General features: G+C 37.6%; 53 protein-coding genes (2 of these 53 cut by a window edge). 26 read left to right on the top strand and 27 right to left on the bottom strand.

What is annotated here, in order from left to right:
- Positions 1-197, top strand: partial view of an erythromycin esterase family protein gene (locus OQZ33_RS19370; RefSeq protein WP_265800978.1) — the 3' end only. 1,591 nt of this gene lie to the left of the window's left edge; only the last 197 of its 1,788 coding nucleotides appear in the window; its start codon lies off the left edge, out of view; its stop codon occupies positions 195-197.
- Between the two features lie 212 nt (positions 198-409).
- On the top strand, positions 410-991 hold the full coding sequence (locus tag OQZ33_RS19365; RefSeq protein WP_265800977.1) for a DUF5025 domain-containing protein: 582 nt from the start codon (positions 410-412) through the stop codon (positions 989-991).
- A 272-nt stretch (positions 992-1,263) separates the two neighbouring features.
- Here OQZ33_RS19365 and OQZ33_RS19360 read toward each other — a convergent pair whose 3' ends face one another.
- Together OQZ33_RS19360 and OQZ33_RS19355 are read right to left on the bottom strand one after the other, a co-directional pair.
- The gene (locus tag OQZ33_RS19360) at positions 1,264-2,217 is read right to left on the bottom strand and encodes a rhodanese-related sulfurtransferase (protein WP_265800976.1); all 954 of its coding nucleotides are present in this window, start codon (positions 2,215-2,217) and stop codon (positions 1,264-1,266) included.
- A 116-nt stretch (positions 2,218-2,333) separates the two neighbouring features.
- Complete coding sequence (locus tag OQZ33_RS19355; protein ID WP_265800974.1) at positions 2,334-4,781, bottom strand: DUF5686 and carboxypeptidase regulatory-like domain-containing protein; 2,448 nt, start codon at positions 4,779-4,781, stop codon at positions 2,334-2,336.
- A gap of 253 nt (positions 4,782-5,034) precedes the next feature.
- Here OQZ33_RS19355 and kbl point away from each other — a divergent pair, with 253 nt between their 5' ends.
- The 4 genes from kbl to OQZ33_RS19335 all read left to right on the top strand — a co-directional run bounded on the left by kbl (position 5,035) and on the right by OQZ33_RS19335 (position 8,397).
- Complete coding sequence (gene kbl / locus OQZ33_RS19350) at positions 5,035-6,222, top strand: glycine C-acetyltransferase (protein WP_265800993.1); 1,188 nt, start codon at positions 5,035-5,037, stop codon at positions 6,220-6,222.
- Positions 6,223-6,371: 149 nt separating this feature from the next.
- Complete coding sequence (pheS, locus tag OQZ33_RS19345; protein ID WP_265800972.1) at positions 6,372-7,412, top strand: phenylalanine--tRNA ligase subunit alpha; 1,041 nt, start codon at positions 6,372-6,374, stop codon at positions 7,410-7,412.
- A 2-nt stretch (positions 7,413-7,414) separates the two neighbouring features.
- Positions 7,415-7,822, top strand: a complete 408-nt coding sequence (locus tag OQZ33_RS19340; protein ID WP_265800970.1) for a hypothetical protein — start codon at positions 7,415-7,417, stop codon at positions 7,820-7,822.
- Complete coding sequence (locus OQZ33_RS19335) at positions 7,822-8,397, top strand: TetR/AcrR family transcriptional regulator (RefSeq protein ID WP_265800968.1); 576 nt, start codon at positions 7,822-7,824, stop codon at positions 8,395-8,397. Before OQZ33_RS19340 ends, OQZ33_RS19335 begins: the two co-directional genes overlap by 1 nt.
- Here OQZ33_RS19335 and OQZ33_RS19330 read toward each other — a convergent pair.
- Positions 8,394-9,074, bottom strand: a complete 681-nt coding sequence (locus OQZ33_RS19330) for an XAC2610-related protein (protein WP_265800967.1) — start codon at positions 9,072-9,074, stop codon at positions 8,394-8,396. The two genes, OQZ33_RS19335 and OQZ33_RS19330, sit on opposite strands and share 4 nt — an antisense overlap.
- A gap of 335 nt (positions 9,075-9,409) precedes the next feature.
- Between OQZ33_RS19330 and OQZ33_RS24580 the strand changes: the two genes are divergently transcribed.
- Positions 9,410-9,631, top strand: a complete 222-nt coding sequence (locus tag OQZ33_RS24580) for a DUF3667 domain-containing protein (protein ID WP_416338766.1) — start codon at positions 9,410-9,412, stop codon at positions 9,629-9,631.
- A 10-nt stretch (positions 9,632-9,641) separates the two neighbouring features.
- Positions 9,642-10,004: a hypothetical protein gene (locus OQZ33_RS19325; RefSeq protein ID WP_265800965.1), complete on the top strand. Its 363-nt coding sequence runs from the start codon at positions 9,642-9,644 to the stop codon at positions 10,002-10,004.
- An 84-nt stretch (positions 10,005-10,088) separates the two neighbouring features.
- On the opposite strand, the gene OQZ33_RS19320 is transcribed toward OQZ33_RS19325, so the two are convergent.
- The 3 genes from OQZ33_RS19320 to carA form a co-directional block, all read right to left on the bottom strand.
- Positions 10,089-11,165 (bottom strand): ABC transporter permease, encoded by a 1,077-nt coding sequence (locus tag OQZ33_RS19320; RefSeq protein ID WP_265800963.1) that lies wholly within the window; start codon positions 11,163-11,165, stop codon positions 10,089-10,091.
- Between the two features lie 144 nt (positions 11,166-11,309).
- Positions 11,310-12,074 carry an ABC transporter ATP-binding protein gene (locus tag OQZ33_RS19315; RefSeq protein ID WP_265800962.1) on the bottom strand — a complete coding sequence of 255 codons (765 nt, stop codon included), beginning with the start codon at positions 12,072-12,074 and terminating at the stop codon, positions 11,310-11,312.
- A 201-nt stretch (positions 12,075-12,275) separates the two neighbouring features.
- The gene (carA, locus tag OQZ33_RS19310) at positions 12,276-13,388 is read right to left on the bottom strand and encodes a glutamine-hydrolyzing carbamoyl-phosphate synthase small subunit (protein ID WP_265800960.1); all 1,113 of its coding nucleotides are present in this window, start codon (positions 13,386-13,388) and stop codon (positions 12,276-12,278) included.
- Between the two features lie 310 nt (positions 13,389-13,698).
- Between carA and panB the strand changes: the two genes are divergently transcribed.
- Both panB and OQZ33_RS19300 read left to right on the top strand, forming a co-directional pair.
- Complete coding sequence (gene panB / locus OQZ33_RS19305) at positions 13,699-14,514, top strand: 3-methyl-2-oxobutanoate hydroxymethyltransferase (RefSeq protein WP_265800958.1); 816 nt, start codon at positions 13,699-13,701, stop codon at positions 14,512-14,514.
- 70 nt (positions 14,515-14,584) lie between these two features.
- Entirely contained in the window at positions 14,585-15,271 is a 687-nt protein-coding gene (locus OQZ33_RS19300; RefSeq protein WP_265800957.1) for an RluA family pseudouridine synthase, read from the top strand.
- 608 nt (positions 15,272-15,879) lie between these two features.
- Here OQZ33_RS19300 and OQZ33_RS19295 read toward each other — a convergent pair.
- The 17 genes from OQZ33_RS19295 to OQZ33_RS19215 form a co-directional block, all read right to left on the bottom strand.
- On the bottom strand, positions 15,880-16,344 hold the full coding sequence (locus OQZ33_RS19295) for a hypothetical protein (protein ID WP_265800956.1): 465 nt from the start codon (positions 16,342-16,344) through the stop codon (positions 15,880-15,882).
- Positions 16,345-16,464: 120 nt separating this feature from the next.
- Complete coding sequence (locus OQZ33_RS19290; protein WP_265800955.1) at positions 16,465-17,907, bottom strand: glycoside hydrolase family 30 protein; 1,443 nt, start codon at positions 17,905-17,907, stop codon at positions 16,465-16,467.
- A 151-nt stretch (positions 17,908-18,058) separates the two neighbouring features.
- Positions 18,059-19,483: a RagB/SusD family nutrient uptake outer membrane protein gene (locus tag OQZ33_RS19285; protein WP_265800954.1), complete on the bottom strand. Its 1,425-nt coding sequence runs from the start codon at positions 19,481-19,483 to the stop codon at positions 18,059-18,061.
- Between the two features lie 11 nt (positions 19,484-19,494).
- Positions 19,495-22,407: a SusC/RagA family TonB-linked outer membrane protein gene (locus OQZ33_RS19280; protein WP_265800953.1), complete on the bottom strand. Its 2,913-nt coding sequence runs from the start codon at positions 22,405-22,407 to the stop codon at positions 19,495-19,497.
- Positions 22,408-22,699: 292 nt separating this feature from the next.
- Entirely contained in the window at positions 22,700-24,601 is a 1,902-nt protein-coding gene (locus OQZ33_RS19275; protein ID WP_265800952.1) for a 7TM diverse intracellular signaling domain-containing protein, read from the bottom strand.
- 61 nt (positions 24,602-24,662) lie between these two features.
- Positions 24,663-25,967, bottom strand: coding sequence for a sensor histidine kinase (locus OQZ33_RS19270; RefSeq protein WP_265800951.1), 1,305 nt, complete (start codon positions 25,965-25,967; stop codon positions 24,663-24,665).
- 109 nt (positions 25,968-26,076) lie between these two features.
- Positions 26,077-26,754: a response regulator transcription factor gene (locus OQZ33_RS19265; protein WP_265800950.1), complete on the bottom strand. Its 678-nt coding sequence runs from the start codon at positions 26,752-26,754 to the stop codon at positions 26,077-26,079.
- 99 nt (positions 26,755-26,853) lie between these two features.
- Positions 26,854-28,056, bottom strand: a complete 1,203-nt coding sequence (locus OQZ33_RS19260; RefSeq protein ID WP_265800949.1) for an aspartate aminotransferase family protein — start codon at positions 28,054-28,056, stop codon at positions 26,854-26,856.
- Between the two features lie 69 nt (positions 28,057-28,125).
- Positions 28,126-28,566 carry a hypothetical protein gene (locus OQZ33_RS19255; protein WP_265800948.1) on the bottom strand — a complete coding sequence of 147 codons (441 nt, stop codon included), beginning with the start codon at positions 28,564-28,566 and terminating at the stop codon, positions 28,126-28,128.
- 6 nt (positions 28,567-28,572) lie between these two features.
- Positions 28,573-29,223, bottom strand: a complete 651-nt coding sequence (locus OQZ33_RS19250; RefSeq protein WP_265800947.1) for a hypothetical protein — start codon at positions 29,221-29,223, stop codon at positions 28,573-28,575.
- 33 nt (positions 29,224-29,256) lie between these two features.
- Complete coding sequence (locus OQZ33_RS19245; protein ID WP_265800945.1) at positions 29,257-29,817, bottom strand: RNA polymerase sigma factor; 561 nt, start codon at positions 29,815-29,817, stop codon at positions 29,257-29,259.
- Between the two features lie 160 nt (positions 29,818-29,977).
- Complete coding sequence (locus tag OQZ33_RS19240; RefSeq protein ID WP_056851843.1) at positions 29,978-30,937, bottom strand: transketolase family protein; 960 nt, start codon at positions 30,935-30,937, stop codon at positions 29,978-29,980.
- Positions 30,938-31,009: 72 nt separating this feature from the next.
- Positions 31,010-31,855 carry a transketolase gene (locus OQZ33_RS19235; protein ID WP_056851842.1) on the bottom strand — a complete coding sequence of 282 codons (846 nt, stop codon included), beginning with the start codon at positions 31,853-31,855 and terminating at the stop codon, positions 31,010-31,012.
- Between the two features lie 57 nt (positions 31,856-31,912).
- Positions 31,913-32,377 (bottom strand): thioredoxin-dependent thiol peroxidase, encoded by a 465-nt coding sequence (bcp, locus tag OQZ33_RS19230; RefSeq protein ID WP_265800944.1) that lies wholly within the window; start codon positions 32,375-32,377, stop codon positions 31,913-31,915.
- Positions 32,378-32,723: 346 nt separating this feature from the next.
- A complete protein-coding gene (locus OQZ33_RS19225; protein ID WP_265800942.1) occupies positions 32,724-34,457 on the bottom strand; it encodes a M23 family metallopeptidase in 1,734 nt (577 codons plus the stop codon).
- A gap of 3 nt (positions 34,458-34,460) precedes the next feature.
- Positions 34,461-35,072 (bottom strand): fumarylacetoacetate hydrolase family protein, encoded by a 612-nt coding sequence (locus OQZ33_RS19220; RefSeq protein WP_265800941.1) that lies wholly within the window; start codon positions 35,070-35,072, stop codon positions 34,461-34,463.
- A 75-nt stretch (positions 35,073-35,147) separates the two neighbouring features.
- Positions 35,148-35,678: a T9SS type A sorting domain-containing protein gene (locus tag OQZ33_RS19215; RefSeq protein WP_265800940.1), complete on the bottom strand. Its 531-nt coding sequence runs from the start codon at positions 35,676-35,678 to the stop codon at positions 35,148-35,150.
- A gap of 180 nt (positions 35,679-35,858) precedes the next feature.
- On the opposite strand from OQZ33_RS19215, the gene OQZ33_RS19210 reads away from it, so the two are divergent.
- The gene (locus OQZ33_RS19210) at positions 35,859-37,820 is read left to right on the top strand and encodes a KUP/HAK/KT family potassium transporter (protein WP_265800939.1); all 1,962 of its coding nucleotides are present in this window, start codon (positions 35,859-35,861) and stop codon (positions 37,818-37,820) included.
- Between the two features lie 3 nt (positions 37,821-37,823).
- Positions 37,824-37,982: a hypothetical protein gene (locus OQZ33_RS19205; protein ID WP_265800937.1), complete on the top strand. Its 159-nt coding sequence runs from the start codon at positions 37,824-37,826 to the stop codon at positions 37,980-37,982.
- Positions 37,983-38,540: 558 nt separating this feature from the next.
- Here the strand turns inward: OQZ33_RS19205 and OQZ33_RS19200 are convergent.
- Positions 38,541-40,487 carry an amino acid permease gene (locus tag OQZ33_RS19200; protein ID WP_265800936.1) on the bottom strand — a complete coding sequence of 649 codons (1,947 nt, stop codon included), beginning with the start codon at positions 40,485-40,487 and terminating at the stop codon, positions 38,541-38,543.
- 283 nt (positions 40,488-40,770) lie between these two features.
- Here OQZ33_RS19200 and OQZ33_RS19195 point away from each other — a divergent pair, with 283 nt between their 5' ends.
- On the top strand, positions 40,771-41,994 hold the full coding sequence (locus OQZ33_RS19195; protein WP_265800935.1) for an MFS transporter: 1,224 nt from the start codon (positions 40,771-40,773) through the stop codon (positions 41,992-41,994).
- 512 nt (positions 41,995-42,506) lie between these two features.
- On the opposite strand, the gene OQZ33_RS19190 is transcribed toward OQZ33_RS19195, so the two are convergent.
- The 3 genes from OQZ33_RS19190 to yihA all read right to left on the bottom strand — a co-directional run bounded on the left by OQZ33_RS19190 (position 42,507) and on the right by yihA (position 45,860).
- Positions 42,507-44,213: a M3 family oligoendopeptidase gene (locus tag OQZ33_RS19190; protein ID WP_265800934.1), complete on the bottom strand. Its 1,707-nt coding sequence runs from the start codon at positions 44,211-44,213 to the stop codon at positions 42,507-42,509.
- A 104-nt stretch (positions 44,214-44,317) separates the two neighbouring features.
- A complete protein-coding gene (locus OQZ33_RS19185) occupies positions 44,318-45,175 on the bottom strand; it encodes a UbiA-like polyprenyltransferase (protein WP_265800932.1) in 858 nt (285 codons plus the stop codon).
- Between the two features lie 61 nt (positions 45,176-45,236).
- Positions 45,237-45,860: a ribosome biogenesis GTP-binding protein YihA/YsxC gene (gene yihA, locus OQZ33_RS19180; RefSeq protein WP_056851831.1), complete on the bottom strand. Its 624-nt coding sequence runs from the start codon at positions 45,858-45,860 to the stop codon at positions 45,237-45,239.
- Positions 45,861-46,110: 250 nt separating this feature from the next.
- On the opposite strand from yihA, the gene ubiE reads away from it, so the two are divergent.
- The 13 genes from ubiE to murI all read left to right on the top strand — a co-directional run.
- Positions 46,111-46,842 carry a bifunctional demethylmenaquinone methyltransferase/2-methoxy-6-polyprenyl-1,4-benzoquinol methylase UbiE gene (gene ubiE, locus OQZ33_RS19175; protein WP_265800931.1) on the top strand — a complete coding sequence of 244 codons (732 nt, stop codon included), beginning with the start codon at positions 46,111-46,113 and terminating at the stop codon, positions 46,840-46,842.
- Positions 46,839-47,636 carry an outer membrane beta-barrel protein gene (locus tag OQZ33_RS19170; protein ID WP_265800929.1) on the top strand — a complete coding sequence of 266 codons (798 nt, stop codon included), beginning with the start codon at positions 46,839-46,841 and terminating at the stop codon, positions 47,634-47,636. The genes ubiE and OQZ33_RS19170 overlap by 4 nt, the downstream gene beginning before the upstream one ends.
- Before the next feature lie 94 nt (positions 47,637-47,730).
- A complete protein-coding gene (locus tag OQZ33_RS19165; protein WP_265800927.1) occupies positions 47,731-48,489 on the top strand; it encodes an SDR family oxidoreductase in 759 nt (252 codons plus the stop codon).
- Positions 48,490-48,594: 105 nt separating this feature from the next.
- On the top strand, positions 48,595-49,041 hold the full coding sequence (locus OQZ33_RS19160; protein ID WP_265800925.1) for a GatB/YqeY domain-containing protein: 447 nt from the start codon (positions 48,595-48,597) through the stop codon (positions 49,039-49,041).
- A gap of 185 nt (positions 49,042-49,226) precedes the next feature.
- Complete coding sequence (locus tag OQZ33_RS19155) at positions 49,227-49,991, top strand: alpha/beta fold hydrolase (protein ID WP_265800923.1); 765 nt, start codon at positions 49,227-49,229, stop codon at positions 49,989-49,991.
- Positions 49,991-50,653 (top strand): CBS domain-containing protein, encoded by a 663-nt coding sequence (locus OQZ33_RS19150; RefSeq protein ID WP_265800922.1) that lies wholly within the window; start codon positions 49,991-49,993, stop codon positions 50,651-50,653. Before OQZ33_RS19155 ends, OQZ33_RS19150 begins: the two co-directional genes overlap by 1 nt.
- 8 nt (positions 50,654-50,661) lie before the next feature.
- On the top strand, positions 50,662-51,543 hold the full coding sequence (locus OQZ33_RS19145) for an NAD kinase (RefSeq protein ID WP_265800921.1): 882 nt from the start codon (positions 50,662-50,664) through the stop codon (positions 51,541-51,543).
- Between the two features lie 2 nt (positions 51,544-51,545).
- Complete coding sequence (locus OQZ33_RS19140) at positions 51,546-52,349, top strand: DUF6089 family protein (RefSeq protein ID WP_265800920.1); 804 nt, start codon at positions 51,546-51,548, stop codon at positions 52,347-52,349.
- A 19-nt stretch (positions 52,350-52,368) separates the two neighbouring features.
- Complete coding sequence (locus OQZ33_RS19135; RefSeq protein ID WP_265800919.1) at positions 52,369-53,109, top strand: isoprenyl transferase; 741 nt, start codon at positions 52,369-52,371, stop codon at positions 53,107-53,109.
- Positions 53,110-53,262: 153 nt separating this feature from the next.
- Entirely contained in the window at positions 53,263-55,806 is a 2,544-nt protein-coding gene (gene bamA / locus OQZ33_RS19130; RefSeq protein WP_265800992.1) for an outer membrane protein assembly factor BamA, read from the top strand.
- A 99-nt stretch (positions 55,807-55,905) separates the two neighbouring features.
- Positions 55,906-56,436: an OmpH family outer membrane protein gene (locus OQZ33_RS19125; protein ID WP_265800918.1), complete on the top strand. Its 531-nt coding sequence runs from the start codon at positions 55,906-55,908 to the stop codon at positions 56,434-56,436.
- A gap of 61 nt (positions 56,437-56,497) precedes the next feature.
- A complete protein-coding gene (locus OQZ33_RS19120) occupies positions 56,498-57,076 on the top strand; it encodes an OmpH family outer membrane protein (RefSeq protein WP_056851820.1) in 579 nt (192 codons plus the stop codon).
- A gap of 147 nt (positions 57,077-57,223) precedes the next feature.
- Positions 57,224-57,671, top strand: partial view of a glutamate racemase gene (gene murI, locus OQZ33_RS19115; RefSeq protein ID WP_265800916.1) — the 5' portion only. Its footprint extends 371 nt past the window's final position; 448 of the gene's 819 nt are visible here — the first part of the coding sequence; the start codon lies at positions 57,224-57,226; its stop codon lies beyond the right edge, outside the window.

The following is a 57,671-nucleotide window of genomic DNA, read 5'->3' as shown; positions in this document are numbered from 1 at the left end:
ATAATTACTTTCTGAAATTTTCCGGGGAGAATAAAAAGGCAGCTCGATTATTGTTTGGTGTTCCCATGAAACAACTTGATATCGGTTATATTTACACCGGAGAAGACCATTATCAGTATCATGGAGTACTTACAAGCTCATTTGACGGTGTTGTTTTCATCAGACATTCTACTGCAAGCCATTCACTCATATTTTGACAGATAGGAGACCAAATTTGCGTATTCAAAAGATTACAGACGCATGTTCGAAATTATGCTCAATTACGATAAATAAAGCTGGAACGTGGTCGGGTGTATATTATTGTTTCTTGCGATTGCTTCAAAATAATATATCCTCTGTTCATTTGTCTAAGAAATGATAATAATAAATTATCGCATTAAAACAATTATGAATACTATATTTGATTTCTATGAAATCGAAGTTTATAATTTTCTTTCTTGCAATTTGTTTGTCTATGATAGCCTGTAAAAAAGAAAATACTGATGTACCCAAAGAAGATAGTTATAAGCAATATTTTCAAGCTAATATTGCTGGTAAACCCATAAATATTGCTGGTAATATCTCTACTCCTCGAAATATTTTTCATGGAAGTTGGACTATACTCGGAAACAGCGATGGAACAAATAATGAAATGTATACCGTCAATGTACAGGTTCCAAAAGATGTGCTAAATACCAAAATTGGTTCAAAATTACAGTTTCAAATCTTTGATATTAAGACCGGAGAGTATTTATTAAATAGTAAAATAGCATTTCAAAAAGATTTTTCTACGCATATTTATTTAGTTACTGAACTCGGAACGGCCGGTTCAAAAACCTATACGACAGATGAAAGTAAGAAGGCGTTTAAAATTTCAATCCTAAAATATCAAAAACCAAAAGACGGATCCGTTCCTTTTGTCGGAGGGAATTTAAATGGTGTATTATATAACACTAAAGACTTGCAAGACTCAATTGTAATAAAAGATGCTGCCTTCGAAGTAAGATTTTAGATTTAAAAAAAGTTTTGGAAAACAAACATCGATAAGTTGTCGCAAATTCAATCCGATATTTATATAGGCGCAATTTTGTCTTAGGGGCTGTATTATCAATCAATTTGCCGCAGAGATTGTCACGTTGAGCTCATCGAAAAGCTATTTCAGGAAATCTTAATACCTCCTTCGACAGGCTCAGAATGACATGTCTTACTTATGATAAAGCAAAAGAAAATGGAAATAAAGTTATGATCGATTGATAATCAATTGCAGAATAATGAACAGTTAAGCTATACAACTGATATTTCGGCTGCCTTTTTTGCAACGGGCTGTGGCACTTTTACATAGTACCCGGTTCCATCATACGGGCGTTTACGCGGATTTGTAGTACAAGCTGTTGAACAACACCCCTGCAATTCTTCGCCGCATTCATCGCACTGCGTAATGTGCTCATTACACTCTGGATTAGCACAGTTGATCATTTTAGGCGTGGTTTTTCCACAGTTATAACAAATCGAAACCACAGTTGGGTTAACTCGGTTCACATCAACCGCGATGCGGTTATCGAAAACGTAACATTTACCTTCAAAATCCTTTCCTCCAGCTTCTTTACCATACTTGATAATGCCACCATGCAATTGATAAACATCGTTAAAACCATGATGCAGCAATAGCGCAGAAGCTTTCTCGCACTTAATGCCGCCGGTGCAATAGGTTAAAATTTTTTTGTCTTTATACTGGGCTAACTGGTTAATCTGCTCCGGGAAATCTCTGAAATTTTCAATATCAAGGGTGATGGCATTTTTAAATTTTCCTAGATTGTGCTCATAATTTGAGCGAACATCTAGAATCACTACATCTTCATCATCTTTCATTTTCATGAATTCTGTAGGTTCCAAATGTTTTCCTGTTTTCTCATTTGGATTAATGATTGAAGTATCCCGTAACCCAGAATGAACAATCTCCGATTTATAACGGCAATGCATTTTCAGGAAAGAAGGTTCTTCCACTTCATCAATTTTAAATTCCGTTTTTGCAAAACGCTCATCAGCATGGATAGCTTTCATGTATGCCTCGCATGATTGGAGACTACCAGAAACAGTGCCATTCAAGCCCTCATCGGCCACTATAATACGGCCAACTAGATCCAGTGACTTACAAAACTTAAGGTGATCGGCGGCAAATTGTTCCGCCTCTGCTATGTAACTATAGCAGTAGTATAGTAGTGTTTGATATTTTTTCATAATGCTCTTGATACCGTTGCAAACGGCGTTTAAAGTGGGGCAAAGATAAGAAAAAAGACAATAGGTAAAAGGCTTAAGGTTTAGTGATTCCCTTCAAGCCTAAAACCCTCAACTTTTTAAAAACCGTATGCTATTCTAAATCCTTGCGTTAATTTTGTTGGTCCATCATAGGCAAAACCATAACTCACTCTAAGTACCAATCGTTGTATACCAAAGTAAAATTCCTTGTAATTTCGTTTTTCCGGTGATGATAAATATCCTCCACCAATAAATTCCTCAAGCTTCGCTTTGCGTAACAATGGCACCTTGTTTAAAAAAAAGCCCGCAAAATTATGCTCAACATGGGCTTCGAAATATTGTTGATTGGTGCTAAACTGATAGAAATCCAGGTACTGAAATTTTCTTAAATTCGGTGGGAAGATAGTAGAGATATTACCGGCAAAATGTTTGTACTCCGGATAGTAAACCTTGTCATTATTCAGAAATTTACCGGCGCCAACAAGAAAGGAAGTATAACCCCATAACCCTAAACCTATTCTATCTTGGGCTATTTCAACTTTAACAAAATCATAATCAATATCACTGCCTAAAACACCATTGAATCCTTTCTTATACAACGCGGTGATTTTAGGAAAATTAGATTCGGTATAAAACTTTCCGTCAGGGCGGGTAATGTATTTTTGCCCGATGGTGTAGGTTAAACTCGCTGTTGCGCTAAATGATTTATAGGTAGGAAAAAGCGGTGTTTCTGCATTTGGCGAAAATGGATTATTCGAGGTGAACTCCCTGTCTTTCGCATCAAAAAACCTAAAATCTGTGCTGTTTGTCAGGGTATTACTTTTACTGTAATCTGCACTTAAACTGGCCTGCAGACCGTTGAAAAGCTCTCTGGTGGTATATAGATTTACAAAGCTTTTTTCGTAAAATTTCGGGAAATTCTTTTCGTAAAGTAAGGAGTTGATGGTATTTCCCAAAGCAGTCATCGAGCCCAAGTTATTTAAATCGAAAATTCCGTTACCGAAAGAGCCACCAAAAGAGGCCCGTTTTAGTGGATCATAATAATAATTTCCGGTTAAGCTTCCGGTTAACTTTTTGTTGGAGAAACCGTATCTCAGCTCCGGTCTGACGGAATAGGAACGTCTGTTCTCGAAATCCTGGCGATAAGTTACTCCATATTTAATAGCAAATCCCTCCACGGTATTGTAAAAGATGGATTTCAAAACAGGATCAAAACTTAAGTACTGCTTATGATATCGATCATTTTTGCTATAGCCCCTTAACAATAATTTAGTGATCTTAAACTCATTGTTCTCTTTCTCCAACGAATCCAAATAAACTTTTGACTCTTTCCGCTTAGCAATACTGTCTTTTTTGATGTAGTTTACCTGTTCATCGGGGGTCAAGGGAATCGGACGATTATTGATCCAGTAAAGCGAATCTTTTTTATTTACCGCTTTAGTGATCTTTAATATCTCTCCATTGAAACGGTCTCTAGGAAACTTAGGGTCGAGATCATAATTGCTGTAAACGCCAACAAAATAGCCAGCAAGTTTAAATCCTAAAACGCTGCCCGCGAACTGAAAATTAATGTTCGTTGGCATGTAAGTATCTTTTACCTTCGTAAATTGCTGATTAATATTCAGCGTGTCAATAAAATTAATACCAGATTTCTTCGTCAGGTAAACATCGGTGTTGTAAATTCTCCAGCTTTCATCTAAAATATAAATATAACCTCTAAAAACAGGATCGTTTTCCCTTCTGGGAATCACTTGAATTTTATGAATTAATTCGCCGTTTTCTTTGGATTCGCCAACCAGTTTATAGTTGTAATAAAACAGGGCATTATCAGCAATAGGAGAAATAAAACCTCTAGAACTCAGCTTGTTTTCCAGTAGATAATTATCATAAAAATTGATGATTAAATCAGAGGCCTTATTAAAACTGAAAGCATTATTTCTACCGGCCACTTTCGAGGAAATCATTTCTTCATGAACATCATTGGGTCTGCGGAAACTAAATTTACTGTTTGATTCAGACAGGTAAAGAATCCCTTGTCGGTTCGAATCAAGTTCCATAACCTTTTGGATATCTCTGCCCATAAATTTCTTGGGTGCGCCTTTTAACCTTTGTACGCCCTTAATATAAACATTGCAGGTAAATGCCTTTACCTCTTCCAAATGCGTTTTTCGCTGTTTTATGGCTTTTCTGATAATCTCAAACGCAGGATCTTCGGCATTACCTTTAATGGTTACATTTTCCAGGGTATAACTCTCAGATGCCAGGATCACGTCATGGGTAATGGTTTCCGATAACTTTACTTTATAATCCTGTTGTTTATAACCAACTGCTCGGTAGCTTATGATATGATCACCTTTTTCTAATTTAATGGCATATTTCCCATCCACATTTGCCGATGTTCCGGTAGTGGTATTTTTAATGTAAACTGATGCAAAAGGAACTGGTTGTCCGCCTGTATCCTTAATTGTTCCGCTAACCGTATATTGTTGTGCTATTGCCAGCTGAGTTAAACTACAAAGAAGGATGAGTGCGCAGAGTCGGGTCATGTGTATTGATTAGTAAGCTATAAATATCGAATAAGTTTTAACACTATACACATAGTGGTATGTTAAAGTTTGTTAAGTTGAATAAAAATTAAGCTTTTAGCCGTTTTGATATCCTTTATAAGGATTCAAAAGTGCAGTTTGATAAAATATCAAACGTTTGCGCCTAAATAGTTACAAGCTATTGAGCTGGTTTTTAAGTTGCCAAGGAGTTTTTTTTATAACTTTGGAAAAAAGAAAAAATATTAAAAAAGCCATGTATAAAACACTTAAACCTGTTCTCCAAAAAGAACTTGAAGAAATAGAAAACGCTGGGTTGTTTAAACGCGAACGCATAATCATTACGCCACAAGGTGCTGATATTAAAGTAAGCGGCGGTGCAGAGGTGATCAATTTTTGTGCAAATAACTACCTGGGTCTTTCTTCGCATCCTAAAGTAATCGAGGCGGCAAAAAAAGCGATCGATGATCATGGCTATGGGATGTCTTCGGTTCGTTTTATCTGCGGAACACAGGATGTTCACAAGGAATTAGAAGCGAAAATATCTCAATTTTTAGGTACGGAAGATACCATTTTGTATGCTGCTGCCTTTGATGCCAATGGAGGCGTTTTTGAGCCTTTATTTAATGCTGAAGATGCCATTATTTCTGATGAATTAAACCATGCTTCTATTATTGATGGGGTTCGTTTGTGTAAAGCACAGCGCTTCCGTTATAAAAATGCGGATATGGAGGATTTAGAGAAGCAATTGATTGCTGCCAAAGATTGCAGACATAGAATCATCGTTACCGATGGTGCTTTTTCTATGGATGGATCAGTGGCGCCACTTGACAAAATTGCTGACCTGGCTGATAAATATGAAGCGCTCATCATGATTGATGAATCGCACTGCTCTGGATTTATTGGTAAAACGGGTAGGGGGACGCACGAGCATTTCAATGTAATGGATCGGATTGATATCATTACCGGTACCCTAGGAAAAGCATTGGGAGGCGCTTCTGGTGGTTTCACTTCTGGTAAAAAAGAAATTATCGATATGTTGCGTCAGCGTTCCCGTCCTTACTTATTTTCCAATACTCTAGCGCCTGCCATTGCAGGAGCATCAATAGCGGTATTAGATATGTTGAGCGAAACTACTTCGCTTAGAGATAAGCTGGAAAGCAACACTAAATATTTCCGTGCAAAAATGACTGAAGCTGGCTTTGATATCAAACCAGGTTTTCACCCAATTGTACCGGTAATGCTTTACGATGCTAAAATAGCACAGGAGTTTGCGGCAAAAATGTTGGATGAAGGCATTTATGTGATCGGATTTTTCTATCCTGTAGTTCCACAAGGCAAAGCCCGGATCCGTGTGCAGCTCTCAGCAGGTCATGAGCAACACCACCTGGATAAAGCCATTGCCGCTTTTACAAAAGTTGGTAAAGAATTGGGAGTGATTTAACTTCGATAAGTTTTATATGATTTAAGAAAGTCGCGTAATTGCGGCTTTTTTTGTTTTGAGTTCATTTTCTTTTATAATGATATTGTAAACTGATTATTTGAACCTGTTATCACTTAAAATTTTAGATTTTTTGCCGTATATTTGAAGCCATGTTGCAGGATAAAATCACACAATACTCGGAAAAGATAAATGCTTTCGTAACAGAAAAAGCTGACGAACTAGAGCAATTCCGTATCAAATATTTAGGCAGTAAAGGAATTATCAAAGAAATATTTGAAGAGTTCAAAACTGTCTCGACTGAAGAAAAAAGATCATTAGGCAAAGTTTTAAATGAGTTTAAACAACTTGCCGAATCTAAATATCAAATTTTAAAAGAATCCACAGACAGTAATAGCTCAAAAGTTGAAGATGTTAGTCTTGATTTGACCTTGCCAGGTGAAGGATTTGAAATCGGATCTCGTCACCCGTTGGCTTTGGTGCGTAGGGAGATTGTAGAAATTTTTGCTAAACTGGGTTTTACAGTTGCCGAGGGGCCGGAGATTGAAGATGACTGGCACAATTTCTCTGCCTTAAACTTCCCTGAAGAACACCCTGCAAGAGATATGCAGGATACTTTCTTCATTAAAAAGGGCGGCGAAAAAGGTGATATAGCGTTGCGTACACACACTTCATCTGTTCAGGTACGTATGATGGAACAAGGGCAACCGCCTTTCCGTGCCATTATGCCGGGGAGAGTTTACCGTAACGAAGCCATTTCTGCTAGAGCGCATTGCTTCTTTCACCAGATTGAAGGTTTGTATGTAGATGAAAATGTGTCATTTGCTGATTTAAAGCAAACGCTATTTTATTTTGTTCAGGAATTGTACGGGGAAGGTACTCAGGTGCGTTTCCGTCCGTCATATTTTCCATTTACCGAGCCATCTGCCGAGATGGATATCTCTTGTACCATTTGTAAGGGTGCAGGTTGTAACATGTGTAAGTACAGCGGTTGGGTAGAAATTTTAGGTTGTGGAATGGTAGATCCAAATGTATTGGAAAACTGTGGCATCGACTCGAAAAAATACAGTGGTTTTGCCTTTGGTATGGGGATAGAAAGAATTACCAATCTTAAGTATGTAATCAAAGATTTACGTCTTTTTTCAGAAAACGATATTCGCTTTCTAAACCAGTATAAATCTGCCCTGATTTAATCGTGAAGCATCTATTTAGTATTGTGTTCGTGTGTTTTCTGTTTGTTAGCTGCGGCAAAGAAGAAAACTTTATTCCCGACATTCCGGTTAATTATAATGTTACCCTGGTAGAATTCGGAATAAAAGCGGTAAACAATGTACTATTGGTTCCAAATAACGGAATAGCAGGTTTGGTAATTGTTAGAACTCCACTTGGTGGTTTTGTAGCTTTCGATCGGTGTAGCACGGTAAATTCCGATAGCAAATGCAAAATTGTTCCCGATGATAGTGGTTTAACGGCTACAGATCCGTGTTCAGGTGCAAAATTTTCTCTTCTCGATGGTACGCCGCAAAAAGCACCTGCAGAAAGAACTTTAAAAACATATAGTGTGTCTTTACAAGGCAATACTACAATTAACGTAAGAAATTAATGGAAGCTGAAAAAATTAAAGAAACAGTAAAAAAAGCTGCCAAAGAACTTTTTAGGAAATATGGTTATCACAAAACAAGTGTTAACGAAATTGCCAAAAAAGCAAGGATAGCAAAAGCAACCATTTATAAATATTTTGAAAGTAAGGAACAGGTTTTAGATAGCATCTTAATGGATTATCTGGATCAGAACCTTTATGAAATAATCAACAATAAGGTAAGTTACGGGTCTGAAGAGGAGCATCTTAAAGCGTTGGTGATGAAAACCAGCAGACTTTCTTTCACTGCCTGTAATGAATTTATTGGCTGGGATTTTGTACGGGAGAACGCCAACTCACAAGAGTTTTTGAAACATTTATCTGATCAGCTTGAAGCGCTGTTATTAGCAGCCTACTTGGAGCTTGATACCTTTAAAAACAATCCTGCAAGGAGAGAAGGTTTGGCATTTCTACTTAAAGCGAGTAAAAGCATTGTTTTCTCCTTTGCTTTTACCTCGGTAAGCGATTCTGATGTTCGCAAAAACTTTGTTAGTTTTCAAAAAGAAATACTTCCATTTTTGGTTAGGGCAGCGCTCTAGTTTTCTGAATAGTAATCCTTGGTCTTATATTTCTGCACAGTGCGTTGTGTTTTGCCATTCACTAGTTTTGTTGTAATGACAGTAACGTCATCGCCGATGCTGGAATCCTCAATTACCGAAGAAACTTCGGCAAGGACATTTTTTTTATCAACCCGGTAACTGATGGTTTGCTGATAGCAGCAACCGTTTTTTTGCTCAACGCTGAGTAGCTTATTTTTCTTATCAATACCAAACATCCCCAGGTTTTCACTTGCCAGCTTGGTTAATTCTTTACTTAATAAGAATTTGTTGTTTGTCGCCAGATAAATATCATAGGATGGACTCATGTAGATTCCCTTGCTTCCATTTCGTATCGCTAAATCTTCGTTGCCATCGAAATTAAAATCGCCAAAAATCAGCGGACTTTGATATTTTCCCAAATCTAACCAGCCTATTTTTGCATCCTGGGTGCTGGTAAGGCTAAAATCTAAATCAGGAGAGTGGAATGTTTCCAATTCTTTAGCCGATATTTTATCATATAAAATGATGGTTGCCTTGCCTCCGCATATGCCATTTTCGCATTCGGCAACAAAAATTTTTGCTTTATATTGGTCAGAACTATTATTAGCCAGAAGTTTAAACTGAGCGCCTGCTTGAAAAGAAATCAGCAAAAGGCAAAAGATGAATAGGTTTTTCATAAAGCAATTTTGCCAAAAATACGCTATTGCTAAGTGCTTAAAAGTTAAAAAAGGTTAACATTCACTTTTAGGGGTTTTTTCGGTACTTCATAAATGTCTATTCTAATTTATTAATGATTTATCAGTATTTCTATTGATTGAAGTTTGGGAATAAATTTGCTAGTGTAGGTTATCAAACGAAACTAAAGGTAAGCCATTGTTTCAATTGTAATGCCTTAGCTAGAACTGAGGATAAGTATCGCAGTAAATGTGGGCAGGAAAGTCATGGGCATCGGTTTTCGTTGGGGCATATTTTCCATCAATTCTTTCATGGCTTTACCCATGCAGATTAAGGAATTTTTTATCTGTTAAAAGAGTTGCTGCTAAAATCCGGTACTGTAGCTAGAGAATATATTGGGGGTAAGCGAAAGAAATACTTTAATCCATTCACTTTCTTTTTAATTCTTGCTGTTCTTTTCATTTTCTCGAATACTTTTTTTAGTCCTGTAAGTGTTAGCCGCAACCCTGAGATACCGGTAAGCGTTCAAAATATGCCAGATCCTGTAAAAAAAGGCTGAGGTAATAGAGATGACCAAAAGAGGAGCTAATGTCCGGTATTTTAACCTCGAAGTACGGAAACATACTTCCATGATTGCGGTGCCGTTTTTTGCGCTGTTTTTCTGGCTTATTTATTATAAAAGCCAGTATAATGATGCAGAGCACTTTATTGCAAATGTATTGCGTGTTAGTTTTTCAAACCTGGCTTTTACTTTCCTGGCTTTCACGCTAGAAGCAGCTAAAAATACGCCTTGGTTACCTATTGTGCCCTCAATTGGTTTAGTTCTTCAAATTATTTACTATACTTACGCTTATAAAGATTTTATGCAACAAAGCGGAATTGTGGGTACAGCAATGGTATTTATTCAATCGTTTATAGCCGTAGTACTTTAGGTAGCTTTAACCATGATGGCGATGGCCATTTACATTTATCAAAACAGCCATTTTATTGACTTTTTTAGCAGAATGAAATGATTGCTATTCCCACTTAAATACCTTCACTGCTATTGCATAAATTACAATTCCCCAAATAAAAAGAATCATAATCTGGAATTTCACATCCCAAAGACCAGCACCTTCAAAAGCCACCTTTCTCATTGCATCATTCAGATAAGTTAAAGGCAGCGCCCTGCTGATAGGTTGCAACCATGTTGGGAAGGCTTCGATGGAAAAAAATGTGCCTGATAATAAAAATTGGGGTAGGGTGACGATGTTAGAAATAGGAGGCACCATGCTCTCGCTTTTGGCAATTCCTGAAATGATAAAACCAAAACCCATAAATACAATGATGCCCATGGTAGCCAATATGAGCATATTGACGACTGTGACCGCACCATGAACCAGGGTGAAGCCAAAAAAGAAATGGCCCAGTAATATAATAAAAACTGCACCAATTAGTGCAAAACCTATCCTTGCAATCCCTTCGCCGATAACAATACTCGATCTTTTTACAGGTGTAGCGAAGAACCGTTTAATTACTAGGGTTTGGCGTAAACTTAAAAACACGAACGCTGTTCCGAATACTCCTGTGCTTAACAATGAAAAGCCTAACTGACCCGGCAAAATAAAATCGATGGTTTTATATTGACGCCCGGTGATGGTGCTTTCTTTTATTTCTGCAACGGTAGGCTTTAGTGTTTTATCATAAAAAACATTATTCAGTACCGATTTTAAAATGCCGCCTTTATCTCTTGAAGCTGATGTATATACCACATTCACGGAGTATGCTGCGCTGTTCACTTTTTTGTGAACATCAATCATGGCATCGATATTTCCCTTCTCCAGTAATTTATCAAAATCTTCTTTCGATTTATCTTTCACCAATCTGATCATGCCCGTCTTTGCAAGCACTGAAATAACCGGATTATCGACGTCCGATCCTGGATTAACCCCGACATCTATTCTGGTTCCACCACCGCCTAAAAATCCAAATACCAAAATAAAAATCAAAGGGAAGGCAAGGGTAAAAACTACCGCAGATGGACTGCGCATAATGGAACGGAAACTTGCTTTTGCTAATGCTAAGGTGGCAGTAGTGTTGCTGTATTTTTTCATTTACTATTGATGATTAATAGTGATTTTACTTTCTTTCTTAAACCAGATTGATTGGCAATTCCCGGTTTTTAAATGCGACTAAAACGTAAAGCGGGAGTAACATTAATTTGATTGCTGTAATTGCTTTACAAAAAAATAATATTTTTATTCTCTCCACTCTTTTCCAGTCAGGTTGATAAAAACATCTTCCAGATTGGCTTTCTTAACTTCCTTTTTGCGCTCGAAACCACTATTCACCAATTGGTCAATTAAATTATCTGGTGTGTCCAAGGCAATTATCTGTCCTCGTTCTACAAAAGCCACACGATCGCAAAGCTGCTCAGCCTCGTCCATATAATGTGTTGTGATGACTACTGTAGTTCCGGCATCTCTGATCTCCGTGATTAAGTCCCAAAGATTTCTCCTGGCCTGCGGATCCAAGCCCGTGGTCGGCTCATCAAGAAAGATGATTTTTGGCTGATTGATCAGCGTTGTTGCAATGGAAAACCTTTGTTTTTGACCCCCAGATAAAGCTTTGTATTTCGCTTTTGCTTTGTCCTGAAGATTTACTTTCTCCAGCATTTCCATGGGTTTAATATTTGCGCCATACAAACCAGCAAAAAGCTCTATCAACTCAGTAAGGTTCAGGTTTGGGTAATATCCTGCCGCCTGTAACTGTACACCAATAATCTGCTTTATTTCCTGTGGATTTTTATCAACTGAAAAGCCATCAACTACAATTTTTCCTGAGGTTTTAGGTCTTAGGGTCTCAATGATTTCCAGCGTTGTTGTTTTACCAGCACCATTGGGTCCAAGTAAACCGAAAATTTCATTTTCATAAACTTCAAAACTCAATCCCTGAACGGCCACGAAATCATCATACTTCTTTATCAGATCTGTAACCGTGATGATGGCTTTTTTTGTTTCCATGCTGCGAATGTAAGAAGCTTTAAATGAATTAGAAGTGAATTTTTAAGAACTTTTTGTAAAATGTTTCCAGGATGATGAAACAATCCAGTGCGGGGTTCCGTTAAAAGCAAATCTGCGAATCTTCAGCTTTAATTTGAGCCGCAGATTCGCAGATTTTAATATTTCGCTTTAGTCTTTACGCTTTTATCTTTCAGCTTGAAGCTACCAGGTTAACTCACCTTTCATTACGTTTACAAAATCATCAAATAAGTAGCGAGAATCATGTGGACCTGGAGAAGATTCTGGGTGATATTGTACCGAAAATGCTTTCTTTCCTTTCACACGAATACCCTCAATAGATTTATCGTTCAGGTTTACGTGTGTAATTTCTACTTTATCTGAGTTTCTCACTTCATCCGGGATTACACCAAAACCATGGTTTTGAGAAGTCACTTCGCAATGATTTTTGATAATGTTCTTAACTGGATGATTTAATCCTCGGTGGCCGTTAAACATTTTCATGGTGCCGATTCCGTTTGCTTCAGCCAATAATTGGTGACCTAAACAAATACCGAACAATGGTTTGTCTTCTGTTAATATTTCCTGGATTGTTTCTACCGCATAAGGCATTACTGACGGATCACCAGGGCCATTTGAGATAAAGTAACCATCCGGACTGAACTTTTCCATTTCAGCAAACTTAGTTTTAGCTGGGAAAACCTGAACATAGATATCACGGTTTTCGAAGCTGCGAAGAATGTTTTTCTTGATACCAAGATCAAGAGCAGCAACTTTTAAGCTAGCCTCTGGATTTCCGTAGAAGTATGGCTCCTTTGTGCTTACCTGAGAGGAAAGCTCTAAACCTTCCATAGAAGGTACTTCTGATAATTTCTTTTTCAATTCATCAAGATCTGTAATTTCTGATGAGATAATGGCATTCATTGCGCCTTTATCACGAATGTGACGAACCAAAGCACGTGTATCAATATCAGAAATGGCCACTAAATTGTCATTCTGGAAATAATCCTGGATAGATTCTGTAGCTTGTTTACGACTGTAAACGATGTTATAGTTTTTACAAACCAAACCTGCTATTTTAATAGAGTCAGATTCAATTTCCTCTCTCTGGATGCCGTAATTACCAATGTGGGAATTAGTAGTTACCATGATCTGGCCAAAGTAACTTGGATCAGTAAAAATCTCCTGGTATCCTGTCATCCCGGTGTTAAAACAAATTTCGCCAGTAGTGGTGCCAATTTTTCCAGCAGCTTTGCCGTAAAAAACTGTGCCATCGGCCAGTAATAAAATCGCAGGTAACTTGGTGTAGTTAGTCATGGTAATTACAATATGGATTTTGATTTAAAAAAGAGTTGAAAAAAGGATGTCTCTCGGCAATCGAGCCGTATTTGCTTGGGGCAAAAAAAGATGAATAAATCCCTTTCATTTCGGGGTACAAAGATAGGGTTTCACATTGTAAATGTAAAGAAAAATATGAAATAGGTTTGAGGTATAAAGTGGAGAGCGTAAAGCTTAAGGCAGAACTACTGTCCGGCTTTCATTTCTCGCAGCTTTGGTCTTTTCGCTTTGCGCATCGGCCTCTTTTTAAAGAAAAAAACGATACTTTTGAAACAGCAAAATAAAACCAATGTCAGTACATAAAGAAATCAAAAGAATAACCACGCACATTTTGCAGGAAATGAAACAGCGTGGTGAAAAAATATCAATGCTTACGGCTTATGATTATTCCATGGCTACCATCTTAGATGATGCCGGATTGGACGTACTACTGGTTGGAGATTCTGCTTCTAACGTAATGGCCGGGCATGAAACAACCTTACCCATTACGCTAGATCAAATGATTTATCATGCCGCGTCGGTTATCAGGGCTGTTAAACGTGCTTTCGTAGTAGTCGATCTTCCTTTTGGTTCTTACCAGGGCAATTCTAAAGAAGCCTTAAATTCTGCGATCAGAATCATGAAAGAGTCGGGTGCACACGGTGTGAAGCTGGAAGGTGGCGAAGAAATTATCGAATCCGTTCAACGCATTATTACAGCCGGGATTCCAGTTATGGGGCACCTGGGTTTAACGCCTCAATCTATTTATAAATTCGGAACTTACACCGTGAGAGCCAAAGAAGAGGAGGAAGCAAACAAATTAAAATCTGATGTATTGGCGCTTCAAGCAGCTGGTTGTTTTAGTATTGTTTTAGAAAAGATTCCTGCTGCACTTGGTAAGGAGGTTTCTGAAAGTTTACATATTCCAACTATCGGTATTGGTGCAGGTTCGTATTGCGATGGCCAGGTTTTGGTCGTTAACGATATGATTGGTTTAACCAAAGGTTTTAAACCACGTTTCCTGCGTCAGTATCTAAATCTATACGAGGAAATTTTAGGCGCAGCACAATCCTATATCCGCGATGTAAAAGCTAACGATTTCCCTAACGATAAAGAACAATATTAGTTACAGGTTATGGGTTGTAAGTGATGGGAACATGACTTATAACTTAAAACTTATAACTCACAACTGATTTATGCCAATCACTGAAAAAGACATACTTTTTGAAGATAACCATCTCATTGCCATTAATAAAAGAGCAGGAGATATCGTTCAGGTGGATGAAACCGGCGATGAACCTTTAGATGAACAGGTTAAAAAATACATTGCTAAAAAATATAATAAACCAAACGGTGCCTTTTTAGGCGTGGTGCATCGTTTGGATAGACCGGTTAGCGGCGTAATACTGTTTGCCAAAACCAGTAAGGCTTTAGAGCGCATGAATGCTGCTTTTAAAAATCGTCAAGTAAAAAAGACTTATTGGGCGGTTGTAAGAAACAAACCCGAAAAAGAAGCTGCTACGCTAATTCACTGGCTGATTAAAAATCCCCAGAAAAATGTAGTCACTTATTATAAATCTGAAGTAGCCAATAGTCAAAGAGCCGAACTTTCTTACCGCTTAATTGGAAATTTAGATGGTTATTATCTTTTAGAAGTCGATCCAATTACGGGCCGATCGCACCAAATCAGGGTTCAGTTATCTTCGATGGACTGCCCGATTGTAGGGGATAATAAATATGGTTATCCACGAGGCAGTCGCAAAGGAAGCATTTGCCTTCATGCACGCAAGTTACAGTTTTTGCACCCTGTAAAAAAGGAGCCGGTAAACATTTTTGCGAAGTTACCTATTGATGGATTTTGGGAGCGTTTCGAAAATATGTAATTCAGTACTGGTATTTTTTTTCTGTTTAACATCACCAAATCCCCATCATATTTTATCATCATTGCTAAAAGCAGCTCAAAGCTTCATTAGGAAGTTTGAAATGTTTGGCATTGTTTTTTGCATAGGTTATGGAAAGCAAAACCAAAGATTATAAAAAAAACAATTTTGTCAATTGCGGCAGTTGGCTTATTAGCTGCAACGCTTGTTTCATGCGAAAACACAACAAAAACTACGAAGAGTAGCGATGGTTGTTCATGGAGATACAACAGTAAAAACAACAGTTAAAACCGAAGAAGTAAATTCTGATGTACCGTCCTTTTCTAGTGATGAAGTGAATAAGGGTTTAGGGAATAGGCTAAGCTGAAAGATAACATCTCGGCGCATTAAAAAGCAAAAACGAAACCCACGTTAAGGCTTTAACGACAAAATATTCTACCTGGGCTCAAACAGCATCTACCTTGGGCAAACAAACTGAAACCAGATGAAGTTCAAAAATATGCCGACTACATGACTAAAGTTAGCAAAGAGTGGGGAGCTGCCGCACAAGAAGCAGTAAAATAAACGACTTTCGTAAATAAACAATGGGTTTGTGAAAGCAAGCCCATTGTTTATTTACAATCGGTTTTATTAAAAACAAGAGACTTACCAAAGCCCAGTTTTCCTAAGTCTTTAAATTGAGTTTTTCCATCAACTTCTTCTACATCTCCAAAACCTTCAACTAACTGGTTATTTTGTTTTAACCATACCACTTGACGGGTAGAGGTAGTCCCTTCAGATTGAAATGTATAATCGGCAATAATGGTATCACCTTTGACTATTCCAGAGATTACTCCGTTATTTTTATCCTTTTCGAAAAGATTATAAGATAGCGATCCGGTTACTTTTTCATCTTCTACATTTAAAGATAGATTTGCCGTATCTCTGTTTTTTATGGATTGATAACATTGCTTTGACTGGTCAATTTCTTTAGAACTGGCCGATGTTGAATCTCCGGCATCGGAATCGGTATTTTTAGACTGGCAAGCCGCCATTAAACAAACGGCCATGCTTAGCATAGGGATTAATTTTTTCATTTCTTAAGGATTGATGAGTAAGTTAACGCAAACAGCCTGCCAAGATTTGATGAGGAATAAATTTCCAGTAAATAAAAAACCCCGCTTTAGCGGGGCCATCTAAACAATTAAACAAAGTTTTTACCATTTATAAGTTCCAACGGCACCTTTATCCAAAGTACTCGTTACTATTTTTCCATCAAAACGAATATTAAAGGTTGCTTCGTTATTATTGTTATTACAAACGATCAAGACTTTTTTACCATCCGGTGTTTTAAAGGCTACGTTTTGAAGGTTATTTGTAATGTTTGAAGCTATTCGTATAGAACCGGCCGGAACAAATTTAGCCGCATGAGCAATAACATAGTAAGCAACATTTCTGCTAATTGCAGGTGCAATGGTAATCGCCCCTAAACAAGATGTACAGCCGCCCTTATCGGTATGTGGATTGTAGTTCGGATCGGCAGCCAAATTCCATTCTAAAACATTCCTGCTCCAGTTACGGGTAGCGCCGATTATCAAGGTTGAAACATGCCATTTCAAATCCTCTCCAAAATTACTTGGTCCGCCAACCCATTGCTCTGTGAAATAAACATTCTTATCTGGATGCGCATTATGAACTTGTGTTAGCGCAGAGATTGGCCCCGCATATAAATGAAATGCCGAACCGTCGATATATTTCTTGGCATCAGCATCATTTAAAATAGTAATGGGGTATTCTGGCTTATCAGCATTGTGATCATAAATAATGATTTTTGTAGCAATACCACTGCTTTTAAATATCGGTCCTAAAGCGGTTTTAATAAAGCTGGTCTGCTCTTCTGCCGACATGTACATACTTGGGTTGTTTCCAGGATGTAGGGGTTCATTTTGCGGCGTAATGGCATCAATTGTAATGCCTTCGGCTTTCATTGCCTGGATGTACTTAACTAGATACTTCGCGTAAGCTTGATAATATTCTGGTTTTAAATTACCTCCAATAAAACTTTTATTGGTTTTCATCCAGGTAGGAGCAGTCCAGGGAGAGCCTAAAATCTTTATCTTCGGATTGATGGCGACAATTTTTTTTAAAATCGGGATTAAATCCGTTTGTTCTTTTGCAATGGTAAATTTTGTCAATGCTTCGTCGGTTTCGCCATCACCCAAATCGTTATAAGTAAACGGGTAGGCACTTAAATCGGATGCGCCAATGCTTACCCGGATATAATTTACAGAAATCGCATCATCAGCTGAGGCGAAAAGTTCATGTAGCAGTTTATCTTTCGCGGCTGCTGGCAGTGCATTAATTAAACTTGCGCTTCCACCGGTTAAGGTATAGCCAAACCCATCAATTTCCTGGAAAGTTGTATTCTGATCCACTTCGATAGTAGGATTAGAATTTGTGGATTCGCTGAAGTTTAGCGCCACATTCTGTTTGCTCAACAGCTGAGACTGGTCTCCCTTGGTCAGCCAAAAACCCACTTCTGTTTTAATGGGATCGGAATTTGTTGGCTTTTCTTGATTGGCTGTAGTGGTATTTTTTCTACAGGCACAAGCTGCAAAGAATAGACTTACAGCAAGGCTAATATTGTAGATAGATTTCATTAGCTTTTCGGTTTTTATAAAATAGGGTAGGATGATATAAAGGAGCGAAGCTTTTGTAGGCTCCGCCCTTTAAATTTGATTTGTGTGTGATAAAATTTTCTTATCAACGCTCGTCCATAGAAGTGTGCTGATCAAATGCGCTACCGTTCTTCTAGCGAATATTCGGATTTCTATCCCATTCTGCCTGAGGGATTGGGAACAATAATTTTCCCGCAGCAACATTATAATTTAGGTTAGCGCCGCTACCATTTTTTTGATTGTTCATCACTACAACAGCTCTATTTGTTCTTAATAAATCGAACCAGCGATGACCTTCAAAGGCTAATTCTAAACGTCTTTCTTTTTCGATTGCTAAACGCATATCAGCCTGGTTTGCAGCTGGAGTAACACCTAACTTCACACGACCGCGAATTTCATTTACAATTGGAGCTGCTGCGGACCATCCTGATGCGCTTAACTCATTTAAAGCTTCTGCCTTTAATAATTTAATGTCGGCCAAACGAATAATATAAGAGTTAGCCAAATCATCATTTCTGTATTTGTTAATGAAAGGATAATTGGACTTCGACCAATAATCATCAGACCATCCCTCTGTAGATACGTTTCTAAAACTAATACTCGAATTTTTACGGATCACATCACCTTCGGTATCAAACGCAGCCACTAAATCATTTGTTGGTGTACAAAAACGTTTCCATCCTGTTCCGACAATAACACCGGTCATCCAGTTACCACGACCAGAAGGACCACCCCAGCCATCGTACTGCATTTCCCAGATCGACTCGCTATTGTTTTTATGTGCGCCATCAAACAGTTGATCAAAAGAACCAATTAATGAATAACCTCCATTGATGGTTGCATCAGCATATTGCTGAACCTTTGTCCAATCTGGATTAGGTTTTGAAGCGTAAACTTTAGCTAATAATGCGTTTACGATACCTTTTGTAATGATTCCTTTGTTTGGAGCGCTTGTGCGTACCAGTGGCAAGGCATATTCTAAATCTTTAATAATTTGAGCATACACTTCCTCAACAGAAGAACGGGATTTTTGCATTTCTTCCAAAGTAGTTGGCGATTTTAGTACTAAAGGAACACCGCCCCATAAGCGTACTAAATGGAAGTAAAAATAAGCCCGCAAAGTAGCCGCTTCTCCCAAAATCTGACCTCTTCTACCACTGGCATCTAAAGCTGGATCCTGAATGTTAGGTACATTTTCCAGCACTTCATTTGCATTTTTAATGTTCGAATATAGTCCACTCCAATCCCGGCCAACGTTTCCATTAGTGGAGTTTGTGGTGAATAAATCAATTTGAATATTAGCTGGGTTATCGCCGCCTGCATAAGCATTATCAGAGGTTACATCGCCATTTACCATGTAATCCCAAATATGGTAGTCATTATACATGCCTCCATAAGTACCCGAAATAAGTTTCTCTGCTCCAGCAGCTGTTGTAAACGCCACATCGCCAGTAACCTGGTTAAATGGTTGTTTATCAAGGAAATCTTTTTTGCAACCGCTTTGCATCGTAATAGTCAATGCTGCTGCAGCTACTAATGAATATATTTTTAGTTTCATTTTCTTAATTCTTAAAATCCAATATTAACACCGAACAATATACTTCGAGACTGAGGATAGGTACCAAAATCAACACCCATTGAAGGACCATTTGCCGAATTCACATTCACTTCCGGATCTAAACCAGAATATTTCGTGAAGGTTAATAGGTTGTAACCTGTAGCAAACAAAGTAATTTTACTCATTTTTAATTTTTCTAAAACTGATTGACCAAAGCTATAAGAGAGCGTAGCCGTTTTTAAACGTAAGTAAGAGGCATCTTCTACAAAGCGACTAGAGGTTAATGAATTTTCTGAACTGCTTCTCAATGATTTTGGAACTGTAGTAATTTGGCCGGGTGTTGTCCATCTATCCAAAACTGTAACAGATTGGTTTTTAGAATCGAACATTCCTTCTAAATCGATTCTTGATGCATTAAACAATTGGCTTCCCTGCACACCTTGGAAAAACATATTCAGATTCCAGTTTCCGTAAGTTAAATTATTGGTCACTCCATAGATGAAGTTAGGTTGGGCAGAACCGATAAAAGTTCTATCACCTGGATCAGCAGAACCAGTTACACCATTGTTATTGGTATCAGCATACATCGCCGCACCGGTAGCCGGATTAACACCAGTAAATTGATATCCGTAAAAGCTTCCTAATGGCATTCCTGTAACCACTCTAACGGCTGCATCACGCTCATAAATACCCGCAAAATCCAAAGATTGTGTTGTAGAACCTAAATCGGTAACCTTGTTACGGTTAAGTGAGAAATTTAAGTCGGTAGTCCATTTGAATTTTTCACGATCGAAGTTTTTGGTGGATAAAGTGAATTCCAAACCCTTATTTTCCATTGCACCAACATTATAAGCCTGGCTTCCAAAACCCGACGATGGAGGCAATTGAACATTGATCAATAAATCGTTCGTTTTTTTCAGGTAAGCATCAGCGCTAAAGGTAATTCTGCTTTTAAACATGGTTAAATCCAAACCAATGTTGGTTTGAGTCGTTTTTTCCCAAGTTAATGCATTATTAGCCGGATTTTGAAGATTGTATTCGCCTTGTGCATTTACGCTGTATAGTTTTAAGTAAGCGTAATTTCCAATACCTTCATCGTTACCCACTTTACCCCAACTCCCACGAAGTTTTAAATCATCAATGGTTTTGTTTTCTTTCATAAAGTTTTCACCAGAAATTCTCCATCCTGCAGAAACCGAAGGAAAATAACCGAAACGGTTTTCTTTAGTAAATCTTGATGAACCATCGGCCCTGAAATTTGAGCTGAACAAGTATTTGCTATCGTAAGCATAAGTTACACGTGCCAAATAAGATTGTTTGCTCCATTGCGCACGTTGTGGAATAGTTAAAGCTACAGATGGAGCAGTTGGATTGCCTGTTGCATCATAAAAACGGGTAGATTCATTGTTGTTGTATTTCCAATCTGATGATTGAATCGTATAACCGCCGGTTGCTGTAAAAGCATTTTTTCCAACGTTTTTAGTGTAGTTTAAAATATTTTCATTCAACCAAACACCTTCTCTGGTTGTATTATCACGTACAACACCTCTTTCCTGGCGACCGTAAGTAGTCAGGAAATTATCTGTAAAATAACGATAGAAATTTCTGTTATTATTGGTGCTAATGGTAGATTTCAAATATAGATCTTTTGTAAAATTCAATTGTGCACCGAAAGCTCCAATAAATCTAAAATTTCTATTTCTGTTATCAGAACCGAATGCTAAAGCCAGAGGATTGTCCCAACCACCTGCATTCGGAATGGTTGTGTATTGACCGTTAGGTGCAAAAATACCAATGGTAGGAGGGGTTGTTAGTGCGCCCAAGATAACACCACCACGAGAAACACTGCTATTATCGCCAACATCGATAGAGGTGCTGGATGTTAATACTGCATTTCCAGTCAATTTTAACCATGGTGTGATGTTCTGCGTAGCATTAAAGTTAGCCGTCAAACGATCTAATTTCGCTGGTGCAACAACACCTTGATCTTGCTGGTAGCCAGTAGAGAAATAGTATTGACCACTTTTAGTACCGCCAGAAAGTGAAATCTGATATTGATTTTGTTTGCCCGTTCCGAAGGTTTCTTTTTGCCAATCGGTATTATTTGTGCCTCCAAAAGAGGTGTAGCCTAATTCTCTCATTAAACCAACGTATTGATCGCTGTTTAACACTTCTTGTTCTTGCCAGAAATTAGAAAAACCTGTGAAAGCATTGAATGCTACTTTCAATTTACCTGCAGAACCTTTTTTGGTGGTAATCAAAACCACACCGTTTGCACCGCTTGAACCATAAATGGCAGCAGCAGATGCGTCTTTCAAAATCGTCATCGACTCAATGTCGTTTGCATTTACAAAACTTGCATCTCTCGAAGTTACTCCGTCAATAACATATAGCGGGCTATTGGATGCAGTAATTGAGGTATTTCCCCTAATGCTGATGGAAATTCCCGCACCAGGTTTGCCTGATTGAGAACTCACCTGAACACCAGCCGCACGACCTTGGATGGCTTGCAACGGGTTGGTGATGGGCTGATTTTCGAGATCTTTTGATGATACCGAAACAACAGCCGTGGTTAAATCTTTCTTTGTAGTAGTACCATAACCAATTACTACAACTTCGTTTAACTGTTGATTATCATCAGATAACGTAACGTTAATTGTTGTACGGTTATTTACTGTTTCTTCAACGGCTTTAAAACCGATAAACGAAAACTCTAATGTTGAATTTTGTGGAGCAGATATGGTATATGTTCCATTATCTGCGGTTGAAGCACCTTGGTTAGTTCCCTTAACTTTTACAGAAACTCCAGGCAGGGGCAGACCTTTTTGATCTTTTACCAGCCCTTTTATAGTTACATTCTGTGCCATACTCAAAGAGATTCCGCATAGAATACATACCATAAGCAATGTAAATTTTTTTCTCATAATTTTTGCTCTTGTTAATTGTTATAGGATGTAAAGTTACTATTCATTTAATGTTAAAAGCAAGTTTTTGATGGATTAAATTTCATGTAAACTGCTGATAGCTAGTTCTTTGTGTTGTTTTTGATACGCTTGAGTACCGGACCTAAAATTTAGGTTTTTACGTTCATTATCAGCACTTAAGCAATTAGACTAAGCATGGTGTCAGCGGGAAAATGATACGCTTAAATACCTTAACTATTTGTTAAGATTTTGGTGTTAGTACAGCAGGATATTAGCGGAATTCGACGTCGATTTACTCAATGACCAATTGGCTCCACCCATTTTTCCCGCCTTTTTTGAGCGTTTTCTTCCGGTCATCCATCACTTTTTTGATTCTTGTACCAAAGGTCCAGCAGGTGCTTTGCCTAACGGAAAGCAATTCGGAAAGTTTGTGAGAAGAGATTTTTCCTTTTGAAGAATAGATCAGAAAGATCATGTAGAAGGCTTTGTTGATCGGAATTCTTGTATTGTGAAAAATGGTGTAAGTAGTAACCGATTCTTCATAGCCGCATTTGCTACAGCGGCGACTGTGTAAAATATGGCCGGAAAAATAATGGTCGTTGCTGCATTTACGGCAATGATAGCCTTTGTTCCATTTCAGTTCCGCTAAAAATTGATAACAGGTTTCCTTGTCAGGATAAATTTTGCTGAATTCCTCAAAGTCGACCTCGGTATTCATCACCCGATCACGCGTTACTTTCTCTACACTGGTTTGAAGTTCTTCATTATCCTGTTCCAGCAGTACGTTCATTCTCGAAATTTCTTCAGCCTGTTTTTGCAGTAAAGCGTTCGCTTCTTCTAAGGCCTGGTTTTTACTCTCGATAATGATTGATTTATGGTAAACCTCCCGCGTGCGCTCCTCTACTTTGGTCTCTAGTTCCTGGTTAACAGTGTCTTTCAACTTTGCATTAATTGCCATCTGTTTGATGATTTTTTGCTGTGCTTTATCTTTTTTTAGTTTAAGCAACCGAACTTTATCGCCAATAGCAAACGATAGAAAAACCATTTCCAATACGAAACAAAAGCTCAAACTATAATAGCTTACTACTCCAAAATTCAGCCAGCTAAAACCTAGCATGATCAGAAATTTCATTGCAAAGCCAAGAAACAAAAAGCTATAGCCCAATACAAAAAAACGTGCCGGCTGATAACCATTTTTATAAATGTAGATACCAGTAAAAAATGCAACAGCAAGTGGAATAGCCTCAATGAATTTGAAGCTGAAAAGCGTTTGGTCGAAGAGGTAACAGTAAGCAAAAAAGATTAACCGAACTACAATTACACCAACAATGAGCTGATTTAATTTCGGTGCTTTGGCTTTAACAAACAATAATTCTCGTGTAAATAATAAGGCAAAAATGCTGGTTGCACATAGTGCGAACGCATAAGCCACTTGGTTCCATACCGGAGAATTTGGCCATAAGTACTGATAAGCAATACCGTCACTGCTCATTTCGAAAAAGCCAACACTTAAATTATAAAGAACATAATATAAATACTGTTTCTGCCGAATGGCGATGAACATAATGAGGTTATAAAAACTAAAGACCAAAATCATCCCATAGAATATTCCAAAATAGAAATACTCATCCAGGGCATAAGAGATAAACCATTCGGCTGATCTTAACACGATAATTACATCCGAAATCTGAGAAGAACTAATTTTGAAATAATAAACTTGAGCGTCGTTACCCTCATTTTGAACGGGGATTTCAAAGTTTTTATGGTGGACCAAGCGTTTATTAAAAGCGTTTGCATCACCAAGATTTTCGATTTTATAACGCTGATCACTTTGAGGAATATATGCCGTAATCTGATCAATCGTTTGATCAAAAAATTCTAACAAGAATGGCTTCCTTGCCTTTTCATTGTTCTTGATTTTAATCCTGAACCAATAAGTTTTGTTTAGATTTTTAGTTTGTGGTGTGCTGGATATGCTTCCTTTGAATTTCTGATCGAAATTTTTACTTTTTATCTGTTCAAACGTAAACTCGTTTTTTGCATCTTCAAAAAATTCTATTTCGTTAAACGTGAATATATGCTGCGGAATGCTGTCATTTACCTCCACAATTTTTTGCGCTTTTAAGCCCGAAATGGCCAGCAGCAAAGTGGTAAAGGATAATAAAAATATTTTCTTCAGAAACGATAATTGCATTAATACAAAGGTAACGATTTGCTTAAGCAGTTAGCAATAAGCGTATCAGTGCAATTTCATTTTAAAAAATAAGAGAAATGCTTGTGCCTTTATTTTCCTCAGATTGAATTTCGACTTCAATATTGTGAAATTTAGCTATACTCTGCACAATTGCCAAGCCTAAGCCGAAACCATTTTCCTCCGTATTTCCCCGTTTAAAGCGGTCGAATGCGTTTGTCAATAGTTCTTTATCCATGCCCACGCCGCCATCACTAATATTCAGTTTGTAGTGATGTTGCACAGTTTCTCCAGTAATGTTAATGAAACTCCCGGCCATATTATATTTTATTGCATTATTAATCAGGTTGTTCAATAATATATGGATGAGTGCTTTATTTCCCAAAAACTTGAAATCTTGTGTAATGGATAAATCATAGCGGAGATTCTTATCTGAAATTCTATCTTCCAGATCTTCATAAATATCAGTTATCTCTTGTTTCAGACTAATTTCTTCAGTTTTCAAATATTGATTATTTTCCACTTTTGATATTAATAGCAGACTGTTGATAATCACCTTTAATCTATTTAGTGTTTTCAGGGAAGCGTAGATTTTGTTTTCATGCTCTTCCGGAATATCTGGTGTATTTAGCATATTCTCGAAACGAGTGCTTAAAACTGATATTGGGGTCAATAACTCATGAGAAACATTGGCTATAAACTGCTTTTCTAGTGCAAATAATGTACTAATTTTTCTCATCAAAGAATTTATACTGTTATCTAGAATTTTAAAATCATCCGTGCTGGTTGGAATGTTATCGTAATTGTAATGAGTAGGATCGTTTACCAGGTTTATCTTTTTATCGATAATGGTATAAAAAGGTTTTAGCAAATAATTGGAAAAGAAATAATCGGTCATTAAAGTGATGATCAATGCAGCGAACAAAACCATCAACATATAAAATCTAATGGTATTTTTAATCGACGAAAGCGCTGTCATCGATTCCCCTATTTCTAAATTGTACCAATTGGTGTGGTATGAAAATTTATAATTCAGAATTCTGTACACCTCAACATCGCCTTCAATTTCACGTTTTTCGGTAATTATTGTAGCAGAAGCTTTTTTTTGATTATCTGATATATCTGTTAAGACGATAAATTCTTCTTTTAAAATATTATAATCTGTAAACGATTGTTCTTTGTTTAGCAGGCTGTCAATCTCGTTTTCGTTGAGGTGCTCAATAATTCGATTCTTCTTTTTTACTAACCGGTTATCAAGTTGGTTAAAGGCAATGTTATCTAAGGAGAATAGTATAATCCCTCCCAATACCACAATGATTGCAATTTTAGTGATGGCATTATACAAAGAAAACTTAACCTGTAGCTTCATTTGGTTGGTTCAATAATTCAATGGCTCATTTGTTTCATTGGTGTACTTGTGGAATAGGCTTCAAACGTGCTTCAAACTTGCTTCGTCGAATTTCACTCTTTCGACTTGATCAACAATTGATCCTATAACCGATACTTCTCACGGTTTCAAACCAATCTATCGGACTAATCGCAGTCAGCTTTTTTCTTAGGTTTTTTACATGCACATCCACAAAGTTCGAATCAGAATTGACTTCTAGAATATCGCCCCAAACATGCTCAGTTAAACTCATCCTTGAAACCACCCGATTTTTGTTTAGCACCAGATAATTGAAAATTTCGAATTCCTTTTTGGTGAGGTTTAGCCTTTCTTCGCCAAAAGAGACCGTTCTATTTTGGATATTCAACAAGAAATCGTGAATGTTGATTTCATTTTTCTCTAATTTGTGCTTTCTTCGGGTGATGGCATGCATGCGGGCTAAAAGCTCATTCAGAGAGAAGGGCTTTGGTAAATAATCATCTGCACCTTCATCCAAACCTTTAATGCGGTCGTCTACTGCGCTTCTGGCGGTCAAAATAATCACTGCGTCATCACGGTCTTTTAGCCCTTTTAACTGTTTTAAAACCTCAAAGCCATCACCATCGGGTAAGCCTAAGTCAAGTAAAATGAAATCATAATTGTTTACAAAAATCTTTTCCTCGGCGGATGACTTTTTCCAGGCATGCTCTACAATGAAACCCTCTTTGCTTAGAAATTCATCCATTTCGAGCGCCAGGCCTTTTTCATCTTCAACTATGAGTACGTTCATATGAGTATTAAGTATTTAGTAGCAAGTATCAAGAACGTTCGCGAAAAATGCTGTTCCAATAATTATTTTAATGGTTTTAAACCCTTTACCTCAAATCCTTCAGCGTTCCACCTTATTAGTAACTAAGTTAATATTTTTTAAAATGGTCTGGCAGGCTCCTTCTATTTCCTCTTTGGTGATGATTAAGGGAGGGGCGATACGCATAGAATTACTGCAATGCAAAAACCAATCTGATAATACGCCATCCAAAATACAGGCATCTATAATTTTTTTGTTGATTTCGAAGCTTTCAAATTCTACAGCAAGCATTAAACCTTTGCCTCTTATTTCTTTAATAGCGCTATGTTTTAACAACGACTTGAAAAGTTGACCTTTTTCTTCTACTGCCTCTACTATATTATTGTCTACCAATGTTCTTAAGGTAGCCAGGCCTGCTGCACAGCAAACCGGATGGCCACCAAAGGTTGTCATGTGGCCTAATATTGGCGTGTGCGAAAGTACCGACATGATTTCCAACGAACTGATGAATGCACCAATGGGCATTCCCCCACCAATTCCTTTAGCTAACAGTAAAACATCGGGAACAACGTTATAATGTTCAAAAGCAAACATTTTTCCGCTTCTGCCAAAACCGGATTGGATTTCATCGAAAATCAACAGCGTTTTTGTTTCGGTACATTTTGCTCTTAAAGCCTGCATGTAATTTAGATCGGCAACGCGAATTCCAGCCTCACCCTGAATAGGTTCGATAAAAACGGCGGCAATATCTTCAGTGATTTTATGTAAATCGTTAACATCATTATGCTGAATAAAGCTGACGTTTGGTAAAAATGGTCCATATCCTGAAGAATAGAAATCGCTCTCCATTAAACTTTCGGCCCCTTGAGTGCTACCATGATAGGCATTTTTACAGGCGATAAATCCTGTCCGGCCTGTATAACGTTTAGCCAATTTCATTGCGCCTTCAACCGCTTCTGTTCCTGAATTTAAAAAGTAAGTACAGCTTAAATTTTGCGGTAAAATATCGGCCAATGCCTTTGCAAAATTTACCTGTGGCGTTTGCACATATTCTCCATATACCATTAAGTGCATGTAAGTTTCGGCTTGCTCTTGTATGGCCTTAACCACGTCTGGATGGCAATGGCCCACATTACTTACGCCAATACCGGCAATAAGATCCAAGTGTTTTTTATTAGACGAGTCGTAAATATACACGCCTTTTGCCCTTACAAATTCGAGCATTAAAGGTTCTGGAGAGGTTTGTGCATTGTGTTGTAAAAACAACTGACGTTGGGTAAGCATGGCACAAAAGTACGGATTTGCAGTAGGCTTTAGAACAAAAAAAGACCTGCATTACTGCAAGTCTTCATTTTAATTTCTTGGTCCGCCTTTGAAGCGATTGAGCAACTCTCGCTTAAAGCCTTCTTGGGCTCTGTAAAATTTCCCAACCACTTTAATCGGTAGATTAGACTTCAAACGATTATAATATTTTTTATCAAGGTTAAGATCTCTTTGTTTAAAATCAAACTCGCTGGTAATTAAACTTTGTACCTGGGCGTCGCTTAAATTATCAATTTCAGTAGTTTTCCTGTAAGAGATCATTTTTTGCATCCTTTCCTTACGTAAAGCATTTTGCTCTGCTTGCATATCGTTATAAATCGGCCAGAATATTTTAGCTTCTTCGGGCGATAAATCAAGTTTTTGAGTGAAAAAAGCAATTTTCAATGATTCTATCTCCTCATTTTTTGGCCTTTGTGCTAAAAGGGTAGTGGGTAATAAAAACATTAAAGCAACGAATAATAAATTCTTCATTTCTAATTAATTATTTAATTCATGAGTTAAATCACTCGAAGAGAAATTACTCAATATGTAGTTTTCCATTTCTGTATCTGAGGCAGAAGTAGTTTTTGAAGCCGTCGTATTTTGTGCTTCTAAATGTTCTATAATTGTACTTTCATCTATATCATACAACATTTGCTCGCTTGAAAGATCGGCCGGTTGGGTTTGAGCAACAGGAATAGAACTGCTGTTTTGATAAAAATAAGCACCAAATGAAGCAATTAAAACAAAGCAGGCTGCACTGGCATATTTAACCAGACTTCTTCTCCAAAGCGGAACAATTTTCGCAACTTTTTGTGGTGCTTCAGCTGCAATCCTATCCGAAATTCTGTTTTGTAAGGTGTCAAAATAATTTTCGGGAACAGCGAAGGTGTTTGCTGCTTTGGGCAGTTCCGTTAATCTGATATTGATTTCAATACGTTCCGTTAAATCTTCAAAGTAATCCTGCGGAACTGCAAAGTCGCGATTATTGGCCTTTTCTTTCAATCCATCTAAAAAAATGTTTGAATGCACTATCTCCTCTACACTGTCGAAATAGTTATTCGGAACAGTAAAAGGATTGTTTTTGCCCATTGCTGCTAAGCTTGGTGCATCCTTTTTCCAATCGTTATCTTCTATATTTTCGTTCATCACAGATATATGATTGAATTAAGATGAAAAGGTTTAATAATCAATTTCATCATTTGTAATAATTGCTTCAATTTTTTTTGCTGCGATATGGAATGATGCTTTTAAGGCGCCAACTGATGTGCCTAAAACTTCCGAAATTTCTTCATATTTCATATCATCAAAATATTTCATGTTGAAAATGATCCGTTGTTTTTCGGGTAGGGTAAGAATAGCTTTTTGTAGTTTAAGCTCCAATTTATCGCCATTAAAATAGGAAGAGGCAACCAGATTATCAGCCAATTCAGATGATACTTCATCCAATGGCGTGTTATTTCTTTGCTTCTGCTTATTTAAAAATGTAATGGATTCATTGGTAGCGATGCGATAGATCCAGGTATAAAGTTGAGAATCACTTCTAAATTTATCGAGGTTTTTCCAAACCTTTACAAACACCTCTTGTAATAAATCATCGCAGTCATCGTGGTTGAGCACTAGCCTGCGAATGTGCCAATAAATTTTCTGCTGATATTTTTTTAATAACAAGTTAAAAGCTTCATTTCGGGTTTTCTCGACGGCAAAAAGGGCAAGAATTTCTGAATCTTCAACTTGTTTCATTTATTTTTCTAGGAGAGGTTTTTTTTGGAAGGGAGGGTACGAATGGTATAAAAGAAAATGTTAAATAGGAAATTGTAAATAGGGAATAGGTGTTCAGAAATTACTTTGCATTAGCAGATTTCCTATTCCCCATTCTCTATTCTTTTTTATGCTAAGGACTTTATGCTTTTTTTCTGCCGATCACTTTTTGAACCGCTTCAACAATGTTTACAGCATCTAAGCCATATTTCGACATCAATTGATCTGGTGTTCCGCTTTCTCCAAAAGTATCGTTCGTAGCTACAAATTCCTGTGGTGTAGGTAATTCAGTAGTCAATAAGCGGGCAACACTTTCGCCCAAACCACCAAATTTATTGTGCTCCTCGCAAGTCACCACGCAGCCTGTTTTCTTTACTGATTTTAAGATCGCTTCATCATCCAAAGGTTTAATGGTGTGGATATTGATAATTTCCGCATCGATACCTAGTTCTGCTAATTTTTCGCCAGCTTCGATTGCTTTCCAAACCATGTGGCCGGTTGCAATAATGGTTACATCAGTTCCTTCGTTGACCATCCAGGCTTTACCAATCTCAAATTTTTGATCAGGATCTGTAAATACCGGAATTACCGGACGACCGAAACGCAAGTAAACCGGACCTTCATATTCCGCAATGGCCATAGTTGCCGCTTTGGTTTGATTATAATCGCAAGGATTAATAACTACCATACCTGGCAACATTTTCATTAAACCGATATCTTCTAAAATCTGGTGTGTTGCACCATCTTCACCCAAAGTTAAACCAGCGTGAGATGCACAAATTTTAACGTTTTTATTTGAATAAGCTACCGATTGACGAATCTGATCGTAAACACGACCTGTAGAAAAGTTAGCGAAAGTTCCGGTAAAGGGAATTTTTCCACCAATCGTCATACCCGCTGCTATACCGATCATGTTTGCTTCGGCAATACCAACCTGAGTAAAACGCTCTGGAAAATCTTTGATAAAAGCATCCATTTTAAGCGATCCAACTAAATCGGCACACAATGCTACAACGTTTTCGTTCTTTTTCCCTGCCTCATGTAAGCCAGCACCAAATCCCGAACGTGTATCTTTTTTTTCTGTATAAGTGTATTTTTTCATTATATCTTAGATATGAGATTTTAGACATCAGATATGAGACTCACATCTCACATCTCACATCTCCAATCTGATTTAATAATCCCCTAAAGTTTCTGGTAATTGCGCTAAAGCTGAAGCCAATTGCTCATCATTTGGAGCCGTACCATGCCATTTATGTGAGCCAACCATATAATCTACACCTGCACCCATTTGCGTGCTCATTAAATTTAAAATTGGTTTGCCTTTTCCGGTTAACGTTTTTGCATAATGTAAACCTTCAACAATAGCTTGCATATCGTTACCATCAGTATTAATTACATGCCATCCAAAAGCTTCGAATTTTGCTTGTAAATCATCTAAAGCCAAAACTTTACTTGTCGGTCCGTCAATTTGCTGGCCATTGTAATCTACCGAAGCAATTAAATGATCAACTTTGTTGAAAGGGGCAAACATAGCGGCTTCCCAATTTTGTCCTTCTTGCAATTCACCATCACCTAATAAAGCAAAAATGTGAGAATGATCACCATTTAGTTTTTTAGCTAAGGCAGCGCCAATAGCCACTGATAAACCCTGACCTAATGAGCCAGAGGCTATACGGATTCCCGGTAAATGCTCATGTGTGGTTGGGTGACCTTGCAATCTTGAATCTAATTTACGGAAAGTAGCCAATTCACTTTTATCGAAATAACCAGCGTGTGCCAATGTACTGTACCAAACTGGTGAAATATGTCCGTTAGATAGGAAGAACAAATCTTCTCCTTTACCTTCCATCGTGAAGTCTGTTTTGTGGTTCAATACTTCAAAATATAAAGCGGTAAAAAAATCTGCACATCCTAGCGATGCGCCCGGATGGCCAGATTGGCAGCCGTGAACCATTCTTACGATATCTCTTCTGATTTGCGAAGCAATATCTTCTAGCTCTTTTATTGTATGTTTCATTAAAATAAGAGGTTGTTGTTACATAGCAAAGTTAATATTTTAACTGCTATATTATAATTAGTTATTGATTAAATCGAGTACTTGCTGAGTAGCGTTTTTGGTGTCAACTTTTTTGATGATGTGGGTAATTCTGCCATCACCATCAATAATGAAAGTAGTTCGAACCGTTCCCATATATTTTTTCCCATACATGTTTTTTTCTGCCCAAACCCCATAATCAGTTACAATTTTCTGATCAGTATCTGCCAGTAATGTAAAAGGCAGGTTATGTTTAGTTACAAATTTCTGATGCGATTTTTCGTCATCGACACTCACACCCAAAACCACTATTCCCTTAGCTTGCAAACCCTGGTAATTGTCTCTAAAATCGCAGGCTTCGGCAGTGCAACCAGGTGTATCGTCCTTGGGATAAAAATAGAGTACCACTGTTTTGCCTTGGTAATCGCTCAACGAAACCGCGGTTCCGTTTTGATCTTTGGATGTAATTGAAGGTGCTTGATCGCCTTCTTTTAATTCGGCCATATATAAATGATTTGAGATGTAAATTGACTATTTTGAGATTGCAATTTAAACAGTTTAACCTGTTATAGTGTTCAATGAATGTTAAAAGATGACATTATTAGGTAGTAGCTTTTAGATTTTGCCGGAAATTCACCTAAATATTCACTTATTAATTCTTTGTTTTGGAGCGCAGATTCTGTAGGCTACACATACATTCTTCCCATGTTGCGCTTGTACGCTTCGCATCGTCTGTAACCCTCTTTACCGCAGTGTACCGTTACACCCGGGGCTAAATAGGTACTGTTTTGAATGTGTCAGACTGCAAGATCTCAGCGTTCCAAATCAACTTCAACTAAGATTGATACAACTATTTAAAAAATGAAATGGCATAACGCTTCACATTATCTTTTCCGTCTGTTACCACCAACTCAAAAGTGTGTTTGCCAGATGCCGTTCTATCATCAAAGCTGTGCCATAGGGTTGCTGTTTTTGTGTCAAATTCCATTAAAACCCATTTGCCATCAATGTAGCCACTAAAACTTTTTATTCCAGAAAGATTATCACTGATTCTGAAAGTCATTTTTGATAATCCTGCCATACTTTTTCCATCGGCAATATTAATAGGGACAATTCGGGGCGCAATTGTATCAACAGCAATATAAAAACTGCCAAAATTCTTTGGTGTCGCTTTTAGATAGCCGTTATCAAACGAGCCGCCTTGCGATGAGCCACCTGTACTTACTATCAAAGCTTTATCACGTAAATTTTCGGGAAGGGCATCGGCTTTTATCCATAAATTAAACCCAATATGTAGCGGGGTAAATCTGTTATGAATTTGCTGTATGGCAGAATAAGCGTTTCCAGCTGGTTTGGGCAATTTTTTATACACAAAATTTAAGTCGTTATATAGAGTGCCTTGCGGAATAACCACTTTGATTTCATCGCTATTAAATTCACTGGCTTTATTATAAGGAAAATTTAAACCCGCCGGGATAATAGGAGCAGCGAGAGACGCTGTTCCGGCATTTACCGTAAATGGCAATGTTGATGCGTTTCCTTTTGAATCGGTTATGATATATCGAAGCTGGTGAGTTTCGCCATCATTGAAGTTAATTCTTCCGCTATTCACCAACCCGCTATAAATTTTCAGGGGATTTCCCGGATCGACAAAACTTTTTTGAATACTTCTTTTCGTATTGATATAAGTTGGATAATCGATGTGTGAGTTAATCGCTTTGCTGTTCTCAAAAGAAAAACGTTCTAAAGCAGACGTATAGATCATTTTGCCATCAAGTTCCAATTGAATAGAATAAACACCATTTGTACCAGATAAACCATTGTGCCTATCGGTTACCACAATGCCAAAACCAACTTCGCCGGTTAAACTAACCGGAGCAGTTGCTTTGTAACTGCCAGCTGCACCACTAATGCCAATGGCCTGTTTCGGCGTAAATTCGTTAAAGTTTTTTCCATTTAAACGGTAAACATATAAACCATGAATTACCGGCGGGATATTATCAGGAATGTTAATGCCGAAAAATTGCGGGTTTATGGTTTCTTCTGTTTTGGTATCTCTAATTTCAAAATGTAAATGCGGCCCTCCGGAACTGCCTCGGTTACCCGACCACGCAATTACTTCGCCCTTACGAACAGGGATGAGTGTGGCTTCAGGAAAGTCATCAATCTCGAATGATTTTTTTTCATACTCCAAATCTTTTACAATGGTTGCTATTTTTGGAGAAAAGCGTTGTAGGTGGCCATACACAGTGGTAAAGCCATTTGGATGGTTGATGTAAAGTGCCAAGCCGAAGCCACTATTTTGAACTCTAAGGCGGGAAATGTATCCATCTGCAACCGCATAAACCGGATACCCTTCGCGTTGATTTGTCCGGAAGTCGATCCCAGAATGGAAATGATTGCCACGAATTTCTCCAAATGATCCCGCCAGGGCAGGAGGAGTAATATCCAAAGGCTGTCGAAAATCGGTTATAGGGTATTTATTGGAGCTAAATATTTGTTGCGCCTGTGCGAAATGAGCTAATAAAGAAAAACAAATAAGGAAAGCGGTATGGAACAAGTTGCGGATCGGGATTTTTACCATTCTTTATTTTACATCAAAATTCAACAGTTGCTTGTCTTCTAACCATGCTTCCAGCTTATCGCCCTGATTAATTTTTCCTACCCCTTCAGGGGTGCCTGTAAAAATTAAATCGCCTTTTTTTAAGGTAATGTATTGTGAAACGAAACTGATTATCTTTTCAAACGAGAAGAGTAAATCTTTGGTATAGCCTTTCTGACGCGTTTCGCCATTGATCTTCAACTCAAAGTTTAAATCATATAAGTTTTCAAAATCAGATTTCGGCAAGAAGATACTGATTGGGGCAGAGCTATCGAAACTTTTTGCAAGTTCCCATGGCAAACCTTTTTCTTTGTGCTTACTTTGAATGTCACGGGCTGTAAAATCAATTCCTAAACCAATTTCGTTATAATAATTTGCCGCAAATTTGTCAGCGATATGTTTACCCTCTTTACAGATTTTTAACACCACTTCTAATTCATAATGAACATCGTTCGAAAATTCTGGCAAATAAAAAGGTTTGTTATCCTTCAATAATGCCGTATCGGGTTTCATGAAAATTACGGGCGTTGTAGGAATGGGATTATTTAATTCTTTTGCATGTTTGGCATAATTGCGACCAATAGCGATGATTTTCATACTAGATTAATTTTTTATGAGGTATTTTTTTCGGAAAAGGTTCCAGAAGAATCAAAAATAGAAAAGAAATCGTGGTTATAAAACAGAGATGCGTTTTACCTGGCTTTCTGAGCCCGCCATTACTCTTAAAAAATAGATGCCAGCATTTAATCGGCTCGGGATATTAAAGGTTCTGGTTTGTTCACCTGCATTCAGCCTCTCATTGGCAAGCGTAACCACTTCATTGCCCAATAAATCAATAATTTTAACCGTCGTCTGGGTACCGTCTTTTCCTATTGATAAAATGATATTCAGTTGATCTTCAACAGGGTTAGGGTAAACTTTAACTATGGTGAGTAGTTTATCTTTAGTTGAAGCAATATTTGTAGACTTTGTGCTTCCAGAATAAGTGTTGAACATTCCCGAAGTACCTAAGGTACCAAACAACGGTCGGTAAGGCTGAATATTTGCTTTAATCTCTGGGACTGTGCTTGTTTTTTTAACTCTGTTTTTTAAGCTGATGTGAATACTATCAGTCTGTTGCGCCCAAGAATTAACACTGCACAACAAAGCGACGCATAAGATGCATGCAAGTTTTGTGAGCAACGTTAGTGGGTAGAGTTTCATCAAATTTATTAAGCAAATGTATTAATTAAAAACAAAGAAATTAAACATTTTATGGTTCTGTTATATTTTAACACAATTTAACAATTAATTTTGTTTTTCATAGTGTGAAAATTACACAATATTATGGTTGTTAATTTGTTATAGTTAGTTTACTTTTGACGCACTAAAAATATCAACGAAGTGTCAGATCATAAAAATGTCAACGCGTTAACAGCCGGAGGAGTTCTGGTAAGTTTGGGAATTGTGTTCGGCGATATCGGTACATCACCATTGTACACGCTTAAAGCGATTTTTAAATCGGTATTTGATGCAGGGCAACCCATCAGTTCAGATGTCGTACTGGGGGCGCTTTCATGCATTATCTGGACTTTGACGCTCCAGACCACCATAAAATATGTAATTATAACCTTAAGGGCCGATAATAGAGGTGAAGGCGGAATTTTCTCGCTTTATTCTTTGGTACGCAAAAAAGCTAAATGGTTGGTTATTCCAGCAATTATCGGCGGCGCCGCTTTGTTGGCAGATGGAATGATTACCCCAAGTATTACGGTAACTTCGGCCATCGAAGGTTTAAAACTAAACTTCCCGACGGTTCCGGTATTGCCGATTGTAATAGGAATTATAACTTTACTGTTTGTAATACAACAATTTGGAACCAATTTGGTAGGGAAGCTTTTTGGACCTATCATGTTTTTTTGGTTTGCCGCATTGGGCATCACAGGTATATCTCATGTGATGGATGATCCATCTGTGTTTAAAGCACTAAATCCTTACTACGCGATTCACTTACTTGTTACCAACCCGAGTGCGTTGGTGATTTTAGGCGGCGTATTCCTATGTACCACAGGTGCTGAGGCACTTTATAGCGATTTAGGACATTGTGGTAAAGATAATATTCGCATCAGTTGGATCTTTGTAAAACTAACCCTTATTTTGAATTATTTAGGTCAGGGTGCGTGGGTACTGAGCCACCCGAATTATAATCCTAGAAATCCATTGGAAAATCCTTTCTTCCAATTGGTGCCCCAAAATCTGGTTATTTATATGGTTATTCTAGCCACAACAGCAGCTGTTATTGCCTCGCAAGCCATGATTTCAGGTTCATTTACGTTAATTTCTGAAGCAGTAAGATTGAACCTTTGGCCAAAAGTTAAAATCAACTATCCTAGTGTTCAAAAAGGACAATTATATGTTCCATCTATCAACTGGTTACTTTGTATCGGCTGCATTTTAATTGTGCTTTATTTCAAAAGATCGGATGATATGGAGGGTGCCTATGGCTTAGCGATTAATCTTACCTTCTTGATGACAACGGTTTTAGTAGCCGTTTATATGCTAAGGAAAAAATTTCCTAAATACTTGATCATTATTTTCGTTGGCGTTTACACTATCATTGAACTGACATTCTTAGTAGGTAACATGGCTAAGTTTGTTCATGGTGGATGGGTAACGCTGTTGATTAGTTGCGGTTTGTTAAGTGTAATGTGGACCTGGTACAACTCTCGCAAAATCAAAAACCGTTTTGTTAAATATGTAGAAATCGAAGATTACTACCAGATATTAAGTGAATTGAGTAATGATGAAACGGTTCCAAAATACTCCTCTCAATTGGTTTACCTCACCAGTGCAAATTTTAAAACAGAGATAGAATCAAAAATCATTTACTCTATCATTCAAAAGGAACCAAAACGTGCCGATGTTTATTGGTTGGTTCACGTAGATGTTATGGATGAGCCTTATACGTTAGATTATAAGGTGGAATTCTTGATTCCTGGAAAGCTTATCCGTATTGATTTCCGCTTAGGTTTCAGGATAGAGCAACGGGTAAATTTGCTATACCGTAAAGTAGTTGAAGAGCTGGTGAAAAACGGAGAAATTGATATCACGAGTCAATACAAATCTTTAAATAAACATAAGATTGCGGGTGATTTTAGGTTCGTACTATTGGAGAAACACCTGTCTAAGTTTACAAAATTGAGTTTCTATGAAAGACAAATCATGGACTATTATTTTCTGTTAAAGAAAATGAGTTTATCGGAAGAACGAAGTTTTGGTTTGGATAGCAGCTATGTAGATGTAGAGAAAGTGCCTTTAATTTTTGTAACTCCAGATGATATCGAACTCAACAGATTACCGGTTTAACCCATGAGAACTGCAATTTTAATACTCGGTATTTGTCTTTTTATCTCCGGTCCGGCTGCTAAAATCTACCACCTTAAGTCTGGTAATACTTATATGATTGCCTCTGCATTAGGATTAGTGATGATTACGGCACTGGCTTTTATTAAGAAAAAAGAAAATTAGATTTACATTGATTCCTAATCAGGTCAGTAACCCATTTTATTCAAACGAATGAAATGGGTTTTTTATTGAAATTTGTCTTCATCCCATTTTTTAGGGTTATTCAAGCTATAATTGGAGATATTATTATCAGCATTTTCATCCCGGATTATATGTTCGTAGTAATTCCTCTGCCAGAATTTCCCCATCCTTTTGCTATCTAGTTTGAACAGGTCTAAGCAAGAGTTAGAAACAATTGTTTATGCTCCAACTACATCGGATATTGTCGGGGCAACCGCAAGGGTTGCCCCGACAACTATTTCATCAGACAAAACTATTATTCCATGCATGAGATTCGGCATAATTTGAAAAACATCAAGCTCGAAATTCAAGAATCTTTCAGCTAAATTATGCCACTCATTGTATGCAATCATTCAAAATCATCTCGCCGTCAGTTACTTTTCCAAATCTATGTAACCTACCTTCGCAACAGATTGTAACGAAATATGCACCTGCGCTAGAATAATCAAATCCTTTTAACCTAATGGAGCGGCGATGATGTACTAAAGGATCATATCTACATTAAACTTCCTGTGCCAACTTGCTATGCTTATATCCGTAAGCGAAATACACCACCAAGCCAACAACCAGCCAGATACCAAAGCCGATCCAGTTGGAAATTCCCAATTCGCACATCATGTATAAGCAGCTTACAAGGCCCAGAACCGGAATCAGAGAAAGGTTATGTGTAATGCAGTAATAGCAGATAATCAGACAAATGATCAGGAAAATCCACATCGGTATTTTGTGTTTGAAAAGGCTCCAGCCACTCTCATACTTTTTTTCGAATGAAATTTTTGAAGCGGTGATAAATTGTTCGTAACGATCTCCGGGTAATGCGCTCAAATAAGACTCCGCGTCAACTTTTTCTGCCAGCATAATCTGTGGAGCCGCATTTTTTACAATTTCTTCTCTTACAACTTTTAGTTCTTCTCCATTTAAGGAAGTAACAAAATTGACTGTGGTAACGGTTTTAGGAGAATTGAAAAGGAATGCTTTTGTTTCCTTACCGTATTGTGTGAAAGCGAATGCTACTGCTGCAATAAAAGCAATCGGCACAATAAATTTGCTGTTAACGTAGGGAATTTTAAACTTACCACGTTGAACATCCGGACGGTTTTGCAATACTAAAACTCCGGCACAAACCAATACAAAAGCAAATAATGTTCCTATCGAACAAAGATCGGTTACAATGGTTAAGTTCATGAATAGCGATGGAACAGCCACAACGAACCCGACTACAATAGTCGCGAAGGATGGGGTTTTGTATTTAGGGTGGATTTTTGAAAAAGATTTTGGTAACAATCCATCGCGACTCATGCTCATCCAAATACGTGGTTGCCCCATTTGAAATACTAAAAGTACACTCGCCATTGCAAAAACAGCACTAACGGCAATGATGCCACTCATCAGTTTTAAATTGATTTGATCGAAAACGAATGCCAGTGGATCGCCAACGGCAAGCGTATCAGATTTTACAATTCCAGTTAAAACCAGGGCAATAGCAACATATAAAATGGTACAAATGATAATTGCCCACATCATTCCACGGGGCAAATCACGTTGCGGATTTTTACATTCTTCGGCTGTTGTAGAAATTGCATCGAAACCGATATAGGCGAAGAAAACTGCAGAGACACCTTTCAAAACACCTGACACTCCATTTGGCGCAAAAGGGTTCCAATTGTTGGTATCAACATAAAATATACCAACTGCAAGCACCAATAGAATCACAGCCAGCTTCACCACAACCATTGCATTGCTGGCATTACGGCTTTCTTTCATTCCACGGTAAATTAACCAGGTAATCAAAATAATAATTCCCAGGGCGGGAATGTCTGCAACCAGGTGGAAGCCTCCAATTTGTGGAGCGGTTAACCAGGCGTTATTCGCTAAAGCTGTAGCAGAATCCAAATCATTAAGGTTTTTGCCTGCCGCCGATAAAGCTTCAGCAATTTTATGTCCGTTATAGGCACTCAAATAATCCATCGTTGCCCAATCGGGAACATGGATGCCGTTGATATTTAAGAATGGTATTTTTATAGAAGAGAGTAATCCGGTAAAGTAATCAGACCAAGAAATGGCTACCGTGATATTTCCGATCGAGTATTCCATGATGAGGGACCAGCCAATAATCCAGGCCACCAACTCGCCAAATGCTACGTAGGAATAAGTGTATGCGCTACCAGAAACCGGAACCATTGAAGCAAATTCTGCGTAGGCAAATGCCGCAAAACTACAAGCAACAGCAGTAAAAATAAACAAAAATATCACCGCCGGACCACCATCTGCACTGGCTTTACCAATGGTACTAAAAATACCAGCGCCAATAATTGCAGCAATACCAAACGCAGTCAAATCTCGTACCCCTAATGTTTTATGAAGCGTATTTTCATGATCGCCATAGCCGCTTGCCGCATCTTTTAAAATTTTGGAGATAGATTTTTTTCTAAATAGCTTTTCGAACATTTTGCCTGGTTGTTGTATTCTTCAAACTTAAAAAAATATCAGTTAAAAACGTTTAAAGCGAGATATAAATTTCTCTACATTCATTTTCGAAGATCTTTTGAGGTCAAAAAAGGTCTTGATAATCTATAAAATCCTACAACTTTTCTGTTTCCAAAGTAAAAATACCACTCTTTTGTAATCTCGATGTGTTTATTGCCTGACAGGTAATTTGGCCCCACGATAAAATACTACTTTTGCCGCACTATTCAGTGATGGTTTCCATTATCCATTCCAATTCTTTACAATGACATCTTCTATTACACAACGACCGGCGATAAAAGAAAAAAATCAAGGCATAGCCACAATTCTGGCATTCACCCTTATTCCGCTCTCTGGTTTTGCCACAGATATTTACATTCCATCATTGCCTACAATGGCAGGCGAAATGAACATCAGCAGTGTTCAGGTTCAGTTGACATTAAGTATTTTTCTGATCAGCTACGGCGTTGCGCAGCTCTTTGTAGGGAGTTTGCTGGATAGTTTTGGACGTTACAAAATTGGGTTATACAGCCTATTGATATTTGCGGCGGCGAGTATAATTATCGCCATAACGCATAACATTTACGTTATTTATTTAATGAGAATTGTTCATGGTCTTTCTGTGGGTGCAGTAGTTGTGGCTAAACGAGCATATTTTGTAGATTTATTTACAGGCGAGAAATTAAAGCATTATTTGAGTCTGTTTTCCATTATCTGGTCTACCGGGCCAATTATAGCGCCGTTTGTCGGTGGCTACTTACAAACGTCTTTTGGCTGGGAATCTAACTTTTACTTCCTTGCTGGTTTCGCTTTAGTTTTTGCCTTGTTGGAATTTTTGTTTAGTGGAGAAACGCTGACACATTTTACAGATTTCCAACTGAAAAAGATTAGCAATATTTATTTAAGTATGGTAAAAACAACCAGTTTTACACTTGGTATCGTGATGCTTGGCCTTGCCTACTGTATGGTAATGGTTTATAACATGACCGGACCATTTATTATTGAACACGAACTGCATTATTCGCCGGTTGTTGCAGGTTATAGTTCTTTGGTTTTAGGCTTCGCGTGGATGGTTGGAGGTTTTATAGGAAAAGCAACAATCAATAAGCCGTTTTTTAAAAGATTAATGCTCAATTCGCTACTTCAGGTGGTGTTCGTAGCTTTAATGATAGTCAGCTTAAATTTTGTATCAAATTTATTTTCACTGATCTTTTTCGCTTTCATTATTCACATTGGAGCTGGTTTTACTTTTAATAATTATTTCACATTCTGCCTAAGCAAATTCCCTAAAAATGCGGGTATAGCAGGAGGTTTAACAGGCGGAATCACTTATGTAATCGTTTCCTTTCTAAGTTATGGCATCGTGAATTTGTTCCCGGCAAAAGATGAGCGAAATTTGAGTTTCAGTTATTTAGTGATGATTGTGATTTCTTTAGCGATAATGGTTTTGATTATGAGAACCAGAAAGAAGGATGAGATTACTTCTTAGCTAATTAGTATTGTGTTTGATCAGCGGGATGTTTATACGCTTTATTTTTCTCCCGCAGATTACGGAGAAGTCCGCAGATTTTTTTTGCTTTGGCAGAGATGATGTTCAACAGATGATTAAAATTTGACTATTAATAAGTTGCTCTGCGTTAATCTGTGAGATCAGCGGTAGATTTATCTTAATTTGCTATAGCGTTTTAGCGAAACGGTTACAGCGATAATCAGCGGGAAGTCTATACGCTTTATTCCCTCCCGCATATTACGGAGAAGTCCGCAGAATTTTTTGCTTTGGCAGAGTTGATTTGCAACGATATGACTAAATTTTGTCTATTAACAAGTTGCTCTGCGTTAATCTGTGAAATCAGTGGGAGACTTAATTTAATTCTGTAGCATATGCCTTTGATATTCAAGATAGCAGCAATACACGACAACTATATCTGCTAAGCACTTAGCTCTAAAACAAAAAAAGCCGTAGCGAAATGCCACGACTTAAAATTCGAATGGAAACTCAATCTATCCCAATTTCTCTAGCTCTTCCTTTACAAAAGCAGCCAACTCTTTAACATATTCTGCACTAAAATCAAACTTGATTCCTGCAGTTTCGTAAATCTCATTCATTGGTTTGGTATAACCTAGAGAAAGTGCAGCCAAATACTGTTCTAGCGCTTTTTCAGGATTTTCCTTGTAGTTTTTCCAAACTGCAATGGCACCTAATTGCGCAATTGCATATTCAATATAGTAAAACGGAACCTCAAATAAGTGCAACTGTTTCTGCCAAACATTACCAAATTGTTGATCCAAATCTGTCCAATCTGCGAAGCCTGCACCAAAACGGTTGTAAATCTGCTTGAAAGTTACTTCACGATCAGCCGCAGTATGATTTGGGTTGGTGTAAATCCAATGCTGAAACTGATCAATTACTGCAACCCAAGGCAAGGTTTTTAAAACATCAGCCAATTGCTCTTTTTTGGCACGAATCAAATCTTCCTCACTATCAAAATAAACATTCCAATTATCCATTGAAATTAATTCCATACTCATTGATGCCAGTTCTGCAACTTCAGATGGGCAATGCTTAAAATCATTTAATTCTAAGTTTGCCGTTAGAAAAGTATGAATGGCGTGGCCACCTTCATGAACCATGGTGGTTAAATCGCGAAGAGAATTGGCCGAATTCATGAAAATAAATGGTGCTCCGGTCTCCGCCAACGGATAATTGTATCCACCTGGCGCTTTACCTTTTCTGCTTTCTACATCAAAAAGATTATTGGCTTTCATTGTAGCTAGCTTTGTACCCAACTTTTCATCAATGGCGTTAAAACAGGCGATACTTTTATCAATAAGTTCAGTACCGTTGTTAAAAGGTTTCAATGCAGGTTTGCCGCTTACACTAACCTCCATATCCCAAGGTCTTAGCGTTTCTAAACCCAAAGCTTCGCGACGTTTTTCGGCTTGTTCCTTTAAAATTGGAACGATTTCCTTTTCTATCGCATTGGCAAAATCGTAGCAATCTTGTGGTGTATAATCAAAACGGCCTAAGGCCTGAAACATATAATCGCGATAGTTTGCAAAGCCAGCATTCAAAGCAACCTGGTTACGCAATTTAATCAGTTCATCAAACAGGATGTTTAAATCATCTTTATCGATTAACCGGCGCTGTTGAATGGTTTTCCATGCATTCTCCCTCACCTCGCGATTTAAATCCTTAATAAAAATAGAGGCCTGTTCCAGTGTATATTCCTGCCCATTAATTTCAACACTCATCGCACCAGTAATGCCTTGATATTTCTGTTGTTTAACTTGTAATTGAGTAAAAAGTTCAATGTTCTCCTCGCGATAAATTTCCAAAGCCTTTTTAATCGCTCTGCTATAAACGAAGAACTTTTCTTTGTCCAAATCATCCATAAAAGGACTGTCGACAAACTTCTTATTCAGTTCATTTGATAAAGGAGAAATTTTGGGTTCAATTTCCTCTGCAAAATACTGGAAGTTTTTAACCAATTCTTCATTTGCCGTATCACAACTCATTTTAATATATCGCCAGGCGAAATCTTCTTCTAAAGCGGCCTCCAGTTCTGAGCGATCTTTTAACCACTTTTCCAACTCATCAACATTGTTGATTTCGCGGTTTTGTAATTCGGTAAAAAGTGGGGATAAGCTTTCCCAAGTGATGGCTAAATCTTGAGGAATATATGTTCTGATTTTTTTTTCTACAATCATGTTTTTATTAATTATTGAATTTTCAATGAGTAATTGATAGAATGGTTTAAAGCATATTGCAGAGCATTCTATCATTCAAAACTCATTCATTCTATCATTTATTGTTATTTGGTTCTAATGTAAGCGTCGATTAAAAAGCAAATAGCAAACACTACTGATGCATATCCGTTTAAAGTTTGAAACGCTCTGTTTACTTTACTAATATCATTTGGTTTTACTAGCAGGTGCTGATAAATGAGCATCGAACAGAAAAATGCGATCCCAACATAATAAACCCAACTAAACTCGGTAAAAAACACGGGTAGGATCACACAGATTGCGGAGAGCACATGCAATAAAACCGACACATTAAGTGCATTTTTTATGCCAAGTGCAGATGGTATAGAGTGTAATTTTTCTTCACGGTCGAAATCTTCATCCTGTAAGGCATAAATAATATCAAAACCACTTACCCAAAAAAGCACAGTTAAAGAGTATAAAACCGGCACTAAAGCAAAGTGCCCGGTTACTGCGATATAGGCGCCAATAGGAGCTAGTGATAACCCTAAGCCTAAAACAAGGTGACACAATGCCGTAAATCTTTTGGTGTAGCTGTAAAATAACACGACAAAAAGCGCCACAGGCGATAGATAAAAGCAAAGCGGATTAATAAAGTAAGTGGCAACGGCAAAAAATACGCAGTTTGTAATTACGAAAATTAATGCCTCGTTAGCAGATACTTTTCCCGCCGGAATATCCCGCATTTGGGTTCGTGGGTTTTTGGCATCAATGTTTCTATCCAAATAACGGTTAAACGCCATTGCGGCATTTCTGGCGAAAACCATACAAAGCAATACCAAGATTAACTTATACCACGAAAAAGGATTTTCGGTAGTGGTAACGCCCAGGAAAAACCCAATCATTGCAAACGGTAAAGCAAAAACCGAGTGAGCGAATAATACGAGTGAAAAGTATTTTTTCATTTACTGATATACGAATATTGTTATGTTAAGATCTCAAACTTCTTTGAAAACTGTGAAGCGCTTAAAACTTTTTATAGTCTGATGGAACCACAAAATCTTGATTCACCTCTGTAATAAAATTTAAAACTTCATCTTTTCCATTTCCTTTTTCGGCTGAGGTAATAAAGGTTGCGGGGATCTCTTCAAAAAACTCACCTAACTTTTTCTTAAAAGCAGCTACGTTTTTTTGAGTGGTGGTCATGCCCTGTTTATCTGCCTTAGTGAAAATCAAAGAAAAAGGGATTTGCTTTTCGCCCAACCAATAGCAAAACTCGATGTCAATCTGTTGTGGCTCTAAGCGACTGTCTATCAATACGAAAACACACTGTAAGCTTTCTCTTTTGGTGATATATGCACGAATGAATTTCTCCCACTTTTCTCTACTGGTTTTAGAAACCTTTGCATAGCCGTAACCCGGCAAATCGACAATGTACCATTTCTCGTTAATTAGAAAATGGTTAATGAGTTGCGTTTTTCCTGGCCGCTGAGAGGTTTTTGCCAATCCATGTTGATTAACCAACATGTTAATTAAAGAAGATTTGCCCACATTTGACCGGCCAATAAATGCATACTCGGGCATTGTTGGTATCGGTAAAGCCGAAATCTGGGTGTTGCTGCAAACAAATGTTGCCGTTTTGATAACCATGTTGCAAAGGTAGGGTTTTGAGTCGGAAGTCCGAAGTCCGAAGCCTTTAGTCTAAATCTGCAATCTCTTGATATTGTAAAATTCGCTCAAGCATATAGTCTATCTGCTCTCCAAAACTGCATTTAAAGTCATCTGTAATCCACCTTTGGTTTAAATTTATCTTTTTATCGCTTTTGATATCTTTTGATAGTTTGGACTTCCGACTATTGAGTCCCGACTTCGGACTTTTTCCCTATCTTTGCCCCATACCATGAATCAGAATATCACTCCTTATCAAGTAGAAGACGCAACCAAGAAAGAGCAGGTTGCAACTATGTTTAACAATATTTCGGGTACATACGATTTTTTGAACCATTTTCTTTCTTTAGGGATTGATGTACTGTGGCGTAAAAAAGCGATCAAAGAACTGGCTTCCATTCAACCGAGGAATTTACTGGATGTAGCCACTGGAACAGGTGATTTCGCTTTTGAAGCGATTAAAAAACTTCATCCTGAGAAAGTGATTGGTGTAGATATTTCTGAAGGAATGCTGGATGTGGCTAAGAAAAAGATTAACGAACGCAGCTTAAACGAAACTTTTACCGTTCAGTTAGGCGATTCGGAAGGCTTGCATTTTGAAAACAATACTTTCGATGCCATTACCTGCGCATACGGAGTTCGTAACTTCGAAAACCTCGAAAAAGGTCTAACAGATATGTACAGGGTGTTAAAACCCAACGGCAAAATGGTCATTTTAGAATTTTCAAAACCCCGTGTTTTTCCAGTAAAGCAACTATATAATTTTTACTTCCTGCATGTTACGCCATTCTTCGGAAAGTTGTTTTCAAAAGATGCCAGAGCCTACACTTATTTACCTGAATCTGTAGCCGCTTTTCCTGATGGAACTGATTTTACAACCCTTATGGAAAAAGTTGGTTTCAAAAGTACCAAACAAAGAATTTTAACGTTTGGAATAAGTTCAATCTACGTCGGTACTAAATGATAAAAAAATTAAGCCTCATCTTTTCGTTATTCACAATTTCTACCGCTTGCCTGGCTCAGAACTGGGGTGGGGGAATTGATGATGAAGATTGGAGCTTTGGGTTTAATTTTCAGTATATTTCTGCAGAATACAAAATTCTTAAAAAAGAAAACTGGCGGGCACCTTTTTACGAAGTGCGAAATTCTTTGGGCGTGTCTTATGATCCGAATTCGGGTTTGCCGGTTACAAATTCTTTGAATGCTATTTCAAGTCCACCTTCGCAGGGCTTTGGTTTAGGTTTTGTGATGAACAGGCGCTTGGCAGAGAATTTTGATATTCGTTCAACTCCATCATTGATTTTCAGCGATCGTGTAGTTTCGTATGAGTATTTGCCATTAGACCCCATTGATCTCGGCAATGGCCAAACGAAAAATTATCAAACCTTAATCGATAAGAAGGTTCAGGCAACCATGTTCGAGTTTCCGATAGGTATAAAAGTTAAATCGAACCGCATGAATAATTTTAGGGCTTACTGGTTGGGCGGAGCGAAGTATTCGATTGATATTGCTTCGAAAAAGAAATTCTTCGATGAAGGCGAAACGCCAATAAACAAGCTGTTGAAAAATCAACGCAATTATCTATCCTATGAAACGGGAATAGGTTTTGACTTGTATTTCGAGTATTTCAAAATGTCGCCCGAAATTAAGTTGGCCTATTCAACCAATGATTTGCTTCAGCACGACGATACTGCTTTTGCTAATCCGATTGATAAGTTAAAATTACGTCAATTAACGTTCAGTTTAATTTTTCAATAGCCGTACAATTCAAAAAAACTTACCTTTGCCTGCATTAAGAAAAACCAATTGCAGCAATGCTCCTGGTTAAACTGAAGCTAAATTATTCATAAACATGTCTAAAATTGCATTAATTACAGGCGCAACTTCTGGTATTGGCGAAGCTTGTGCGCACACCTTCGCCCAACAAGGTTATCACTTAATTTTACTTGCCCGTCGCGAAGATCGATTGGCGAAACTTTCGCATCATTTGGCTGATAAATATGCCATCGAAATTAAGCAGGTTTTGGCTGATGTTCGAGACAAAGAAAGTTTATCAACCGTGTTGGAAAATTTACCTGCAGATTGGAAAAATGTTGATGTATTGGTTAACAATGCAGGTTTAAGCCAGGGCTTGGATCCTATTGATAAGGGCGATACCAATGATTGGGATACCATGATTGACACCAATGTTAAAGGATTGCTGTATGTTACCAAAATTGTTTCCAACTGGATGATTCCAAATCAATCGGGTCATATCATTAACATCGGTTCAATTGCTGGAAAGGAAGTTTATCCAAACGGAAACGTATATTGTGCCAGCAAACATGCGGTTGATGCATTAAGTAAGGGTATGCGGATTGATCTTTTGCCTCACGGAATTAAGGTGACTGAAATTAATCCAGGTATGGTGGAGACCGAATTTTCGGTAGTACGATTTAAAGGGGATGAAGATAGGGCTAAAAAAGTGTACGAAAACCTGGAGCCACTTATCGCCGATGATATAGCGGATGCGATTTGGTATGTAGTAAGCCGTCCGAAACATGTAAATATAAACGATATGCTGATTATGCCGACTGTACAGGCCACAGCAACGATAATAAATAGAAATTAAAGTAGTGGGTTGCCAGTTACCGGTTGCGAGTTTACAGTTTAGGTGTTTAAAAGGTAGCTCAAACAGGTAACCCACAACCCATAACTCATAACTGATAACAGAAAAATGATATCAAACACAATAGATCAAGAAATAAAAAAAGCCATGCTGGCTAAAGATAATGCTCAACTAAGAGGATTAAGAGCAATTAAAGCGGCTTTACTGTTGGCTAAAACCGAGAAAGGTTCATCAGAAGAGATTACCGAAGAAACGGAATTAAAAATTCTTCAAAAGCTAATCAAGCAACGCCGTGAGTCTGCTGATATTTACAAGCAACAAAACCGTGAAGATTTGTTTAAGGTAGAGGAAGAAGAAATTGCGGTGATTAACCAATTTTTACCACAGCAGTTAGATAGGACTGAGGTTGCAGTTATTATCGAAAACGTGATCAAACAATCTGGTGCCACATCGGTTAAAGATATGGGGAGGGTGATGGGTTTGGCCAATAAAGAACTTGCAGGTAAGGCAGATGGCAAATTAATAGCTGAAATTGTAAAAGAGAAGCTTGCATAGTTAAGCTTAAAGACTAAAGGTAAAGACATGAATCTAGCAACTGTCTTGATACTTGATACTTGCATTTTCATGCTTTAACAAAGGTTTTTATACCGTTATCGGCTTTATTTCAGAAAAATGGCATAGAAATGCGAAAATTTAATTTTACTCTACTAACTTAGTGCACAATACCACCTATAATATATATGACATACCAGATAATTGAAGAAGACGGATTTAAATACATTGAAACTGGAAAAGGCGAAAAGTTGGTATTGCTGCATGGTTTAATGGGTGAATTAAGTAACTGGGAGCGTGTTATAGAGCAATTTAAAGATCGTTATCATGTAATTATTCCCATTTTACCTATTTACGATTTGCCAATTTTAACTTTAGGCGTTAAAGCACTTTCCAGGTACTTACATCGTTTTTTAAAATTTAAAGGATTAAATCAAGTGGTTTTAGTGGGTAATTCCTTAGGAGGTCACGTGGGTTTGGTTTTTACAGTTGCACATCAGGAGTTTGTTAAAGCTTTGGTTTTAACAGGTAGCTCTGGCTTATACGAAAACGCTTTCGGAGGTTCATTCCCACGTCGTGAAAGTTATGATTATATTAAAGAAAAGGTAGAATTTACTTTTTACGATCCAGCAACGGCAACGAAAGAATTGGTTGATGATGTGTTTAAAACCGTTAACGACCGATCTCGGGTGATTAGGATTTTAACGATGGCTAAGTCGGCAATTCGCCACAATATGGCCAAGGAACTTTCTAAAATAACCATCCCGGTTTCATTGATCTGGGGAAAGAATGATAAAGTTACACCGCCAGAAGTGGCAGAAGAATTCCATCAATTGTTGCCTAATTCTGAATTGAACTGGGTTGATAAATGCGGTCATGCCCCTATGATGGAGCATCCGGAGATATTTAATGGTTATCTGGAGAAATTTTTAGATAGAATTTTACTTAAATAATGTTTGCTGAAGAAATCATATCGAATGCTATTCCATCATTAAGAGCTGATGACACGGTGCAAAAAGCTTTAGATCGTATGAACGAATTTAAAGTGAAGCACATGCCGGTTCTTAGCGAAGCTTCTTTATTGGGTTTAGTTTCCGAAGATGATTTATTAAATATCAGCAAGCACGATACAATCTTGACGGATTCTGGCGTTAATTTTTTAAACGTTTTTACCTTAAGCGACGCACACACTTATGATGTGATTCGTTTGATGAGCCAGCTAAAACTAACAGCTGTGCCGGTTGTCGATCAGCAAAAAAACTACTTGGGCTTAATTTCTATTAACAACATGGTTGATGCCGTGGCAGAACAGTATGCTGTTAATCACCCAGGCGGAATTATTGTGTTGGAAATCAGCAACCGGGATAATTCTTTGGCACATATCTCACAAATTGTCGAAGCAGATAATGCTCAGATCCTGTCATCTTATGTCAATACTTTTGATGATTCCACTCGTATGGAAGTGACTTTAAAAGTTAATAAAACAGAAATTACATCGCTTGTGGCTTCTTTTGAAAGGTACGATTACCTGGTGAAGGAAGTTTACAACAACACACAAATTGACGATGGTTCTCAAGAACGTTATGATTCTTTCATGAACTATCTAAACGTTTAAAATATTTTATGAGGATCGCAATTTACGGGAGGGATTTTAACGATACAGTTTTGCCCTATGTGCAAGAGGTTTTTAATTATCTGGCCACTCATAATATTCAACCCGTTTTATATTCTAAGTTTAAAACATCGCTTCACGGTAAAATTAAGCTGCCAGCCAATACAGTAATTTTTCATAACCACAAAGAACTCAAAGATCATGCAGATGTACTTTTAAGTTTAGGTGGGGATGGAACTTTGCTTGATACACTTTCGTTAATTCGCGATTCAAATATTCCCGTTATTGGGATTAATTTTGGTCGTTTGGGCTTTTTGGCCAGTATCAATAAAAACGAAATAGAATCGGCGCTTAATGCGTTGGTAAATAAAGAATATAGCTTAGATACACGTTCACTTTTGGTTTTAGAATCGGATAATGGATTATTTGGTGAAGAAAACTTTGCGCTGAACGACATCACCATCCACAGGCGGGATAATTCGGCAATGATGATTATTCATGCATTAATGAATGATGAATTTATCAATTCGTACTGGGCAGATGGGTTAATTATTGCCACGCCAACGGGTTCTACGGCTTACTCGCTAAGCTGCGGTGGACCAATTATTTATCCAGATTCAGAAAATTTTGTGGTCACGCCTATTGCTCCCCACAATCTAAATGTGCGGCCAGTAGTGCTTCCTGATGATAATAAATTATCCTTCGAAGTAGAGGCCAGAGAATCTAAATTTTTGGTTTCGTGTGATAGTAGAACTGTAACGGTTGAGCGTTCAGTTAAAATATCGATAAAAAAAGCCGACTTTTGCATAAATCTTATTCGTCTTAACAATGAAACTTACTTAAACACGTTAAGGAATAAATTATTATGGGGCATAGATACCCGTAACTACTAAGTATGACGCTAAATAAACTCCTAATCATCATCTTATTTCTTATTACCGGAGGAAAAATATCTTTTGCTCAAGAGGGCAATTGGGAGATAGGGCTGATGGGCGGCGGCGCAGGATACATTGGTGATCTTAATCAAAACCATCCTTTAAAAGTGAGTGGTATTTCTGCCGGAGTTTATGGAAAGAAAAACTTCAATCAATACTTAGGGGTAAGATTAAACTATACTTACGGCCAGATTCAGGCTAAAGATTCACAATCAAACAATGCACAGTTCAGAGAAAGAAACTTAAGTTTTAATACTTCCTTAAACGAATTGAGCGCACTAATTGATTTCAATTTTTTTAATTTCAATTTGGGTGGTGGAACCCGTCAATTTACACCTTACTTATTTGCCGGTGCTGGTTTTGTGGTATTTAAACCAAAAGTTAAATACGACGGTGAAACCTATCGTTTGGATAGACTGGCTACAGAAGGACAAGAGAATGGATATAGAAATGCCGTTTTAACCATTCCTTATGGCGTGGGTTTACGATACAATTATAAAGATACCTGGACTGTTTTTACCGAATTAGGCTATAGAACGCCGTTGACTGACTATATTGACGACGTTAGCGGAAGGTATCCGGACAGCGATAAACAGGTATTTGTTGGTTCAGATGGAAATCGCATCAATTTATCCGATCCATCTATCAGTCAAATTGGTGTTGCAGGAACCCAAAGAGGAGATTTTAGAAAAAGGGACACTTATCTATTTGTTAGTGTTGGCATATCTTTTACCTTTGTATCCTCAAAATGCTACTCGTTTTAAGCTGATTTTGACTTAATTAATGGATTTTAAAGAACAAATAGACTATAGCCGCCTGCCAAAGCACATTGCCGTTATCATGGATGGGAATGGAAGATGGGCAAAAGGCCAGGGAAAAGTACGTGTTTTTGGGCATGAGCAAGGTGTGCTATCTGTAAAAGATATTGTAGAAGGCTGTGTTGAAGTAGGTATTGAATACCTAACCCTTTATGCTTTTTCTACTGAAAACTGGAATCGTCCGAAGGAAGAGGTTGATGCTTTGATGCAAATCCTGATCTCAACAATTAACAGAGAAACCGAAACGCTCAACAAAAATAAAGTTAAGCTTAATGCCATTGGCAACATATCATCTTTACCACAAGAGTGTATTGATGATTTGAAAGAAGCAATGGATAAGACTGCCCACAACGAAAAATGTACCTTAACACTGGCCCTTAGCTATAGTGCAAAATGGGAAATTGTTGAGGCGGCCAGAAAAATTGCTGAAGCCGTAAAAGATAATACAATCTCTATGGATGATATCGATGAGGGTCTCTTTTCATCGAAACTTACAACCGTAAATATTCCTGACCCGGAGTTAATGATCAGAACAAGTGGCGAACATCGGATAAGTAATTATTTGCTTTGGCAAATGGCTTATACGGAGTTTTATTTCACTGACGTTTTGTGGCCAGATTTTAGAAGAGAAGATCTCTTTGAGGCTATTGTTGACTATCAAAAACGCGAACGCCGTTTCGGAAAAATTAGCGAACAATTGAACTAATTTTTCTTTTAACACTTTTTAACAAGCGTTTAAACTAACTTAGCACCACTTTTATACGATAAATGAAACCATAATAAGGGAAACATGGCAAATGTAAATTTTGCTAAAAAAAACATTGTTACCTTCGTGGCCATTACTGAACAAATTATTTTAATGAAAAGAATATTTCAAGTTTTAATCCTAGTCATTTTAGCTGCTCCAGCCTTTGCGCAAATACGTCCGACAGGTAAGGCGCCAGCAACCCCATCTTTAAAAGTTGGAGGCTTAGATCTCGATTATTTTAGTCCAAAAGAATATATCATTGGTGGCACAACCGTTACAGGAACGCAATATCTCGATAAAGATGTATTAATCACCTTATCAAAATTAACAAAGGGAGATAAAGTTACTCTTCCTGGTGAGGCTACTTCTGATGCAATTAAAACGCTTTGGGCACAGGGATTGTTTGATGATGTTAAAATTAATATCGAAAAATTCGTTCAGGATTCTGTGTATTTCGAAATCGAAGTGGTTGAACGTCCTCGTTTAAGTTCAATCGATTTAAAGGGAATCAGTAAATCGCAAAAAACGGCTATTCAGGAAAAACTTAATGATAAAACCGGGAAAATTGTAAATGACAACTTATACAACACTACTTCGGCTATTGTAAAGAAGTACATGCTAGATAAAGGTTATTTTTTCACTACAATAGATTACAAAACGCGTAAAGATCCAAATGCTGAAAATAGCGTGGTATTGGAAGCGAATATTGATAAAGGTAGCCGTGTAAAAGTTCAACGTATCGAATTTACTGGAAACAAGGATTTTAAAGCCGCTAAGCTTAGAAAGTACTTAAAAAATCCTAAGCAATTTGCATGGTGGCGTTTTTGGGGTTCAGGAAAATTCTCTAAAGAAAAATATGAAGAGAATAAAGTGAAGATGATTGGTAAGATGCATGAAAAGGGATACCGTGATGCTGAATTACTGAAAGATAGTATTTACCAATACAATAAGAAAAGGGTAAATATTAAAATGGATTTATATGAAGGAAAGAAATATTACTTCGGTAATATTACCTGGGCTGGAAATGCCATCTATCCTGATAGTATTTTAAATAAAGTTTTAACCATTGAGAAAGGCGATGTATTTAGTGAAGAAAGGTTAAACAAGAAATTAAACGGCGGCGGTGAAAATGGTGGCGATATCAACAGTATGTACACCGATAATGGCTATTTAACTTTCAATATTGATCCGGTACAAACCAAAATTTATGGCGATACGGTTGACGTAGAAATGCGAATGTATGAAGGGCCGCAATACACCAACAATAGAATTACTTTAAAAGGGAATACAATTACCAATGATAAGGTTGTGTTACGTGAGATTCGTACCAAGCCGGGGCAAAAATTTAATAAAAGTGACTTAATTCGTACCATTCGTGAGATTGGTCAGTTAGGTAACTTTGATGAGTCGAAGACAGTTCCTACTCCTCGTCCTAATCCTGCAGATGGAACGGTTGATATTGAGTATGCTGTAGAGGAGAAACCTTCAGATCAGATTGAGTTATCAGGTGGTTTTGGTGGTGGCCGTATTATCGGTACCTTAGGATTAACTTTCAATAACTTCTCATTAAGAAATTTATTTAACCTGAAAGCTTATAAACCACTTCCAAAAGGAGATGGACAAAAACTAAGTTTACGTGGACAAACGAATGGTAAATACTATCAATCTTATAGCTTCTCTTTCTCTCAGCCATGGTTTGGTGGAGAAAAGCCAGTGAGTTTTGGTGTAAGTGCTTTTACCTCACTACAGTCAAACGGTTTAAATTCGGATAACTCTCAGTTCCAGAAAATCCGTTTAAATGGTGTTACCGTGAGTTTGGGTAGAAGATTAAACTGGCCGGATAATTATTTCCAGTTGAGCCATGCCGTTAACTTACAGCAGTATATTTTAAGTAACTACCCAGGTTATTTATTTACTTCGGGTACCTCTTACAATTTAAACTTATCGCAAGAAATCAGCCGTGACTCAAGAGATTCACCAATTTTCCCTAAATCGGGTTCATTTATTCGTTTCACTATTCAGGCCACGCCTCCATATTCATTATTTAATAAAGTGAATTATGCAACCGCACCTGATAAAGAGAAATATCGCTTTACTGAATACCACAAGTGGAAATTTGATTCGCAATGGTACCAACGTGTTGCAGGTAATTTAGTAATTAAAGCACAGGCACAGTTTGGTTTCTTGGGCCAATACAACAGTGCAGTAGGTCAATCAGCGTTTGAGCGTTTCAAATTAGGTGGTGATGGTATGCAAGGATTTGATTTCTTACAAGGATCAGAATTAATCGCGATGCGTGGTTATGCAAACAATACAGTTATTCCAGTAGGTTCAGATCCTCGTATTGCACAACAATCTGGTAGCCCGATTTACACCAAATATGTTTTAGAAGCACGTTATCCAGTTATTGCAAGTCAACAAGCTACTGCTTTCGTATTGGCTTTTGCCGAAGGTGGTAATACTTGGAATAAGTTTAGTGATTTTAATCCTTTCAACGTGAGAAGATCAGTTGGTGTAGGTGCGAGAATCTTTCTACCGATATTTGGTTTATTGGGTATTGATTATGGTTACGGTTTTGATGCGATTCCAGGATTACCTGATTCGAACAAAGGCCAGTTCCACTTTAGTATCGCACAACAATTAGGTGGATTTTAATTGATAAAGTATAAAAATTTAACTAAATATGTAATAAAACGCCTTAAGTTGAGTTTATTAAAAGCTTAGGTTATAACGAATCATTAAATACACACACAAATGAAGAAGTATCTTTTTATCGCATTTTTATTATGCACAACCTTTGGCACTTATGCCCAAAAGTTTGCTTATGTAGACACCGAGTATATTTTGAAACAGATGCCAGAATATAAGTCTGCATTAAGCCAATTAGAAGTAGCATCTAAACAATGGCAACAACAAGTTGACCAGAATTTTTCTGAAATCGACCGGATGTACAAAGCCTATCAGGCAGATCAGGTATTGTTAACTGATGATATGCGCAAACGCCGTGAAAACGAAATTATTGAGAAAGAAAAACAGGCAAAAGAGTTTCAACGCCAAAAATTCGGACCAGATGGTGAGCTGTTTCAAAGCAGAGCAAAATTGATCAAGCCAATTCAAGAGAAAGTTTCTGATGTAATTAAACAGATTGCGAAGGCTAAATATCTTGATTTCATTTTTGACAAAAGCAGTGAAGCAACCATGATGATTTATGCAAGCAGCAGCTACGATGTTAGTAATGATGTAATTGTGAAATTAGGTTACAAGCCAGGGGCTGGAAAAAATTAGTATATTCGCCCCCTTAGATTTTAGAAAACAAACAAAAAAAATAAAAAAGTAAAATAGAACGATGAGAAAGTTAATTAACGTATTCTTTGTAGCAGCAGGGTTGATGTTTACAGCGAATATGGCAAGTGCGCAACAAAAATTAGGTCATATTAATTCAGAAGATGTGTTTGCAAATCTTCCTGAAGCTAAAGCGGCTCAAACTACCTTAGAAACTTTGGGTAAAACAAAACAAGCAGAAATTGATGCGATGATCAAAGAATATCAAACTCAATTGGCTGCAGCCCAAGCGAAAGAAAAAACTTTAAGCGAAGCAAATAAAGAATCAGTTGGTAAAGAATTACAAGCCGCTGGCCAAGCATTACAGGATTTGGAAAAACGCATTACTGATGCCCGTACTAAAGCATCTCAGGATGTTGGTACTAAGCAAGGTGAGTTATTTCAACCTATTCAAGCTAAAGTAGCTACTGCAATTTCTGCTGTAGCGAAAGAAAAAGGTTTAGCTTACGTTTTCGATATCGCAAACGGACAAGGTGGTAATAACCTGGTTTTCTGGGAAGGTGGTGATGATATCACTTCAGCAGTTAAAACTAAATTAGGTATTTCTGCTACTGCAGCTAAAGCACCAGCTCCTAAGAAATAGTTTGGAGTCGAGAGTATTGAGTCAATAGTCTCAAATACAAAGTCAAATATAAAGCGGAATCGAGGCAACTTGGTTCCGTTTTTTTTTGGTCATCACCCAACTTTTCAACAACACAACTTTCCAACAATAAATAATATCTTTACGGTGATGCAAAAATGTTCGCCCATAGGTATTTTCGATTCAGGTTATGGTGGTTTGACTGTTTTTCGGTCGATAGCTGATCAATTGCCCGAATACAGTTACATATACTTAGGCGATAATGCCCGTTCTCCTTACGGTGATCATTCTTTTGATACAATTTACAAATATACCCTAGAATGTGTTGAATGGCTTTTCGCACAGGGCTGTGAATTGGTTATCCTGGCTTGTAATACCGCTTCTGCAAAAGCTTTAAGAACTATCCAGCAAAAAGATTTACCTGTTAAGTATCCAGATAGAAGGGTTTTAGGTGTCATCAGGCCAACGGCGGAGGTCATTGGCAGCTTCACATCCAGTGGCCATGTTGGCGTAATGGGTACTCGGGGAACTGTAAATTCACAATCCTATTTATTGGAGATTAATAAGTTTTTTCCAGAGGTTAAGGTATATCAGCAAA

This window comes from Pedobacter sp. MC2016-05, assembly GCF_026239735.1.
In the GTDB taxonomy this organism is placed as follows: domain Bacteria; phylum Bacteroidota; class Bacteroidia; order Sphingobacteriales; family Sphingobacteriaceae; genus Pedobacter.
This window is presented reverse-complemented; position numbering and strand designations above follow the sequence as displayed.

Excerpts from the sequence above, each read along its gene's own strand:
- OQZ33_RS19365 (WP_265800977.1), top strand. The coding sequence starts at position 410 with ATGAAATCGAAGTTTATAATTTTCTTTCTTGCAATTTGTTTGTCTATG.
- OQZ33_RS19360 (WP_265800976.1), bottom strand. The coding sequence starts at position 2,217 with ATGAAAAAATATCAAACACTACTATACTACTGCTATAGTTACATAGCA.
- OQZ33_RS19355 (WP_265800974.1), bottom strand. The coding sequence starts at position 4,781 with ATGACCCGACTCTGCGCACTCATCCTTCTTTGTAGTTTAACTCAGCTG.
- kbl (WP_265800993.1), top strand. The coding sequence starts at position 5,035 with ATGTATAAAACACTTAAACCTGTTCTCCAAAAAGAACTTGAAGAAATA.
- pheS (WP_265800972.1), top strand. The coding sequence starts at position 6,372 with ATGTTGCAGGATAAAATCACACAATACTCGGAAAAGATAAATGCTTTC.
- OQZ33_RS19335 (WP_265800968.1), top strand. The coding sequence starts at position 7,822 with ATGGAAGCTGAAAAAATTAAAGAAACAGTAAAAAAAGCTGCCAAAGAA.
- OQZ33_RS19330 (WP_265800967.1), bottom strand. The coding sequence starts at position 9,074 with ATGAAAAACCTATTCATCTTTTGCCTTTTGCTGATTTCTTTTCAAGCA.
- OQZ33_RS19325 (WP_265800965.1), top strand. The coding sequence starts at position 9,642 with ATGACCAAAAGAGGAGCTAATGTCCGGTATTTTAACCTCGAAGTACGG.
- OQZ33_RS19320 (WP_265800963.1), bottom strand. The coding sequence starts at position 11,165 with ATGAAAAAATACAGCAACACTACTGCCACCTTAGCATTAGCAAAAGCA.
- OQZ33_RS19315 (WP_265800962.1), bottom strand. The coding sequence starts at position 12,074 with ATGGAAACAAAAAAAGCCATCATCACGGTTACAGATCTGATAAAGAAG.
- carA (WP_265800960.1), bottom strand. The coding sequence starts at position 13,388 with ATGACTAACTACACCAAGTTACCTGCGATTTTATTACTGGCCGATGGC.
- panB (WP_265800958.1), top strand. The coding sequence starts at position 13,699 with ATGTCAGTACATAAAGAAATCAAAAGAATAACCACGCACATTTTGCAG.
- OQZ33_RS19300 (WP_265800957.1), top strand. The coding sequence starts at position 14,585 with ATGCCAATCACTGAAAAAGACATACTTTTTGAAGATAACCATCTCATT.
- OQZ33_RS19295 (WP_265800956.1), bottom strand. The coding sequence starts at position 16,344 with ATGAAAAAATTAATCCCTATGCTAAGCATGGCCGTTTGTTTAATGGCG.
- OQZ33_RS19290 (WP_265800955.1), bottom strand. The coding sequence starts at position 17,907 with ATGAAATCTATCTACAATATTAGCCTTGCTGTAAGTCTATTCTTTGCA.
- OQZ33_RS19285 (WP_265800954.1), bottom strand. The coding sequence starts at position 19,483 with ATGAAACTAAAAATATATTCATTAGTAGCTGCAGCAGCATTGACTATT.
- OQZ33_RS19280 (WP_265800953.1), bottom strand. The coding sequence starts at position 22,407 with ATGAGAAAAAAATTTACATTGCTTATGGTATGTATTCTATGCGGAATC.
- OQZ33_RS19275 (WP_265800952.1), bottom strand. The coding sequence starts at position 24,601 with ATGCAATTATCGTTTCTGAAGAAAATATTTTTATTATCCTTTACCACT.
- OQZ33_RS19270 (WP_265800951.1), bottom strand. The coding sequence starts at position 25,967 with ATGAAGCTACAGGTTAAGTTTTCTTTGTATAATGCCATCACTAAAATT.
- OQZ33_RS19265 (WP_265800950.1), bottom strand. The coding sequence starts at position 26,754 with ATGAACGTACTCATAGTTGAAGATGAAAAAGGCCTGGCGCTCGAAATG.
- OQZ33_RS19260 (WP_265800949.1), bottom strand. The coding sequence starts at position 28,056 with ATGCTTACCCAACGTCAGTTGTTTTTACAACACAATGCACAAACCTCT.
- OQZ33_RS19255 (WP_265800948.1), bottom strand. The coding sequence starts at position 28,566 with ATGAAGAATTTATTATTCGTTGCTTTAATGTTTTTATTACCCACTACC.
- OQZ33_RS19250 (WP_265800947.1), bottom strand. The coding sequence starts at position 29,223 with ATGAACGAAAATATAGAAGATAACGATTGGAAAAAGGATGCACCAAGC.
- OQZ33_RS19245 (WP_265800945.1), bottom strand. The coding sequence starts at position 29,817 with ATGAAACAAGTTGAAGATTCAGAAATTCTTGCCCTTTTTGCCGTCGAG.
- OQZ33_RS19240 (WP_056851843.1), bottom strand. The coding sequence starts at position 30,937 with ATGAAAAAATACACTTATACAGAAAAAAAAGATACACGTTCGGGATTT.
- OQZ33_RS19235 (WP_056851842.1), bottom strand. The coding sequence starts at position 31,855 with ATGAAACATACAATAAAAGAGCTAGAAGATATTGCTTCGCAAATCAGA.
- bcp (WP_265800944.1), bottom strand. The coding sequence starts at position 32,377 with ATGGCCGAATTAAAAGAAGGCGATCAAGCACCTTCAATTACATCCAAA.
- OQZ33_RS19225 (WP_265800942.1), bottom strand. The coding sequence starts at position 34,457 with ATGGTAAAAATCCCGATCCGCAACTTGTTCCATACCGCTTTCCTTATT.
- OQZ33_RS19220 (WP_265800941.1), bottom strand. The coding sequence starts at position 35,072 with ATGAAAATCATCGCTATTGGTCGCAATTATGCCAAACATGCAAAAGAA.
- OQZ33_RS19215 (WP_265800940.1), bottom strand. The coding sequence starts at position 35,678 with ATGAAACTCTACCCACTAACGTTGCTCACAAAACTTGCATGCATCTTA.
- OQZ33_RS19205 (WP_265800937.1), top strand. The coding sequence starts at position 37,824 with ATGAGAACTGCAATTTTAATACTCGGTATTTGTCTTTTTATCTCCGGT.
- OQZ33_RS19200 (WP_265800936.1), bottom strand. The coding sequence starts at position 40,487 with ATGTTCGAAAAGCTATTTAGAAAAAAATCTATCTCCAAAATTTTAAAA.
- OQZ33_RS19195 (WP_265800935.1), top strand. The coding sequence starts at position 40,771 with ATGACATCTTCTATTACACAACGACCGGCGATAAAAGAAAAAAATCAA.
- OQZ33_RS19190 (WP_265800934.1), bottom strand. The coding sequence starts at position 44,213 with ATGATTGTAGAAAAAAAAATCAGAACATATATTCCTCAAGATTTAGCC.
- OQZ33_RS19185 (WP_265800932.1), bottom strand. The coding sequence starts at position 45,175 with ATGAAAAAATACTTTTCACTCGTATTATTCGCTCACTCGGTTTTTGCT.
- yihA (WP_056851831.1), bottom strand. The coding sequence starts at position 45,860 with ATGGTTATCAAAACGGCAACATTTGTTTGCAGCAACACCCAGATTTCG.
- ubiE (WP_265800931.1), top strand. The coding sequence starts at position 46,111 with ATGAATCAGAATATCACTCCTTATCAAGTAGAAGACGCAACCAAGAAA.
- OQZ33_RS19170 (WP_265800929.1), top strand. The coding sequence starts at position 46,839 with ATGATAAAAAAATTAAGCCTCATCTTTTCGTTATTCACAATTTCTACC.
- OQZ33_RS19165 (WP_265800927.1), top strand. The coding sequence starts at position 47,731 with ATGTCTAAAATTGCATTAATTACAGGCGCAACTTCTGGTATTGGCGAA.
- OQZ33_RS19160 (WP_265800925.1), top strand. The coding sequence starts at position 48,595 with ATGATATCAAACACAATAGATCAAGAAATAAAAAAAGCCATGCTGGCT.
- OQZ33_RS19155 (WP_265800923.1), top strand. The coding sequence starts at position 49,227 with ATGACATACCAGATAATTGAAGAAGACGGATTTAAATACATTGAAACT.
- OQZ33_RS19150 (WP_265800922.1), top strand. The coding sequence starts at position 49,991 with ATGTTTGCTGAAGAAATCATATCGAATGCTATTCCATCATTAAGAGCT.
- OQZ33_RS19145 (WP_265800921.1), top strand. The coding sequence starts at position 50,662 with ATGAGGATCGCAATTTACGGGAGGGATTTTAACGATACAGTTTTGCCC.
- OQZ33_RS19140 (WP_265800920.1), top strand. The coding sequence starts at position 51,546 with ATGACGCTAAATAAACTCCTAATCATCATCTTATTTCTTATTACCGGA.
- OQZ33_RS19135 (WP_265800919.1), top strand. The coding sequence starts at position 52,369 with ATGGATTTTAAAGAACAAATAGACTATAGCCGCCTGCCAAAGCACATT.
- bamA (WP_265800992.1), top strand. The coding sequence starts at position 53,263 with ATGAAAAGAATATTTCAAGTTTTAATCCTAGTCATTTTAGCTGCTCCA.
- OQZ33_RS19125 (WP_265800918.1), top strand. The coding sequence starts at position 55,906 with ATGAAGAAGTATCTTTTTATCGCATTTTTATTATGCACAACCTTTGGC.
- OQZ33_RS19120 (WP_056851820.1), top strand. The coding sequence starts at position 56,498 with ATGAGAAAGTTAATTAACGTATTCTTTGTAGCAGCAGGGTTGATGTTT.